The 57,100-nt window shown below is 73.2% G+C and carries 50 protein-coding genes (1 of these 50 cut by a window edge); 22 read left to right on the top strand and 28 right to left on the bottom strand.

What is annotated here, in order from left to right; translation table 11 throughout:
- Positions 1-38, top strand: the end of a protein-coding gene (locus FXF52_RS17350) for a hypothetical protein (protein WP_148797948.1). It extends 229 nt beyond the left edge of the window; the window shows 38 of its 267 coding nt (coding positions 230-267); its start codon lies beyond the left edge, outside the window; its stop codon occupies positions 36-38.
- Between the two features lie 10 nt (positions 39-48).
- Here the strand turns inward: FXF52_RS17350 and FXF52_RS17345 are convergent, their stop codons facing one another.
- From FXF52_RS17345 to FXF52_RS17330, 4 genes are all read right to left on the bottom strand, one after another.
- Positions 49-1,743, bottom strand: coding sequence for an ABC transporter permease (locus FXF52_RS17345; RefSeq protein WP_148797947.1), 1,695 nt, complete (start codon positions 1,741-1,743; stop codon positions 49-51).
- Positions 1,728-2,492 carry an ABC transporter ATP-binding protein gene (locus tag FXF52_RS17340; RefSeq protein WP_148797946.1) on the bottom strand — a complete coding sequence of 255 codons (765 nt, stop codon included), beginning with the start codon at positions 2,490-2,492 and terminating at the stop codon, positions 1,728-1,730. The genes FXF52_RS17345 and FXF52_RS17340 overlap by 16 nt, the downstream gene beginning before the upstream one ends.
- Positions 2,493-2,576: 84 nt before the next feature.
- A complete protein-coding gene (locus FXF52_RS17335; protein ID WP_148797945.1) occupies positions 2,577-3,059 on the bottom strand; it encodes a DUF4198 domain-containing protein in 483 nt (160 codons plus the stop codon).
- A gap of 5 nt (positions 3,060-3,064) precedes the next feature.
- On the bottom strand, positions 3,065-8,857 hold the full coding sequence (locus FXF52_RS17330; protein WP_148797944.1) for a hypothetical protein: 5,793 nt from the start codon (positions 8,855-8,857) through the stop codon (positions 3,065-3,067).
- A 224-nt stretch (positions 8,858-9,081) separates the two neighbouring features.
- Between FXF52_RS17330 and FXF52_RS17325 the strand changes: the two genes are divergently transcribed.
- Together FXF52_RS17325 and FXF52_RS43120 are read left to right on the top strand one after the other, a co-directional pair.
- Positions 9,082-9,582, top strand: a complete 501-nt coding sequence (locus tag FXF52_RS17325) for a SigE family RNA polymerase sigma factor (RefSeq protein ID WP_148797943.1) — start codon at positions 9,082-9,084, stop codon at positions 9,580-9,582.
- The gene (locus FXF52_RS43120; RefSeq protein WP_255472056.1) at positions 9,575-10,414 is read left to right on the top strand and encodes a hypothetical protein; all 840 of its coding nucleotides are present in this window, start codon (positions 9,575-9,577) and stop codon (positions 10,412-10,414) included. The genes FXF52_RS17325 and FXF52_RS43120 overlap by 8 nt, the downstream gene beginning before the upstream one ends.
- A gap of 18 nt (positions 10,415-10,432) precedes the next feature.
- Here FXF52_RS43120 and FXF52_RS17315 read toward each other — a convergent pair whose 3' ends face one another.
- On the bottom strand, positions 10,433-12,073 hold the full coding sequence (locus FXF52_RS17315; RefSeq protein WP_148797942.1) for a cation acetate symporter: 1,641 nt from the start codon (positions 12,071-12,073) through the stop codon (positions 10,433-10,435).
- 2 nt (positions 12,074-12,075) lie between these two features.
- Entirely contained in the window at positions 12,076-12,519 is a 444-nt protein-coding gene (locus tag FXF52_RS17310) for a hypothetical protein (protein ID WP_255472055.1), read from the bottom strand.
- A 182-nt stretch (positions 12,520-12,701) separates the two neighbouring features.
- Between FXF52_RS17310 and FXF52_RS17305 the strand changes: the two genes are divergently transcribed.
- From FXF52_RS17305 to FXF52_RS17295, 3 genes are all read left to right on the top strand, one after another.
- Positions 12,702-13,253 (top strand): Uma2 family endonuclease, encoded by a 552-nt coding sequence (locus FXF52_RS17305; RefSeq protein WP_187413547.1) that lies wholly within the window; start codon positions 12,702-12,704, stop codon positions 13,251-13,253.
- A 61-nt stretch (positions 13,254-13,314) separates the two neighbouring features.
- Entirely contained in the window at positions 13,315-13,851 is a 537-nt protein-coding gene (locus FXF52_RS17300) for an RNA polymerase sigma factor (protein ID WP_222870554.1), read from the top strand.
- Positions 13,838-15,046, top strand: coding sequence for a sialidase family protein (locus FXF52_RS17295; RefSeq protein ID WP_148797939.1), 1,209 nt, complete (start codon positions 13,838-13,840; stop codon positions 15,044-15,046). The genes FXF52_RS17300 and FXF52_RS17295 overlap by 14 nt, the downstream gene beginning before the upstream one ends.
- A gap of 50 nt (positions 15,047-15,096) precedes the next feature.
- Here the strand turns inward: FXF52_RS17295 and FXF52_RS17290 are convergent, their stop codons facing one another.
- The 4 genes from FXF52_RS17290 to FXF52_RS17275 all read right to left on the bottom strand — a co-directional run bounded on the left by FXF52_RS17290 (position 15,097) and on the right by FXF52_RS17275 (position 19,808).
- Positions 15,097-15,858 (bottom strand): LytTR family DNA-binding domain-containing protein, encoded by a 762-nt coding sequence (locus FXF52_RS17290; protein WP_148797938.1) that lies wholly within the window; start codon positions 15,856-15,858, stop codon positions 15,097-15,099.
- Complete coding sequence (locus tag FXF52_RS17285; RefSeq protein ID WP_148797937.1) at positions 15,855-17,078, bottom strand: sensor histidine kinase; 1,224 nt, start codon at positions 17,076-17,078, stop codon at positions 15,855-15,857. The genes FXF52_RS17290 and FXF52_RS17285 overlap by 4 nt, the downstream gene beginning before the upstream one ends.
- Before the next feature lie 32 nt (positions 17,079-17,110).
- Positions 17,111-18,622 (bottom strand): sugar transferase, encoded by a 1,512-nt coding sequence (locus FXF52_RS17280; protein ID WP_148797936.1) that lies wholly within the window; start codon positions 18,620-18,622, stop codon positions 17,111-17,113.
- A 325-nt stretch (positions 18,623-18,947) separates the two neighbouring features.
- Entirely contained in the window at positions 18,948-19,808 is an 861-nt protein-coding gene (locus FXF52_RS17275) for an Fpg/Nei family DNA glycosylase (protein WP_148797935.1), read from the bottom strand.
- 24 nt (positions 19,809-19,832) lie between these two features.
- On the opposite strand from FXF52_RS17275, the gene FXF52_RS17270 reads away from it, so the two are divergent.
- The gene (locus FXF52_RS17270; RefSeq protein WP_148797934.1) at positions 19,833-21,104 is read left to right on the top strand and encodes a glycosyltransferase family 4 protein; all 1,272 of its coding nucleotides are present in this window, start codon (positions 19,833-19,835) and stop codon (positions 21,102-21,104) included.
- Between the two features lie 154 nt (positions 21,105-21,258).
- On the opposite strand, the gene FXF52_RS17265 is transcribed toward FXF52_RS17270, so the two are convergent.
- The 4 genes from FXF52_RS17265 to FXF52_RS17250 form a co-directional block, all read right to left on the bottom strand.
- Positions 21,259-21,984, bottom strand: coding sequence for a CDP-alcohol phosphatidyltransferase family protein (locus FXF52_RS17265; protein WP_148797933.1), 726 nt, complete (start codon positions 21,982-21,984; stop codon positions 21,259-21,261).
- The gene (locus FXF52_RS17260) at positions 21,959-23,026 is read right to left on the bottom strand and encodes an iron-containing alcohol dehydrogenase family protein (protein ID WP_148797932.1); all 1,068 of its coding nucleotides are present in this window, start codon (positions 23,024-23,026) and stop codon (positions 21,959-21,961) included. The genes FXF52_RS17265 and FXF52_RS17260 overlap by 26 nt, the downstream gene beginning before the upstream one ends.
- Entirely contained in the window at positions 23,014-23,745 is a 732-nt protein-coding gene (locus FXF52_RS17255) for a sugar phosphate nucleotidyltransferase (protein WP_148797931.1), read from the bottom strand. The genes FXF52_RS17260 and FXF52_RS17255 overlap by 13 nt, the downstream gene beginning before the upstream one ends.
- 135 nt (positions 23,746-23,880) lie before the next feature.
- Complete coding sequence (locus FXF52_RS17250; protein ID WP_187413546.1) at positions 23,881-24,330, bottom strand: NUDIX domain-containing protein; 450 nt, start codon at positions 24,328-24,330, stop codon at positions 23,881-23,883.
- Between the two features lie 113 nt (positions 24,331-24,443).
- Between FXF52_RS17250 and FXF52_RS17245 the strand changes: the two genes are divergently transcribed.
- Positions 24,444-24,836 carry a cyclic nucleotide-binding/CBS domain-containing protein gene (locus FXF52_RS17245; RefSeq protein ID WP_148797929.1) on the top strand — a complete coding sequence of 131 codons (393 nt, stop codon included), beginning with the start codon at positions 24,444-24,446 and terminating at the stop codon, positions 24,834-24,836.
- Between the two features lie 65 nt (positions 24,837-24,901).
- On the opposite strand, the gene FXF52_RS17240 is transcribed toward FXF52_RS17245, so the two are convergent.
- From FXF52_RS17240 to FXF52_RS17200, 9 genes are all read right to left on the bottom strand, one after another.
- Entirely contained in the window at positions 24,902-28,006 is a 3,105-nt protein-coding gene (locus FXF52_RS17240) for a malectin domain-containing carbohydrate-binding protein (protein WP_148797928.1), read from the bottom strand.
- Between the two features lie 188 nt (positions 28,007-28,194).
- Positions 28,195-29,130: a glycoside hydrolase family 26 protein gene (locus tag FXF52_RS17235; RefSeq protein ID WP_255472052.1), complete on the bottom strand. Its 936-nt coding sequence runs from the start codon at positions 29,128-29,130 to the stop codon at positions 28,195-28,197.
- Positions 29,131-29,385: 255 nt separating this feature from the next.
- Positions 29,386-30,318 carry a sulfotransferase gene (locus FXF52_RS17230; protein ID WP_148797926.1) on the bottom strand — a complete coding sequence of 311 codons (933 nt, stop codon included), beginning with the start codon at positions 30,316-30,318 and terminating at the stop codon, positions 29,386-29,388.
- Positions 30,319-30,346: 28 nt separating this feature from the next.
- The gene (locus FXF52_RS17225) at positions 30,347-31,936 is read right to left on the bottom strand and encodes a polysaccharide biosynthesis C-terminal domain-containing protein (RefSeq protein WP_255472050.1); all 1,590 of its coding nucleotides are present in this window, start codon (positions 31,934-31,936) and stop codon (positions 30,347-30,349) included.
- On the bottom strand, positions 31,933-32,796 hold the full coding sequence (locus FXF52_RS17220) for a sulfotransferase (protein ID WP_148797925.1): 864 nt from the start codon (positions 32,794-32,796) through the stop codon (positions 31,933-31,935). The genes FXF52_RS17225 and FXF52_RS17220 overlap by 4 nt, the downstream gene beginning before the upstream one ends.
- Before the next feature lie 17 nt (positions 32,797-32,813).
- Entirely contained in the window at positions 32,814-34,019 is a 1,206-nt protein-coding gene (locus tag FXF52_RS17215) for a hypothetical protein (protein ID WP_148797924.1), read from the bottom strand.
- Positions 34,019-35,509, bottom strand: coding sequence for an O-antigen ligase (locus FXF52_RS17210; protein WP_148797923.1), 1,491 nt, complete (start codon positions 35,507-35,509; stop codon positions 34,019-34,021). The genes FXF52_RS17215 and FXF52_RS17210 overlap by 1 nt, the downstream gene beginning before the upstream one ends.
- Complete coding sequence (locus tag FXF52_RS17205) at positions 35,506-36,510, bottom strand: DUF3048 domain-containing protein (protein WP_148797922.1); 1,005 nt, start codon at positions 36,508-36,510, stop codon at positions 35,506-35,508. The genes FXF52_RS17210 and FXF52_RS17205 overlap by 4 nt, the downstream gene beginning before the upstream one ends.
- Positions 36,507-38,279, bottom strand: a complete 1,773-nt coding sequence (locus FXF52_RS17200) for a Wzz/FepE/Etk N-terminal domain-containing protein (protein WP_148797921.1) — start codon at positions 38,277-38,279, stop codon at positions 36,507-36,509. Before FXF52_RS17200 ends, FXF52_RS17205 begins: the two co-directional genes overlap by 4 nt.
- Positions 38,280-38,768: 489 nt before the next feature.
- On the opposite strand from FXF52_RS17200, the gene FXF52_RS17195 reads away from it, so the two are divergent.
- The 4 genes from FXF52_RS17195 (at position 38,769) to FXF52_RS17180 (ending at position 41,842) form a co-directional block, all read left to right on the top strand.
- The gene (locus tag FXF52_RS17195; protein ID WP_148797920.1) at positions 38,769-39,245 is read left to right on the top strand and encodes a UDP-N-acetylglucosamine--LPS N-acetylglucosamine transferase; all 477 of its coding nucleotides are present in this window, start codon (positions 38,769-38,771) and stop codon (positions 39,243-39,245) included.
- A gap of 106 nt (positions 39,246-39,351) precedes the next feature.
- Positions 39,352-39,936, top strand: coding sequence for a glycosyltransferase (locus FXF52_RS17190; RefSeq protein WP_148797919.1), 585 nt, complete (start codon positions 39,352-39,354; stop codon positions 39,934-39,936).
- Positions 39,933-40,931, top strand: a complete 999-nt coding sequence (locus tag FXF52_RS17185) for a sulfotransferase (RefSeq protein WP_148797918.1) — start codon at positions 39,933-39,935, stop codon at positions 40,929-40,931. The genes FXF52_RS17190 and FXF52_RS17185 overlap by 4 nt, the downstream gene beginning before the upstream one ends.
- Entirely contained in the window at positions 40,928-41,842 is a 915-nt protein-coding gene (locus tag FXF52_RS17180; RefSeq protein ID WP_148797917.1) for a glycosyltransferase family 2 protein, read from the top strand. The genes FXF52_RS17185 and FXF52_RS17180 overlap by 4 nt, the downstream gene beginning before the upstream one ends.
- Positions 41,843-41,900: 58 nt before the next feature.
- Here FXF52_RS17180 and FXF52_RS17175 read toward each other — a convergent pair whose 3' ends face one another.
- The gene (locus tag FXF52_RS17175) at positions 41,901-43,481 is read right to left on the bottom strand and encodes a hypothetical protein (protein WP_148797916.1); all 1,581 of its coding nucleotides are present in this window, start codon (positions 43,479-43,481) and stop codon (positions 41,901-41,903) included.
- Positions 43,482-43,579: 98 nt separating this feature from the next.
- Complete coding sequence (locus FXF52_RS17170; protein ID WP_370517998.1) at positions 43,580-44,449, bottom strand: 3'(2'),5'-bisphosphate nucleotidase CysQ; 870 nt, start codon at positions 44,447-44,449, stop codon at positions 43,580-43,582.
- Between the two features lie 206 nt (positions 44,450-44,655).
- On the opposite strand from FXF52_RS17170, the gene FXF52_RS17165 reads away from it, so the two are divergent.
- Entirely contained in the window at positions 44,656-45,750 is a 1,095-nt protein-coding gene (locus FXF52_RS17165; protein WP_148797914.1) for a PLP-dependent aminotransferase family protein, read from the top strand.
- A gap of 374 nt (positions 45,751-46,124) precedes the next feature.
- Positions 46,125-47,273, top strand: a complete 1,149-nt coding sequence (gene corA, locus FXF52_RS17160) for a magnesium/cobalt transporter CorA (protein ID WP_148797913.1) — start codon at positions 46,125-46,127, stop codon at positions 47,271-47,273.
- A gap of 60 nt (positions 47,274-47,333) precedes the next feature.
- Here corA and FXF52_RS17155 read toward each other — a convergent pair whose 3' ends face one another.
- Positions 47,334-48,125 carry a hypothetical protein gene (locus FXF52_RS17155; protein ID WP_148797912.1) on the bottom strand — a complete coding sequence of 264 codons (792 nt, stop codon included), beginning with the start codon at positions 48,123-48,125 and terminating at the stop codon, positions 47,334-47,336.
- An 84-nt stretch (positions 48,126-48,209) separates the two neighbouring features.
- On the opposite strand from FXF52_RS17155, the gene FXF52_RS17150 reads away from it, so the two are divergent.
- Together FXF52_RS17150 and FXF52_RS17145 are read left to right on the top strand one after the other, a co-directional pair.
- Positions 48,210-48,740, top strand: coding sequence for a peptidylprolyl isomerase (locus tag FXF52_RS17150; RefSeq protein WP_148797911.1), 531 nt, complete (start codon positions 48,210-48,212; stop codon positions 48,738-48,740).
- Between the two features lie 25 nt (positions 48,741-48,765).
- Positions 48,766-49,710, top strand: a complete 945-nt coding sequence (locus FXF52_RS17145) for a rhomboid family intramembrane serine protease (protein WP_148797910.1) — start codon at positions 48,766-48,768, stop codon at positions 49,708-49,710.
- A gap of 43 nt (positions 49,711-49,753) precedes the next feature.
- On the opposite strand, the gene FXF52_RS17140 is transcribed toward FXF52_RS17145, so the two are convergent.
- Entirely contained in the window at positions 49,754-50,191 is a 438-nt protein-coding gene (locus tag FXF52_RS17140; RefSeq protein WP_187413545.1) for a PH domain-containing protein, read from the bottom strand.
- 115 nt (positions 50,192-50,306) lie between these two features.
- On the opposite strand from FXF52_RS17140, the gene FXF52_RS17135 reads away from it, so the two are divergent.
- The 5 genes from FXF52_RS17135 (at position 50,307) to FXF52_RS17115 (ending at position 55,015) form a co-directional block, all read left to right on the top strand.
- The gene (locus tag FXF52_RS17135) at positions 50,307-51,479 is read left to right on the top strand and encodes an acetyl-CoA C-acyltransferase (protein ID WP_148797909.1); all 1,173 of its coding nucleotides are present in this window, start codon (positions 50,307-50,309) and stop codon (positions 51,477-51,479) included.
- A gap of 153 nt (positions 51,480-51,632) precedes the next feature.
- Positions 51,633-52,145 carry a hypothetical protein gene (locus FXF52_RS17130; protein WP_148797908.1) on the top strand — a complete coding sequence of 171 codons (513 nt, stop codon included), beginning with the start codon at positions 51,633-51,635 and terminating at the stop codon, positions 52,143-52,145.
- A 68-nt stretch (positions 52,146-52,213) separates the two neighbouring features.
- A complete protein-coding gene (locus FXF52_RS17125; RefSeq protein WP_148797907.1) occupies positions 52,214-52,906 on the top strand; it encodes a response regulator transcription factor in 693 nt (230 codons plus the stop codon).
- Complete coding sequence (locus tag FXF52_RS17120; protein WP_148797906.1) at positions 52,899-54,350, top strand: HAMP domain-containing sensor histidine kinase; 1,452 nt, start codon at positions 52,899-52,901, stop codon at positions 54,348-54,350. Before FXF52_RS17125 ends, FXF52_RS17120 begins: the two co-directional genes overlap by 8 nt.
- A gap of 59 nt (positions 54,351-54,409) precedes the next feature.
- The gene (locus FXF52_RS17115; RefSeq protein WP_148797905.1) at positions 54,410-55,015 is read left to right on the top strand and encodes a hypothetical protein; all 606 of its coding nucleotides are present in this window, start codon (positions 54,410-54,412) and stop codon (positions 55,013-55,015) included.
- Between the two features lie 51 nt (positions 55,016-55,066).
- Here the strand turns inward: FXF52_RS17115 and FXF52_RS17110 are convergent, their stop codons facing one another.
- Complete coding sequence (locus FXF52_RS17110; protein ID WP_255472047.1) at positions 55,067-56,164, bottom strand: ricin-type beta-trefoil lectin domain protein; 1,098 nt, start codon at positions 56,162-56,164, stop codon at positions 55,067-55,069.
- Between the two features lie 765 nt (positions 56,165-56,929).
- On the opposite strand from FXF52_RS17110, the gene FXF52_RS17105 reads away from it, so the two are divergent.
- The coding region (locus FXF52_RS17105) for a glycosyltransferase (protein ID WP_148797904.1) at positions 56,930-57,100 on the top strand (171 nt) is incomplete at its 3' end.

Genomic DNA, 57,100 nt, shown 5'->3' with positions numbered 1-57,100 from the left:
TCTGCGCCGTCCTGCGCCGCACCCCGCCCGCCCAGTGACGCGGCGGGGTCAGCGGCGGGGCGTGACCGCCGCCAGCAACTCCGGTTGGCGGCGGTCCAGCACGTCCCCGGCCAGGTAGGAGCCGAGCAGCGCGGCACCCACCCCGTAGGCCAGGCCGACGGGCAGGGCCAGCCAGAGCCAGAGGTCGCCGAGCAGCGCCGCGGCCACCACCATCGGCACCGCCGCGGCCGCCGAGGCGATCATGGACAGCAGGGTGAGGAGGCTCTTCGCCACCCCGGCACCGGTGTTCATGGCGAACGGGTTGCTCGTCTCCGGCAGTGCGTACGCGCCCAGCACCGAGACGAATCCGTTGATCGCGAGCCCGCTGCCGTACGCGGCGAACAGCGCGCCGGCCATCACGCCCAGCCAACCGGGGTGCCGTAGCAGCGCGGCGAGGATGACCGCGACCGCCACGAGCAGCGGCACCACGTAGATCGCGAACGCGGTCATCCGGGCGCGCAGCTCCAGCCGCCCCGGCACGCCAGCCACCACGTTGGCCGCGTACGCGCTGCCGTCGAAGCCGAACTGGTTGGCCACGGTTACCGACGCGAGCACGCCGACGAAGACCAGCGAGAGGCTGACCAGCACCGGCGACGAGTTCGCGGTCACCTCGCCGAACGCCTCGCCGCCCTCCACGGCGAGCCGGGCGCCGCCCACGTTGACCATCACCGGCACGAAGATGCCGACCACCGCGATGGTGATCAGGTTGGCCCGCCGCCGGGCGTCCCGCCACCAGTAGCGGCACTCCCGGGCGACCAGTGCGCCGAAGCGGTCCCGCCGGCTCCAGCCGACCGCCCGCGGGAAGAGTTGGGCGACGGCCCCGCCGAGTGCGCCGCGCCGGTCCCGGGACGGCCCGGCGCTCACCGCGCCCACCATCGCGGACTCCAGCGAGCGGGACCACCAGAGCAGCAGCGCGCCGACGGCCAGCGCGGTGATCAGCAGCTTCAACCCGGCGGCCCAGGCCCGTCCCTCGGCCACGTCGATCCCGGCGGTCCACGGCGCCCCGAACGGCGTCCAGCCGACGATCCGGGCCGCGCCGGTCAGCTGGTCCCAGTCGGCCCGGCGGACGGCGGCGAGCACCGCGATCTGCAGCGGCCCGAGCAGGGCCGCCAGCACCGCGAGCAGGACGGCGGCCAGGTCGCGTACCCGGCGGGAACGCAGCATGGTGGCGAACGCGCTGGTCACCGCGCGGGCGGCGGCCACGCAGAGCAGCAGGCCAGCGAGCACGCCGACCAGCCCGACCAGGGCGGCCAGCCAGCCGCCCAGCGCGCCGGCGGTGACCACCAGCCCGGCCACCGCGATCAGCGTCGCCAGCACCGGGACGCTGACCAGCGCGGCCGCGAACAGGCCGGTGACCAGGGCCCGCCGGGAGAGCGGGAGCAGCGCGAACCGGGCCGGGTCCAGGGTCTCGTCTACGCCGAAGAAGGCCAGCGGCAGCAGCAGCCAGCCGAGCATCAGCAGCCCGCCGCCGAAGGCCGCGATCATGAGCGCGTACCGGGGCTCGCCGGCCAGGCCGGGCGCGGCCAGGAGGAAGAAGCCACCGACGGCGAACCACAGGCCGAACAGAAGGCCCACCACGAAGAGCGCGATCCGCCAACCCTGGCCGCGGAAGTTGTTGCCCAGCACCCGCAGCTTGAGCCGGACGAAGTGCCGGGCGGAGACCTTCCGGACCGGCTCGGCGGGTGCGGTCACCGGGACAGCCACGACAGCTCCTCGCCGGTCGCGGTCCGGCCGCCGACCACCGCCACGAAGACCTCCTCCAGAGACCGGTCACCGCGTACCTGGTCGAGCGTGCCGACGCGCTTGATCCGCCCGTCGGCGAGGATCGCCACGTGCGAGCAGAGCCGCTCGACGGTCTCCATGACGTGGCTGGAGAAGACCACCGTGCCGCCGCCGGTCACGTACCGGTGCAGGATGTCCCGGATCAGCGCCGCGGAGACCGGGTCGACCGCCTCGAACGGCTCGTCCAGCACCAGCAGCCGGGGGCCGTGCAGCAGCGCGCAGGCCAGGCCGATCTTCTTCTTCATGCCCGCCGAGTAGTCGACCACCAGGGTGCGGCCGGCGTCGTTGAGCGCCAGCACGTCTAGCAACTCCGCCGCCCGCTGGTCGACCACCGCCGGGTCCATACCGCGCAGCAGACCGTGGTACGCCAGCAGCTCGGCGCCGCTGAGCCGGTCGAAGAGGCGTACCCCGTCGGGCATCACGCCGAGCAGCCCCTTGGCGCGCACCGGGTCGGCCCAGACGTCGTACCCGAGCACCCGGGCCTGGCCGGCGTCGGGCCGCAGCAGGCCGACGGCCATGGACAGGGTGGTGGTCTTGCCGGCCCCGTTCGGGCCGAGCAGCCCGTAGAACGAGCCGGCCGGCACGTCCAGGTCGACCCCCGCGACCGCGACCTTGGTGTCGAACCGCTTGGCCAGGCCACGAAGGGACAACGCGGGGTGCTGATCGCTCATGAATCCGACCGTATCCGGCGGGGGCGAGCCGCCGCTCCGGCCGGAGGATGATTCCGCGTCATCCCCCAGCCGTACGCGGTGAGCTCAGGTCGGCGGCGTCTTGACCGGGCACGGGCCGGTGCCGGCCGCGGTGCGGCAGGTGATCGGCGCCGACACGCTCGACCAGCAGAGGTGCTCCCCGTTGATCTTGTTCATCGGCTGGAAGTAGGCGCTGTACGTGGTCACCTGGTGGTTGATGGGCGACAGCCGGGCCGCGCCGCCCCGCTGGGTCACGCTCGCCCGGCCGTCGGCGTCGGTGGTGGCGTAGAACATTGCCTCGCTGTGTGCGTTGTTTGGGCCCACCACCATCACCGCCAGCTTGACGGTGACCCCGGCGACCGGCCTGCCGTCCCGGGTCAGCCGCGCGCTGACCGTGAGCGGGGCGGCCACGTCATCGACCTCGACCGGCGACACCTGGAGCACGGTGTCGGCGCAGCCCTCGGCGCAGCCACCCAGCGGACCGACGAGGCCGCCGGCGAGCACCAGGGCCAGCAGCCCGGTGCCGCGCCGGCGTCCCGTGGTCGGCATGCCGGTCAGCACGCGCCGCCGTCGCCGGTGTTCTCCTGCTTGGGCGCGTGCTCGCCGTCGAACGGCCAGGCGGCGTACGCCAGCAGGTCGAAGATGTAGTCGTCCACGTCGTCTCCCGGGTCGAGCATGGTCACCACGCTCGGCCGGCCACCGGGCACAGTCACCCCGTTGCGGGACTTTTCCGCCAGGCCGGGCCAGATCGCCAGGACGATCTCGGCCAGCGGGATACCCCAGGTGCTGACCTCGACCGTCACCTTGCTGGGCTGTTGCAGATCGTAGCGATGGTAGTAGACGCCGTCGTACAACCCGACCAGCTTGAGGTCCTGCTTGAAGAAGTCCGGTCCGACGATCTTGTCGATGCGGAGCAGCAGGTCGATGTCGAGGTCGAGGTGGACGCCGGCCATCGACATGGTCGCCTGACCGAACGTGCCGTCGAAGGCCAGGAACAGGTAGCCCAGCTCGCGGGGCAGCCCGAACGGCAGGTCGGTGCGGACGTTACCGGGCCGCAGCGTCGCCGCCTGGATGTCGGTGAGGGTGAAGGTGATGTCGCTGATCCAGCTCTCCCGCACCTCGGCGTGTCCGGCGAACAACCCGCGGACCAGGCCGAAGCAGTTGAAGAACTCCAGGTCCATGTCCTTCCTCGGCACCAGGAGGTGCAGGTTGCCGACCATCTGCAGTTCGTCGGTCTGCGGTACGGAGGTGATGGTGACGACCTGGGTCTCCGGCGCGAGTTCCACGGTGGTCCGGTGGCCGAGGTTGGTGATGTGCAGTTCGAGATCGTCGGGCCCGGCCTCGAAGTCGTCGGTCTTCTTCACCAGATTCGCCTCGACCTCGACGTCGATGTCGAGGGTGTCCCGCCCGTCGTTCGCCATGTAGTCCACCGTGGGCAGGTTGTCTCCCTCGGCGTTGCCGAATCCGCGGGCGCTGAATGTCATGTCGGTGGGCACGTCGCGCAGCCGCACCTGGCCGGTGGCCGGTTCGTTGCGGAAGGTGCCCGTGGCCTTGATGGACAGGTTGTCGATGACCGTCGAGTTCTTGACCCGCACCGAGGTGGGCGAGCCGACCTTGCCGCTCACCGCCAGGCCACCGGGGATCGGGTCCAGGTGGGCCAGCGCCCGGGTCGAGTCGAAGATCGGCACCTGGTCGGCCTGGGCGTGCACGTCCAGGATGCCGGCCGAGGCGACGTCCGAGTCGTACTTGATGCTGAGCGTGTCGGTGAGGGCGATCGGGCCGAGGGTGAAGTTGATCCCGGACGGCAGGTCGGTCAGGGTCGCCTCGGCCCTGATCCGGGCCGGCGGCGACGGTACGAAGACCGAGTCGTCGACGTACAGGGTCAACTTGTTCGACCGGGGTTGGTAGCCGGCGAACGAGTAGCTCCGGGTGGTCGGGTCGACGGTCACCCGGGTGGGCAGCCCCGAGACGTTGATGATCCCGGTCAACCCGAAGCACTTCCCGTCCACGCAGAACGGGCCCTGGTTGGCGCAGCCCGGCCCGACGGCGCAGGCCCGGTCCACCACCGAGGCACCGTTGGCGTAGCGCGGCGCCCCGAGCCCGTCCAGCGCGGCCACCTTGCCGAGCCAGAACTGCGTCTCCACGTCCAGCGTCGCGTCGGCGGTGTAGTTGATCACCCCGCCGTTCGAGCTGAAGGTGACGGTGCCCGGAATCGGACCGAGCCGGCCGAGGGCCCCCAGCCGGACGTCCTGCGCGCCGCCCGCGGCCAGCCGTACGTCGCCGTCCAGCGCGATGGTCTGCCGTTGCGCGTGGTAGCTGGCGGTGACCGACGAAGCGGAGTGGCCGAACTCGGCGTCCCGCAGCCCGGTGATCGACGCGCTGCCGTCGAGGTTGCCGTTGACCTCGTCGTAGTGGGTGGCCAGGTGCGACCCGGTGGGTGCCAGGGCGCCGGCATGGTTGGTCACCGCGAACGCCGCGCTGCCCAGCGAGCTGCCCTCGGCGGCCCGGAAGGCGTACGTGCCGTTGCCCCAGTCCGCGTCGAACCGGGCCGGCACGCCGCGGACGTCGGCGAACGCCGACCAGGTCCGGCCCCCGTACGGCACGTGGGCCAGGAACGAGATCGCCGAGATCGGCGCCGACATGGTGGTCTCGGCGTGCCGGGCCGGCAGGTCGACCAGCGCGTCCACGGTGGCCGGCACCCCGGTCACCGAGGCGGTCAGGTAACCCGTGCTGGCGTTGGTCACGGTGAGCCCGACCGAGTCCACCGCGGCGGAGTTGCGGACCGCTACCGTGGTCCGGTCACCGACCGTGCCGTTGATGTGCATCGTGGCCGGCAGCCGGCCGATGGTGGCCCGGCCGCGTACCACCGGGAAGGTCTGGTTGGTGGTGGTCACGTCGGCGTCGAAGCGCAGGCTGCCCAGCGGCGCCGAAGCGGCGTACCGGAAGTCGATTGAGCCGCCGGTGACGTCGACCGGGCCGACCGTCATGTCCAGCTCGGCCGGCAACCCGGAAAGGCTGGCCAGGGCCCGCACGTCGGGCAGGGCGTCGACCAGCCCGGCCAGGCGCAGGTACGCCTGCAACGGCGCGGCCGGCGGCCGGTAGCCGGTGAACACCACCGTCCGCGCCCGGGTGTCCACGGCCAGGTTGCTTGGCAGTCCGGGTAGCCGGACCGTGCCGACGAGCCCGAGGCACCGGCCGAACACCGTGCAGAAGACGCTCTCGTCCTTGGCGCAGCCGTTGCCGGTGTCGCAGCCGTTGCCGACCAGGGCCACCCCGTTGTCGAACAGTGGTGCGCCCAGCCCCGCCAGCGCGGCCACCTTGCCCACCCGTACCCCGATGGTCAGCCCGAGGTGACCGGTCGCGGTGTAGCTGAGCCGGCCGTCGGCGAAGGTGGACCGGATGGTGTTCGGCAGGCCGTCGACCCGGGCCACCGCGGCGAGCTGCGTGTCGTCCACGCCGTTCGCGGCGAGCAGCACGTCCGCGTCCACGAACACCGGGTCGCCGCCGGTGTCGGTGTCCAGCCGGAAGGTCTGTCCGCCGCCGTCCCGGGCGTACTCCACCCAGGACAGGTTGCGTACCGACACGCTGCCGTCCAGGTCGCCGGTGACCTGCCGGTAGTGCACGGCCAGGTGCAGCCCGGTCGGGGCGGTCTGGCCGGCGTGGTTGGTGACCGCGAGCCGGGCCCCGCCGAGCGGCCCGGACAGGCCCCGGAACCGGTAGGTGCCCTCGGCGAAGTCGGCGTCGAACCGGGCCGGCACGCCGGTCAGGTCGGCCATCGCCGTCCAGTCCCGGCCACCGGACGGCAACCGGACCACCGCCGCCAGGCTGGTCAGCGGGTCGGACTGGGTGCCGTCGAGGTGCCGGGCCGGCAGGTCCAGGAGGAAGTCCATGGTGGTGGCCAACCCGGCCGCGGCCGCCGACAGGTAGTGGTCCTGCTGCGGGCGCAACGTCTCCACGTGTGCCGGGCTGGCGAACACCTCCACCTTCTGCACCCGGCTGGTCGCCTCGTACCGCAGCCTGGGCCGGTCACCGAGGTCGTAGGAGAGGTTGATCCGCTCGGGCAGTTCGGTGACGGTGGCGAACAGGGTCGGCCCGGCGGAGGTGTTGGTGTACGCGGCGAACACCCGGTGGATCACCGAGCTGGTCTGGTACGCGACCGTACGCGCCGCGGTGTCCACGTCCAGCGTCGCGGTGGCCGGCAGGTTGGAGAGTTCCAGCCGGGCCTTGTGCAGCCCGTCCAGGTCGCCTGCGGCGACGAAGGGCTGCCCGCCCGGATCGAACGTGGTGGTCAGCCGGGGATGCCCGTCGTAGTAGGCGTCGACCTGCTTCATGCCGGTGACCCGGGCGGAGACGCCGAGCGCGGCGCCGTCGGTGACCAGTGTCGCGTGGTCGCTGTCGTACGGCGCGAACGCGCCGAGGTTGCGCGAGATGGCCACGGTGCCGGAGCCGAGCGGCTGGGCGCCGTTGAACGCCACGTGGCTGGCGCCGGTGTCGGCGGTGAGGGTTACCTCGGTGGGCAGCCGGCGCAGCGAGCCGCGGCCGACCAGCCCGCCGGCCTTGTCGTACACCGCGACGTCCAGGGCGGCGAGCTGGCTGCTCGCGGTGTAGTCGAGATCGACCCCGGTGTCGGTGTTCGCCAACGCCGCGTCGAACGAGGTGGGGATCGCCTCGGCGGTGGCCTGGACCGCGTTGACCAGGCCCGCGGGTTGGTAGCCGAAGTCGGCGAAGAGCACCCGGTCGATGCTGGCGGACGCCCGGTAGGCGAGGGTGGCCTTCCCGCCCGGTGGCCGGGTCAGCTCGACGGACACGCTGGTGGGCAGCTCGTCGACGACGAGCTGGGTGAACTCGTCGACGCCGTCGCGGTTGCTGAGCACCTGGACGTCCAGTTGGGTGGCCTTGTCGCTGGTCGAGTCCACCAGCACGTGCTGGTCGGTGGTGTCGCTGCCCGGATCGATCTGGGCCCGCGCCGAGAAGATCGACGGTACGGGGGAGAACCGAGCACTCGCCACCGTCGGCTGGTACGGGTTGCCCGCGCTGTCGTCGGTCACCGAGGCCAGCCCGGCGGTCACCGCGAGCGCGTCGCCGGCACCGCCCTGGAGCAGCCGGGCCTGGATGTCGTACACGCCGCGCAGCAGGGTCACCGGGTTGAACGTGAACAGCCCCAGCGTGCCGGTCGGCAGGGTGGTGCCGCGCCGCAGCCCGTCGAAGCCGACCGAGAGCCGGTGGTGGCCGGGGATGTCGTAGACGGCCCAGACGTGCGCCGGCAGCGGCTGGCCGGCCAGTTCGCTGGTGGGCAGTCGGAGCGCCAGCAGGGCGACGCCGACGTTGATCAGGTCGAGCAGGGCCTCGAGCTTGTCCGCCAGCTGCCTCTGGAGGTCCGCGATCAGGTCCTCCAACCGCAGCCGTTCGAGCAGCAGTTCGGGATGGAGGATGACCTGGAGCGGATCCTTGAGCAGTTCCAGGACGACGGCGAGGCGGTCCTGGGCGACGGTGAGGGCGGACTGCACCTCGAGGAGCTGGCGCACCGCGGCGACCACGTCGCCGGGCAGCGCCACCGGTAGCAGGTCGGCCAGCACATCCGGGGTGCCGTCACCGGTCACGTCCACGATCGCGGGTACGGCGAGCGGCAGGGTGAGCGAGCAGGACACCGTCTTGGTGGCCGACTCCGAGCAGATCCGGTAGGTGATGCGCGGAATGCCGTCGGGCAACTGCTCGAGCAGCGCCAGCGGGTCGACCGGCAGCGGCGGCGGGATGTTCCCGCTGGCGAGGGCCGCGATCAGCGCCTCCAGGGTGACCGGCTGCGCCGGGTCGACGAACTGCGCCGAGGAGACCTGGGGCTGGAGCTTGCGGGCGTCCAGGTCCGGGGTGCGGTCCGGGTGGAGCCGGCCGGCCCGGTCGAGCGTGGTGATGGCGTCCGCCGCGGTGGCGTCGACCAGTTCCTGGGCGGGATGCAGTGGCAGGGTGAGTGGCGCGGGCCGGACCGGCGGGTTCGGCACGACCGGGGCCCGGTCGATGGCGACCGTGCCGGCGGCCGGATCCACCGCGGGTAGCGGGGCGATCGGGGTCAGCGCGGCGGACGGCCCCCGGTCGACCTGCACCGAGCCGGGTGCCGGGTTCACCGGCGGCACCTGGTCGAGCTGCGGCATGATCGCCGTACGCGCCTGCGCGTTCGGGGCCGTGCCGTCCGGTGTCGTCGGATCGGGTTTCGCGCTTGCCGCGCCGGGATCCGGTGCCGCCCGAGTGGGCGCGGCCCGGACCGGATCCGGTACGGCGAGTTGGCCGGCCAACATGGCCAAGGTAGCGGCGGTGGTCAGGAACGTACGGCCGAACCGTGCGCGGCTGCGCATGACGACGCCTCCCCCGGATGGCGATGAATGCGGACAACCAGCCTCCCAAGGCATCGATAGATGTCCAACGATAAATCGGGTTTCGGACATTCCCGTCACGCTGGGCCAGGAAGCCTGGTACGGGCGGCGGACCGACGACCGAGCCACATGGTGTGACCGACCGGATGCAACCGGTCGCCCCCGTCGTGGGTGTCAGACGCAAGGACCGCCACGGGGGAGGGACATTGGATGCGAACGACGGGTTCGAGGAGTTCTACCGAACCACCAGACAGCGCGTCGTCACGGTGCTCTACGCACTCAGTGGCGACCTGACCGAAGCCCAGGATGCCGCCCAGGAGGCGTACGTGCGGGCCTGGCAGCGCTGGTCCCGGATCAGCGGCTACGACGACCCGGAGGCGTGGGTCCGGATGGTCGGCTACCGCCTCCTCGTCAACCGCTGGCGCAAGATCCGAAATGGCCTGGCCGCCTACCGCCGACATGGTCCACAACCCGCCGTCGGGCCGCCGTCGGAGAACACCGTCGCGCTGGTCACGGCGCTGCGGCGGCTGCCTGCGGAGCAGCGACAGGTCGTCGTCCTGCATCATCTGGCCGACCTGTCGGTCGCCGAGATCGCTGCGCAGACCGACACACCGAGCGGCACCGTGAAGGCCCGCCTCGCCCGTGGCCGCAAAGCGCTCGCCGCCCTGCTGGACATCACCCTTCCCGAGGAGGTCAGCAATGCCTGAGCCGCTCTTCTCGGACCTCTACCGGGACACCGAGCACCTGACCTGGGCGCCGGTCGAGCAGGTGCGCCGACGTGGGCGGCAGCGGACTCGCCGGACCCGGATCGCCGCCGGTCTCGCCGCAGCTGTCGCCGTCGCCGTGGTCGCCTCGGGGGCCGCGGCTCTGGCCGGCCGCCCGGACGCCGCGCCGCCCCTGCCGCCGGCGACCGGTGTCCCGACCACCCCGGCGCCCAGCCCCACCACGGACCCGACGCCCTCCGCCGGCCCGGCCCCCACCCGCGGCACGCCGTCGAGCCCGCCGTCCGCCGGGGGGCCGTCCAGCTGGCCGCCCAGCCGCACCATCCCCGCCGGGGCCACGCTGCAAATCGCGGACCTGCCGCGCGGCTTCACGATGTCGCCGGGCAAGGGCGCCGGGGACTGGACGCTCGAATCGGCGACCAGCTACTGCGAGAACCGACTGCCGTCGTTGGCGGTCGGCGTGGTGGCCACCCGGTTCGTGCAGTTCGATTCACCCACCGACTGGCTGGTCGAACGGGTCACCCGGCACTCCGGGACCGGTGCCGCCACCGCCATGCAGCGGGTCCGGCGGATCGCCGCGGACTGCGTACCGGCCCGGTCGGGCGACTCTCTGTCGATCATGGCGGAAGGGCTGGGCGGTGCCGACTCGGTGCTGGTGGGCGGCGAGATCGAGGGGATCCCGAGCCGCTGGCTCTTCGTCCGGCAGGGCGACCTGGTGGCGCAGCTCCGGCTCGACCACCAGGCCGCTCCGGCCGAGGCCCGCCACTTCGCGAAGTTGGCGGCGGACCGGCTCTGCGTCGGCACCGACGCCTGCTGACCATCGCCCCGGAGGCGCTCAGAGGCGTAGCGCCTCCGGGGCGTGCAGGCGGAGCATGGTGGTGCCGACGTCGGGGGGCAGGCGGCGCCGGGTGGCCACCGACACCGCCACCATCACCGTGAACGCCAGCGGCACGGTCCACGCGGCCGGCTGGGTGGTCAACGTGGCCGGCCAGCCGGTCAGCGGCGGCCCCAGCACGGTGAGCAGCACCGCGCCCATCGCGGCGCCGCCGCCGACCAGCACCCCGGCGGCGGCGCCCAGGTCGGTCAGCCCGCGCCACCAGATGCCCAGCACCAGCAACGGGCAGAAGCTCGACGCGGCCACCGCGAAGGCCAGCCCGACCACCTGGGAGACGTCCAGCCCGGACAGGTTGAGCGCGAGCACCGCCGGCACCCCGCCGGCCAGCACCGTGGCCAGCCGGAAGCCGCGTACCGAGCCGCGGCCCAGCACGTCGGTGGAGATCACCCCGGCCACGCTGGTGAGCAGCCCGGACGAGGTGGAGAGGAACGCGGCGAACGCCCCGGCGGCGACCAGCGCGGCGAGCAGCTGGCCGGCCGTGCCGTCGCCGAGCGCCGCCCCGGGCAGCAGCACCACCACCGCGTCGGTCTGGCCGGTGACCAGCAGTTGCGGGGTGTAGATCCGGCCCAGCACGCCGTAGATGGTGGGCAGCAGATAGAAGACGCCGACCAGGGCGAGCACCACCAGGGTGGTCCGGCGGGCGGCCGCGCCGTCCGGGTTGGTGTAGAAGCGGACCAGCACGTGGGGCAGCCCCATGGTGCCGAGGAAGGTGGCCAGGATCAGCGAGTACGTCCCGAACAGCCCCCGGTCGTCGTCCCCGGCGGTGTCCGGCAGCAGCCAGTCGGCGGCGTCGGTGGCCGTACCGGAGACCTCCGGCACCGGGTCGCCGGCCGCGAAGTCGAGGCGGTCGCCGGGGCGTACCTCCCGGACGTCGCCGTCGGGGAAGGTGAGGGTCGCGCGGTGCTCGACCACGACGGTGGTCGCCGCGCGGAACGCCGGCCCGTCGGGCGGGGTCACCGCCGGGCGGGCGTCGGCCTGCCACTGCAGGGCCAGGAAGATCGCGGGTACGGCCAGCGCGGTCAGCTTCAACCAGTACTGGAACGCCTGGACGAAGGTGATCGCGCGCATCCCGCCCAGCGCCACGTTCGCGGTGACCACCACGGCGACCAGCAGCGCACCCACCGGGTACGGCGAGCCGGCGACCGTGGCCAGGGTCAGCCCGGCGCCCTGGAGCTGCGGCACCAGGTAGAGCCAGCCGATGAAGATCACGAAGACGGTGGCCAGTTTGCGCAGCCGCCGCGAGCCGAGCCGCACCTCGCAGAAGTCCGGCAGGGTGAACGCCCCCGAGCGGCGCAGCGGGGCGGCCACGAAGAGCAGCAGCGCCAGATAGCCGGCGGCGAAGCCGACCGGATACCAGAGCACGTCCACGCCGTACTTGAGGATCAGGCCGGCCACGCCCAGGAAGCTCGCCGCCGACAGGTACTCGCCGCCGATCGCGGCGGCGTTCCAGGTCGGGCTGATCGCCCGGGAGGCGACCAGGAAGTCGGAGGTGGTCCGGGCCAGCCGCAGCCCGTAGAAGCCGATCCCGACCGTGACCAGGGTGACCGCCACGATCGCCGGGACGACGTACCCGTTGCCCATCCTCAGCGCTCCGGCCGCTGGACCAGGTCGGTGAAGTCCTGCTCGTTCCGTTCCGCCAGCCGCACGTACGCCCAGCCGACCGCGATCAGGAACGGAAAGGCGGCCACCCCGAGCAGCAGCCACGGCAGGTTGACCCCGAGCACGCTGACCCGCCCGACCGAGGGCGCGATGGCGAACAGCCAGGGCAGGCCGCCCAGCCCGATCAGCACCAGCAGGCTGAGCCGCAGGGCCAGCGCGAGCTGGGCCCGGACCAGCCCCCGGACGAGCGCCTCGCCGACCCGGGTCTGCTGGGTCAGTTCGGAGCGGGTCCGGTCCGCCCGGCTCGCCGAGCGGGACACCTCGGCCAGCACGATCCGGGTACGCGGGGACGGCTCGGCCGCGCGCGGGCTCGGCACCGGAGCGGCCGCCGGCCGCCCCGGAGCGCCGCGCTCGTCCGCTCCGGTCATCCCCGGCAGTCTCGCCTGATCACCGGGAATGTCAAGGTTCCGCGACGGCATTCGCCGCACCGCCCTGTGGACAACCTGTGGAGAACGCGTCACTCCTGTGGACAACCCGGTGGATGACGGGAGGTTCGTTGTGGACGACGGACCAGGATGTCAGGGTGGGCGGATAGAAGGGAGGTGTGACGGTGACCAGCCCAGCTCGGCCCGGCCGAGGCGAGGCCTGGACGGTGGACGACCTCCAGGACCTCCCCGAGGACGGCCAGGACTACGAGATCTTCGACGGGAGCCTGCTCGTGTCCCCCCACGCGGACGTCTTCCACGGAGCGGTCGCCAACCGCCTCCGCCGGCTGCTCGACCGGCAGGCGCCGGCCGGCCTGCTCGTCGGGCAGGACATCGGGGTCAGCGCCAAACGCTCGTCGTACTTCGTGCCGGATCTCTTCGTGGCCCGGGAGGACGCCCTCGACCGGGGCGGCGCCGCGCTCGACCCGGCCGACGTGCTCCTCGTGGTCGAGGTGATCTCGCCGAACAACGCCGGCCGCGACCTGGTGCTCAAGCGCCACGAATACGCCGCGGCCGGCATCCCCCGCTACTGGCTGGTCGAGCCGCGGAAGCAGACGCTGACCGTGCTGGAGCACGTCGGCGGCGGCTACCGGGAGGCCGCCCAGGTCGGAGTGACCGACGTCTACCGCCCCGAGGCACCCTTCCCGCTCGCGTTCGCGGTGTCCGACATCTTCTGAGCGCTCTTCCGGAACCTTTCTCTCCGCCCGTGAGTGGAACAGGTGGAGAGGGGAGGTGACGGTGTCCGACGAGCTGATCTCCGAGCTGTACGCGGCCTGCTACCGCCGGCTGGTCGTGCAGTTGTACGCGGTGACCGGCGACCTGCACGAGGCGCAGGAGGCGGTCCAGGAGGCGTTCACCCGGGCGCTGGTCGCGCCGCGCCGCTTCGCAGGCCTGGACAACCCGGAGGCCTGGTTGCGCCGAGTGGCGGTGAACGTCGTACGCAGCCGGCACCGGCGCCGGCGGGTGCTGGACAGGTTGCTGCGCCGCATCGGGCCGCCGCCCGAGGTCGCGGACCGGTCGCCCGAACACCTCGCGCTGCTCGCCGCGCTGCGTGACCTGCCCGAGGGGCAGCGACACGCGTTGGCCCTGCACTACCTGGTCGACCTGCCGGTGGACGAGGTCGCGGCGGCGCTCGGGGTCACGGCCGGCACGGTCAAGTCCCGACTCTCCCGCGGCCGGCAGGCCCTCGCCCGGCTGCTCGCCGACGTCGACCCGGCCGACGCCGGCCCCGACGTCACCGTCACCAGCATCGGGAGGATCGATGTCCGATCGTGAACTGCGCGGCTTCGATGTCGCCACGGTTAGCCGGGCCGTCCGGCAGCCGCCGCTCGACGAGCTCCGCTCGGCTGCCCGCCTGCGCGCCCGGGCCCGGCGCCGGCAGCGCGGCGGGCTGCTGCTGGCCGTCGTGGCCGCACTCGCCGGCACGGCGCTGACCCCGGTCGCCGGGGGCCTGGGCGGCGGCCAGCCCACTCCCACCGCGGTCCCGGCACCGCCCGCCGGAGCCGAGCTGTTCCTGCTGAAGGACCGGTCGGTGGTCGCCGTCCGGGTCACCAACATCAACTGCGAGCTGAACTTCAGCAACACCCGGGACTTCGGGCGCACCTGGTCGCCGTACCGCAGGGCGCGATACGACGGGCCCTGCCGGATCAAGAACGGGAGGGGCGAGTCGGACGTCCGCTACTTCCCGCTCAGCGCGCGGACCTACCTGGTGAGCGTCGACGGGCGGTCCTACCTGTCCACCGACGAGGGGCGGACCTGGCGGGACGGGGCGAGCGCCATCGTCACCGTCGACGCCTTCCCGCCGAAGGCCCAGCTGGTCTCGTCCGGAGTGGCGTGGTGGGGGCTGCCCGAACCGATGGCCGTCGACCCCGACACGGGCACCGCCTACCGGCTACGGGCGGGGGTGCCGACGGCGGACACGATGAACAGCCTCTACGTGAGCCCGGACGGGGTGCTCTGGGCCGCCTTCTGGCCGGGGGACGTGCGCCAGCCGTCGGTGCTGGCGCGCAGCACCGACCGGGGCAGGACCTGGGAGACCCAGCTGGCCCCGAACGGCGGCGCGGTGATGTCCGTGGCGGCACAGAACGGGCAGGTGGCGTACCTGCTGGCGGAACCGTACTCACCGATGGGCGGAAAAGCGCCGGACGGCAGCCTCGCCACGATCATGCGGACCGGCGACGGGGGCCGGACCTGGCAGCGGGTCGAGACGGACCTGCCGGCCGCCTGGTCCGGCGACCGCCACCTGGTGCTGGGCGCGGACGGCAGCCTCCTGATCGGGGACGGGGACGCCAACGGTAACGGCTTCCTGTGGGTGAGCCGCGACGGCGGCCGGCACTTCACCAAGAACCTAATGGACCGGGACGGTGTGGTGATCAGCTGGCTACCGGGACAGGTCCTGTACTACGGAGCCGGCGGCGTCCGGTTGACCACTGACGGACGGACGGCCACCCGGATGCCGGGCCTGGAGTGACCGCCGGCCCGGGGCGGGACGCTGGGTCGTCCCGCCCCGGTTGTTCCCGGTCAGCGGTTCCAGTCCTGTTTCGCCGCCCGGACCAGCTTGTCCTTCAGCTCCCGGGTGTGCCGGCGGCTGACCGGCAGCTCCGTCCCGTCGATCACCACCACGTAGCCGGAGTTGACCAGCCGCAGCTCCGCGATCAGCTTCAACTGCACCAGGTACGACCGGTGGATCCGCACGAAACCGGCGTCCGCCCAGCGCTCGGCCAGGGTGGCCAGCGACACCCGGACCAGGTGCGAACCGTCCGCGGTGTGCAGCCGGGCGTAGTCCCCCTGCGCCTCCACCCAGCGCACCGCCGAGCGGGGCAGCATCCGGGTCGTCCCGGCCAGCTCGATCGGGATGGTCGGGTCCTCCTCGGCACGGGCCAGGGCGGCCGGGTGCGACGGCACCACCCGGGAGCCGATCACCCGGCGCAGCGACTCGGCCAGCCGCTCGGCGCGTACCGGCTTGCGCACGTAGTCGGTGGCGCCCAGGTCGAAGGCGTCGACCGCGCCGTCGTCGTACGCGGTGACGAAGACGATCGCCGGGGGCCGGGCGAACCGCCGCAGCACCCGGGCCAGCTCCATCCCGTCCAGCCCGGGCATCCGGATGTCCAGGAAGACCACGTCGACGTCGGCGTCGCGGAGCACCCGCAGCGCCTCGGTCGCGTCCCCGGCCGTGTGCAGCTGGGCCACCCGGGGGTCGGCCCGCAGGTGGTACGCCAGCTCGTCCAGCGCCGGCGGCTCGTCGTCCACCGCGAGCACGCGGAGGAAACCGGAGGCGTTCACGAACCCGCCCGTACGCCGGGGTGGAACTTCGGCACCCGCATGCTCACCCTCGTACCCGAGCCCAGGCCGGTCTCGACGACCAGGCCGAACCGGTCCCCGAAGACCGACCGCAGCCGCTCGTCGACGTTCGACAGGCCCACGTGCTGCCCCGGGTCGTCGGTCGGGTCGCCGCCCGCGGCGGCCAGCTCGGCGATGCCGGCGGTGAGCGTGGTCGGATCCATCCCCACTCCGTCGTCCTCCACCGTGATGTGGCATTCGGCGCCCGCGTCGCGGGCCTCGATGCTCACCATGCCGGTGCCCGGCTTGCGGGACAACCCGTGCCGGACCGCGTTCTCCACGAGCGGCTGCAGGCAGAGGAACGGCAGGGTCACCGGCAGCACCTCCGGGGCGATCTGGAGGCGCACCTGGAGCCGCTCGCCGAACCGGGCCCGCTCGATGGTCAGATACCGGTCGATCGAGCGCAGCTCCTCGGCGAGCGTGGTGAACTCGCCGTGCGCCCGGAACGAGTAGCGGGTGAACTCGGCGAACTCCAGGATCAGCTCCCGGGCCCGCTCGGGGTCGGTCCGGACGAACGAGCCGATCGCGGTCAGCGCGTTGTAGATGAAGTGCGGGCTGATCTGGGCGCGCAGGGCGCGTACCTCGGCCCGGGCCAGCCGCTCCCGGGACGAGTCCAGCTCGGCCAGGGCGAGCTGGTCGCCGGCCCAGTGCGCGGTCTCCAGGGTCGCCTGCACCAGCCCCGGGGCCGGCTGCTCGTCGGCGACCGCCACCAGCGCCCCGACCACCCGGCCGTCCGCGCTCAGCGGCGCCACCACCGCGCCCCGTACCGGGCAGTCCACCAGGTCGCAGCGCAGCTCCGACTCCCGCAGCACGGTCGACCGCCCGGCGGACGCCGCCCGCCGGGCCGCCGCGAGCAGCTGGTCGCCGTGGTGCGCGCCGCGCCCGTCGAGGGCGAGCAGGGCTTCCCGGTCCGTCAGCGCCAGCCCGGCCGCGCCGACCAGGGCCCGCAGGTGGCGTACGGCCTTCGCCGCGCCCGCCGCGCTCAGGCCGGCCCGCAGCGGCTCGGCGGCCAGCCCGGCGGTGTGCAGCACCTCGTAGGTGGCTCGCTGGGTGGCGGTGGCGATGCCCCGCCGGGCGCGCAGCCGCAGCACCGCCCAGAGTGCCGCGGCGAGCGCGGTGACCAGCGAGACGACGCCGAAGACGGCGGAGAGGTTGCCACCCACGCAGCGATCCTGACCGGTGGCGACCCGGAGCGCTAGTAGGCGCCCTTGCGGGCCACCACCACTCCGATGGTCCGCCACAGGATGCTCAGGTCGTACGCCAGCGACCAGTTGTCGACGTAGTAGAGGTCGAGCCGGACCGCCTCGTCCCAGGAGAGGTCGGAACGACCGGAGACCTGCCAGAGCCCGGTGATGCCCGGCCGGACCAGCAGCCGGCGGCGGACGTCACCGAGGAAGTCACCGTCGTCGGCCGGCAGCGGGCGCGGCCCGACCAGCGACATCTCGCCCCAGAGCACGTTGATCAGCTGGGGCAGCTCGTCCAGCGAGGAGGCGCGCAGGAAGCGGCCCACCGGGAACACCCGCGGGTCCTGCTTGATCTTGAACAGCATGCCGTCGGTTTCGTTCTGGTCGACCAGGCTGGCCAGCCGCTCCTCGGCGTCGGTGTACATGGTGCGGAACTTCCAGACCCGGAAGGTCCGCCCCTCGTGCCCGACCCGCGGCTGCCGGAAGAAGACCGGCCCCCGATCCGAGATCCGGATGGCGATCGCGATCGCCAGGAAGAGCGGGATCAGCAGCACCAGGCCCAGCCCGGCGGCCACCCGGTCCATCACGTTCTTGATCAGCAGCGCCGGACCCGACAGGGTCGGCTCCTCGACGTGCAGCAGCGGCAGGCCCTCGATCGGGCGGATGTGCACCCGGGGGCCGGCGATGTCGGTCAGCTGGGGCGCGACCACCAGGTCGACGCCGGAGCCCTCGAGCTGCCAGGCCAGGCGGCGCAACTCCCCCGGCTCGGCGCTGGCCGAACCGCAGACGGCGATGGTGTCCCCGCCGACCTCCCGGACCAGGGCGAGCACGTCCCGGCCGGCGTAGACCGGCACCGGGGTCTCCAGGCCGCGTGCGGCGGCGTACCCGTCGGTGAGGTGGATGGCCACCGGCACCAGGCCGGCACCGGGGTTGCGGGTGACCGTGGTGTAGACCTCCAGGCACTCCGGCAGCGTGCCGACCAGCACCATCCGGTGCCCTGCCTGACCCGCCCGGCGCCGGACGACGTGCAGCAGGAACCGGGCGACGAAGCGCTCCAGCAGGATCAGCACCAACGCGCCGAGCAGGGCGAAACCGACCGTGTATCGCGAAAGGTCGGTCTTGGTGGCGAAGGCGAGGAACGAGACCGTCGCGGCGACCGCGACGCCGCCGCGGATCACCCGCTTGAACTCGTCCGGCCCCAGACCGAGGTGGCGCCGGTCGTACGCCCGGTTGCCCCACAGGATGATCAGCCAGCCGAGCGGCAGCAGCACGAACGCCACGGTGTAGAACCAGGTGGGGTCTTCCTTGGCGTTGTAGAACCCGGCCCGGGCCTGGCCGAAGGCCTCCTGGGCGATCCAGTCGGCCACCACCACGGCGAGGAAGTCGAGCAGCAGCAGGATCGCCGTGTAGGGGCGGTGCCAGCGGGACACCCGGCGACGAGCGCGGGCCCACGCCGACCGGGGTACGCCGTTGTGCGACGGCGGAGTCGGCGGCTGGATCTCGAAGCTGTCGACGTGCCGCACGCTCTTGCTCCGGCCTGTGTTGGTTACCGGGCGCTGGAGGCTTGTCGTCACCTCAACCCATGTCCTCCCGCATGACGCGCGCCCTCACTCGCCGTGAGGACCCGGGTCGCCCACCGTCCCAGTCTCCCACGCGGGCCCGGTCGGGACGGCCCCCGGAGGGGAGATGCCGTCCGTTGGTGCTCGTGGGGATCTGGCCGGCTCCGTATCGGTTGTGAAGCCGGGGACCGAGCCACTATACCGATGGATGGCGGCCCCGGTAGAGGTGCAAGTGGGAGCTTCGGCGATCCGCGGCCGATTCCTCTCTGTAATCGCCGCGTGCAATTACTCACCGTACGAGTCGGGACAACCTTCGGTCAGCGAGCGGCTTGCCGCCGGTCTGGCAGGTCGGGCAGTACTGGAGGCTGGAGTCGGCGAACGAGACCTCCCGGACGGTGTCGCCACAGACCGGACAGGGCAGCCCGGTCCGGGCGTGCACCTTGAGGCCGGAGCGCTTCTCCCCCTTCAGTTCGGCGGCCCGCTGCCCCATAGAGCGCCGGACCGCGTCGCCGAGCACCGCGCGGGTGGCGGCGTGCAGCGCGCCCAACTGGTCGTCGGTGAGCCGGTCGGTGATCGCGAACGGGGACAGCTTCGCCGCGTGCAGGATCTCGTCCGAGTACGCGTTGCCGACCCCGGCCAGCACCGCCTGGTCGGTCAGCACCCCCTTGACCTGGCCCCGCCGGCTGCGCAACCGCTCGGCGAAGGTGGCCAGGTCGGCGTCGAGCGCGTCCGGGCCCAGCTTCGCCACCCCGGGCACCTGCGCCGGGTCGGTCACCAGGTACGCGGCCAGCTTCTTCTGGGTGCCGGCCTCGGTCAGGTCGAAGCCGGAGCCGTCGTCCAGGCGTACCCGGACGGCGACCGGACCCTTGCCGGGACGCAGCGGGGCGGTCGACGGGAAGGCCTCCCGATAGTGCAGCCAGCCCGCCCGGGCCAGGTGGACCACCAGGTGCAGCCCGCCGTCGAACCGGACGTCCAGGAACTTGCCGTGCCGGCCGGCGCCCACCACCGCCCGCCCCGACACCGCGCTCGGCGGCGGGTCGTACGTCTTCAGGGCACTGATCGCGGCGACCTCGACGCGCTCGACGCGCCGGCCCACCGCCCGCTCGCGCAGGTAGCCGGCGAGCGCTTCCACCTCCGGTAGTTCGGGCACCGTACAACGGTAGCCTTCTTTCCCGTGAGAATCGTGGTGGCGCACAACCGGTACCGGGAAGCCCAGCCCTCCGGCGAGAACACGATCGTCGACGCGGAGATCGCGCAGCTCACCGCGGCCGGGGTGGAGGTGCTGCCGTTCCTGCGCAGCTCCGACGAGATCCCCACCATGTCGAAGCCGGCCAAGGCGCTGCTGCCGATCTCCCCGATCTGGGCGCCGAAGGCCCAGCACGACCTGGACCGGCTGCTCGCCGAGCACCGCCCCGACGTGCTGCACCTGCACAACCCGTACCCGCTGCTCTCGCCCTGGGTGGTGCGGACCGCGCACAAGCGCGGCGTGCCGGTGGTGCAGACGGTGCACAACTACCGGCAGGTCTGCTCCTCCGGGCTCTACTTCCGGGACGGGGTGATCTGCCAGGACTGCCGGGGCCGGGCGCTGGGCGTGCCGGCGATCGTGCACCGCTGCTACCGGGGCTCGCGGGCGCAGAGCGCCCTGATGGCCACCACCCTCGCCGTGCACCGCCCGACCTGGCGGTCGGTGGACCGGTTCATCGCGCTCACCACCGCGGTCGCCGACCACCTCCGCGACTACGGCATTCCGGACGAGCGGATCGTGGTCAAGCCCAACGCCGTTCCCGACCCGGGCACCCCGGCGCCGCCCGGCGACGGCTTCCTCTTCATGGGGCGGCTCAGCCCGGAGAAGGGGCTGGACCTGCTGCTGGAGGCGTGGCGGCGGCACCCGGTGGGCGCGCTGGGTCCGCTGCGGATCGCGGGTGACGGCGAGCTGCGCCCGCTGGCCGAGGCGGCCGCCGCCGAGCGGCCCGACGTGCGCTACCTGGGCCAGCTCGACCGGGCCGGGGTACGCGCCGCGCTGGCCGACAGCGCCGTGGTGCTCGCCACCTCCACCTGGCACGACGTGCTGCCGACCGTGATCATCGAGGCGCTGGCCAGCGGCCGGCCCGTGCTCGGCACCGCGCTCGGCGGGATCCCCTACCTGGTCGGCGCGGACACCCCCCGGGAGCCGGCCGGCACCGGGCCGGCCGAGCTGGCCTCCGCCGTCGCCGGGGACGCCAGCGGCCCGGCCATCCCCGACGGCATCGAGCGGGGCGAGGCCGGCTGGGTGGTGGCCCCGGATCCGGCCGCCCTGGCCGCCGCCCTGCCGGTGGCGAGGGCCGGTGCGGCGCGGCTCGCCCCGGCCGCCCGCGCCCGCTACGAGCGCACCTTCCACCCCGACGTGGTCACCAAGCGCCTCATCGACATCTACGCCGACGTCGCCCGGGCCGCGGCGTCTCGCTGACCCTCCGACCGACCCGCTCCCGCCTCGCCGAGCCGTCCACCGTGAAGATCGCGCCCGACCCTGGAAACAGGGCCCTCGGCGCGAGCGGGACCCCGCTACCTCCAGAATCGAGCACGATCTTGGGCGCGGGGCGCGGGGCGCGGGGCGCGGGGCGTCAGCGGAGGGAGGCGCGGGCGGAGAAGGCGATGCTGGCGAGCAGGAAGCCACCGTTGACGATCGTGAAGGCGACGACCAGCCACACGGTCAGCGCCGGGGCGACGGCCAGCACCAGGCCCGCCAGGAAGATCACCGCACCGTAGTCCCGGACCAGCTTCACCAGGCGTACCGGGAGCGAGGACGAGGTGACCATGCTGGCGGCGTTCGGGCCGGCCTGCATCACCGAGGTGACCAGATTGACCATCCAGGTGCCGGCGAAGATCGCCACCAGCCAGGCCGGCGTGGCCGGGCGTTGCGCCACGGCGGTCGCCCCGAGGGCGGCGACCAGAGCGATCTGGGCGGCCACGTCGCACAGCACGTCGACCCGGGCGCCCGCCGAGCTGCCCTGCCCGGTGACCCGGGCGAGCTGCCCGTCCGCGCAGTCCAGCGCGTACGCGATCTGCCACCCGACCAGGGCGACCAGCCCGACGGCCCAGGCCGGGACGTCGCCGGCGGCCACCGGCCCGGCGAGCGCGACCACGGTGACCGAGGTGGCCAGGCCGAGCACCAGGTTGGTGAGGGTCAGCGCGGTGGGGCGCAGCCCGAGCCGCTGGGCGACCATCGCGAAGACCGCCCCGATCCACTGGCTGATCGACTCGCTGAACAGGCCGCCGCCCCGGTTGACCCGGTGGAAGTCGGCGATCGCGGGCCGGGACGGGTCAGCCAAGGTCATCGCGAAGTTCATCGGCGTAATCTCCCAGCCGCCGACGGGTCTCGTCGGGCGACATCGCAAGGTGTTCGAGGATGGTGTAGCGGTCCGGCCGGGTGGCCGGCGCGTACTGCACCGCCTCGACGAACTGGGCGTCCGTCAGCCCCACGTCGGCGGGGAGCCGGGGCAGCCCGTGCCGCGCCAGGCAGGACGACATCTCGGCAAACCGGCGCTCGTCGCCGCGCAGGAAGGTGCAGAAGAGCGCGCCGAGCCCGGCCAGCTCGCCGTGCGAGGCGGTGCCCGGGAAGAGCGCGTCGATGGCGTGCATGATCTCGTGGCATCCGCCGCTGCAGGGACGGCTGGTGCCCTCGATCGCCATCGCCAGGCCGCTGGAGATCAGTGCCTCGGCGAGCACCGTGACGAAGGCGTCGTCGCTCATGTCGCCCGGGTGGTTGAGCACCGCTTCGGCGCCCGCCCGGGAGAGCGAGGCGGCCAGCCCGTCGAACGGCTCGCCGCGTACCTCGCGGGCCAGTTCCCAGTCGGCCAGCGCGCTGATGTTGCTCACCACGTCGCCGACACCGGCGCGGTTGTGCCGCTCCGGGCCGGCTTCCACGAAGTCCAGGTCCACGATCACCGCGATCGGGATGTGCACCCCGTAGGAGCCCTTGATCCCGTCGGTGATCAGGCTGGCGACCGGGGAGGCGATCCCGTCGTTGGCGAGGCTCGTCGCCACCGAGACCATCGGCAGGCCCCGGCGGGTCGCCGCGTACTTCGCCACGTCGATGGTCTTGCCGCCGCCGATGCCGACCACCGCGTCGTACGACCGGGCCCGAAGCTTGCCGCCGAGGTCGTCGGCGGCGTCCAGACTGCCCCCGGCGACGGTGAACACATCGGCCGACCGCAGCGACGGGCGGACCAGGTCGGCGACCTTCTCCCCCTGTCCCGGCCCGACGACGACCGCGACGTCACCGCCGGCGGAGATCCGTCCGTCGGCGAGGATCGTGCCGAGGTCCGCCACCGCCCCCCGCCGCACGTCGATGTGCAGCGGAGTCAGCACGCTACGGGCTAGTAGCGGCACGCGATCTCCCGCGCCCGAGCCAGGTCGGCGTGGTTGTCGACCTCGACCCAGGAGACGTCGCCGATCGGCGCCGCCCGCACCTCGCCGCCCCGGTCGGCGAACTCCTGGTAGCCGTCCTCGTAGTAGAGGTTCGGGTCGCGCCGCCAGGTCGCCTCCAGGGCGTCGGCGAGAGCGTCGGCCACCTGCGGCTCGATCAGGGTCGCGCCGATGTACTCCCCGTACGCCTCACCCGGGTCCATCAGCTTGGTGATCCGGGTGAGCTGGCCGGCCACGTCGAAGGTGGCTTTCATCTCCTCCTCGGCCAGCGGCTTGAGCGTGTCGACGGCCAGCAGGACGGCCGGACCGCGCTCGGCCAGCAGGGTCTTCTCCACGCTCACCGGGTGCACGGTGTCGCCGTTGACCAGCAGCACGCCCCGGGAGAAGTGCTCCCGGGCCAGCCAGAGCGAGTACGCGTTGTTCCACTCCTCGGCCTTGTCGTTGTGCACGAGGGTGATCTTGACGCCGTACTTCTCCTCCAGCGCCGCCTGCCGCTGCCGCACCGCGTCCGCCGCGTAGCCGACCACGATCACGATCTCGGTCAGGCCCACCTCGGCGAGGTTGCGCAGCGCGATGTCGAGGATGGTGATCTCCCCGTCCACCGGCACCAGCGCCTTCGGCAGGGTGTCGGTGTACGGGCGCAGCCGACGCCCCGCACCGGCCGCGAGCACCATCCCGATCATGCCGAAGCCCTCCCCACGACTGACACACGGTCATCGTGGAGGATAGCGTCACCGCTCGGCAGCGCTCCGGCCAACCGGTGTTGGCCGGCCGTTCAGCCAGCAAGTGCCGCGTGAGCTGGTACTATGCGCGGCTGGTCACCGGCCGATCGCGCGCAGCGCGGCGAAGGCCTCCTCGGCGATCCGCCGGATCAGCCCGTCGTTGACGTCGCGGTGCTCGTCGAGCAGGCCGAGGTCCCGCTCCGCCAGCCAGCGGAACTCGGTGTGCTTCCCCACCTCCAGCCGGGGCCGGTTCAGGTCCCCGTCCACTCGGACCAGGAAGTCGGTCTCCACCCGCGCCAACCCGTCGTCGGCGGTGTAGCGGTACTCGCCGACCAGGCCGAGCACCTGCGAGACCCGCCAGCCGGTCTCCTCGGTGACCTCGCGGTGGAGCGCGTCCGCCACCTCCTCGCCCGGTTCGAGGTGGCCGCCGACGATGTCCCAGCAGTTGGGGAAGAGGCGCCGCTCGGGCGACCGGCGCTGGAAGAAGAGGCGACCGTCGTCGTCCACGATCAGCGCGCCGGCGCAGCGGAGGGGCTCGGTGGGCATGCCACGACAGTAGCGAGCGGGACCGCCCGGGGGCGATGGTGGCCTTGTCCCGGTACGCATCGATGGTCCACCATGTCCGTACCGAGGCCACCGTCCCATAGGGGTGATGCGTGATGCAGGTTCGGGAAGCGATGTCCAGTGAGGTTCTCGTGGTCGGCCCGGAGCACACGCTCCGCCAGGCGGCCCGGATGATGTCGGCCCGCCGTGTCGGGTCGGCGGTCGTGATCGACCCGGACTCCGAAGGGGTCGGGATCATGACCGAACGCGACGTGCTCAACGCGATCGGCGCCGGGCTCGACCCGGACGTCGAACGCACCGGAGCCCACCTGACCTGGGACGTCGTCTACGCCGGCCCGGACTGGACGGTGGAGGAGGCGGCGGTGGCCATGGCCCGTGGCGGCTTCCGGCACCTGGTGGTGCTCGACGGCCGGGAGGTGGCCGGGGTGATCTCCGTCCGCGACCTGATGCGGGTCTGGGCGCGGGAGCACGCCGCCGCGACGGTCTGAGCCGACCGCGGAGACGACGATGGCCCGGCCGAAACGGCCGGGCCATCGTCCTGTGGTGCCTCAGATCACGGGCCGACGAAGACGGCGGTGGCCCGCCAGTCCACCTTGTCCACACCCGGACCGCTGCGCACGGTGGCCGAGCCGGTCGGCGCGCCGCCCGACCAGGCCATCGAGGAGAGGTTGCCGGTGCCCCGGGAGACCACGTAGAGCGTGTCGCCGTCCAGGAACATGCCACCCGCGTCACCGAAGGCCGTCGTGCCCGCGACGGCGGTCCGCTCCGCCCCGACGGTGCCGGTGTCCGGCGAGAACCAGCGCCAGAACAGGGTGCTCTGGCCGGCCAGGGTGTAGTAGAGCCGGCCACCGGTGTAGAACATGCCGGTCAGGTTCGCCATGTCCGCGGAGAAGTCCGACGCCATGCCGGCGTACGTCTGCCCCTCCGGGGCGGAGCCGGTCGTCAGCGTGTCCCACGTCGCGTCGTGGTACGGGTCCAGCTTCTTCGGGGTGCCGAAGGTGCTGCCGTCGAAGGACCGGCGGTACAGGTCACCGTTCACCCCGTAGAAGAGGTCGCCGCCGACCCAGAACGCGCCCTTGACCGTCGACCACTTGGTGCCGTCGGAGTTCGCGACCGAGGTGGCCGCGCCGACCGCGGTCGCCCCGTCGTACGACCGCTTGGTCACGGTGTCCAGGGCGGCCCCGGACGGCACCGGCGGCAGCTGGACGATCTCGATGCCCTGGATGAGCGGGTTCTCCACCGAGCGGCCGAAGTCGATGTCCACGTTGCCGTCGCTGGTGAACGTGAACGCCCGCATGATGCCCCGGTTGGTGCCGCCGGCAGCGGCGACCGGGTCGAAGTTGTTCAGCTTGAGCACGCCGTCGACGCTCACGTTGAACTTCCGCGCGCCGACCGTCCCGGTCTTGGCGTACCGGTTGGCCAGGTAGAGCCGGACCTGGATGGGGGTGCCCGCCGGGACCGGGAAGTCCCACTGCATGTCCGGGGCGGTCGCCAGGTCCCAGCGCTCGGTGTTGAACAGGGCAATCGGCGTACCGGCGGGCACAGTCGCGTCGACCGTCGCGTTGGTGGCGTAGTTGGTGACGTTGCTGCCGTCGTTGTGGTACTGGCTCGGCGCGGCCACGCTGTCGGTGGCCCAGGCCGGCCCGCTGGCGGCTGCCAGCTCAGGGCCGCCCGCGTTGACCCGGTAGAGCACGTCCGACGCGGCGGGCGTCGGGGCGGTCTTGACGATCTCGATGCCCTGGACCAGCGGGTTCTCCACCACCCGGCCGAAGTCGATGTCCACGACACCGTCGCTGACCACGGAGAACGACCGCATGGTGCCGCGGTCGGTGCCGCCGGCGGCGACGACCGGGTCGATGTTGTTCAGTTTGAGCACGCCGTCGATGCTGACGTTGAACTTCCGCGCGCCGATCGCCGAGGTGCCGGCGTACCGGTTGGCGAAGTAGAGCCGGACGTCGACCCGGGTGCCGGCCGCGACCGGGATGTCCCACTGCATGTCCGGGGCGGTCGACGCGTCCCAGCGCTCGCTGTTGAACAGCGTCGCCGGGGTGCCGGCCGGCACGGTCGAGTCGAACGTGGCGTTGGTCACGTACGTCTTGGTGTTGCTGCCCGCGTTGTGCAGCGGGCTGGGCTCGGTGGCGGTGTCGCCGGCCCAGTCCGGGCCGCCGTCGGTCGCGGGGATCGCCGGGCCACCGGCGTTGATCCGGTGGAGCACCTCGGTCTGCGCCGCACGGCCGGCCTGGTAGATGTCACCGGGCAGGCCCTTGGTGCTGGTCGAGTGTGGGGCGCTGCCACCGTCCAGCGGGAAGAACGCGAGCTTCGCGCGCTTGTACTTGAAGTCGGGACCGATCCAGTCCTGGTCGCTGCCGATCCAGAGGCCCTCCGAGGTCACCAGCATCTCGGTGACGCCGTAGCCGCGCGGGTGGCGGCCCGGGTTCCAGGACAGCGGCAGGCCGCTGACCGGGTCCAGGGCGGCGATGCTGGCCCGGCCCACCGCGCCCGGCGCCGCCTTGTCGCGGCCCAGCGAGTTGTTGAGCCAGCGGAAGTGACCGCCGACGTAGACGGCCTTCTCGCTGACGCCGACCGAGAGGAAAGTGTCGCCGCCGCTGTAGTTGACCCAGGTGGGCTGCTGGCCGTTGCCGGTGGCGGAGGTCTCCCAGCGGGCGGCCGCGTCGCAGAGCGTGCCGGGGTACGCCGCGCCGGTGGTCACCACCATGAAGTACTTGCCGTCCGGGGAGAACGCCACGTCCCGGACATACGAGTCGAACGACGTGTAGCGGCAGGCCGCCGAGTAGCGGTCGGTGTTCCAGTCGGCGATGGTCGCCGAGGTGTCGCCCAGGTTGATCCGGACGATCTGGTCGTGGACGACCCCGTTGGCCTTCTTGAAGTTGCCGATGACGACCAGCTGCTTGCCGTCCGGCGAGACCGTCAGCTTCTCGGTGCCGACGCCCGCCTTGGCGCCGCCGTTGGTGCTGGTCCAGTTGTGGTTCTCGGTCAGCGCCACGGTGAGGTAGTCGTCGACCGCGCCCGTCTTGGCGTTCAGCGAGGCCAGCCCGTTGCGGGTGACCCCGGTGGTGCTGGTGAAGATGCCGCCGACCAGGAGCCGGTCGCCGACGAGCGCGATGTCCTTGACCGTGCCGTTGAACACCGCGTTCTTGAAGCCGGTGACCACACTGCCGTCCGCGACGTTGAGCAGGACCAGCTTGCGGTAGTTGCTGCCGTTCACCTTGTTGAACGTGCCGGCCAGGTAGACGGTGCCCGGGGTCGGTCCGGCGATGATCGCGGTGACGTCCGCCGGTTCGTCGGCGGTCGCGCCCTCCAGCACCGGCGCGAAGGAGTTGTCGATCTTGCCGGTGGCCTTGTCGAAGGCGAGCACGTACTTGCGGGTGACCTCGGTGGTCTGCTGGCCGCGGTCCTGCGCCTTGGTGAACGAACCACCCACGATGACCTTGTCGCCCGCGTCGTAGATGGCGACCACGTTGCCGTCGTTGATGTTCGGCGTCTTGTCGGTCGGCACCTCGCCGACCATCGTGCTGTGGTCCGGCGCGGGAGCCGCGAGCGCGGGGGCGGTGAGCCCGGGGGTGAACAGGGTGGCGATGCCGAGGGCGGCGGCGCCGAGTGCGGACACCGAGCGGTGTCTCAGTATCGAGGAAGCCACAGGCAACTCCGGGTGAAGGTCGGAGGCGCTGCGGTCAGGGCCGGGAAACGACGCGGGGTGGGGCGTACGTCCGGCCGACCGCAGGCGTGAGAGCAATACCTTCTCTCATCCGGCCTCGGTACGTCCACCCGGGACCACCCTTTTTGACCAAGGAAGTGCCGGAGCTCGCACGAAAAGACGAGGGACGATCACCGGGCCGGCGCCGACGGCGGCCCGGACGAGACGGTCAGGTCGGGCGGCGGCGGGCTGAAGTACGGGTCGGTCGCCAGCTCGCGGAACACCGCTGCGCTCTCCGGGTCGTTGCCGAACGTGCTGTCGTACAGCGGCTTCGTGGTCTGCTTGGCCGCGAAGTAGAGCGCCGCCTTGATCTGCGGGTGCTTCTTGAGGTAGGGCCGGACCTCGCGCAGCCAGTCGGCTCGCTGGCCGGGCCGACCCTCCTGGGTGAGGCCGAACTCGCCGATCACCACCGGCCGGGGGTGCTTCTGGGCGAAGGCCATGAAGTGGTCCATCCGGTCGGCGAAGCTGTTCCACTCCGGGCTGGGGTAGACGTCGGCGCAGAGCCAGTCCACCTGGTCGTCGCCGGGGTAGTAGGCGGCGGCGTCCCGGTCGGCCTCGGCGAAGCCGTCCGCGTGCGGGCACCACACCCAGGCCGCGTTGGTGACGCCGACCTCGGTGAAGATGGCCCGGACGTGCTTCCAGGCGGCGACGTAGTCCTCCGGGGAGTGCATGCTGGCGGCCAGGTTCGGCCGGTCCATCTCCCACCGGTAGCGGAGCAGCACCGGCACGCCGAACGCCTTGACGTCCTCGGCGCGCTGGCGGATCAGCGAGTCGTATATGCCGCTGACCGTGGACCGGGTGTCCGTGCCGCCCCAGGAGATCATCTGGAGCTTCCCCTGGGCCTGGAAGGCCCGCTCGGTGGCGCCCGGGAACGCCTCGTTCCACTCGTGGAACATGTGCGCCATGGTCAGCTTGCCGCCGGCCGCCTGGTTGAACTCGTCGAGCGCGGTCGTGCGCCCGGTCGCGTTGTGGAACTGCGGCTTGACCCACGCGCCGAGCCAGGCGCCCCGCTTCGGCAGCTCCGGCCCGCGCCCGGTGGTCCGCACCGGAGCGGTGCGGGGCTCCACCGAGGGGGGCGGTGCCGCCACCGTCGTCGGCCGGTCCGATCGGTCGGCCGGCCCGGCGTCACAGGCCGTCACCGTCGGCCACACAAGGGCCAGGGCGAACATGACTGCCGTCGTGCGTCGTAACCGTCGTACCAACGCAACCTCTCCCCGGGGTGGTCGCCGGCCCCATGGTCGGCGGCCCCGGCGGCCCGCGTCAGCGGGACGGCGCGCCGGGGCGGGCGGACAACCCCTGGCACTCTACCGATGCGACCGCTGTCACGGGGTGTAGCCGAGTTGGCTGAGCAGCGGCTCGGCCTGGCCGAGGACGTCGGCGAGGTCCTGCTCGCTCAGCCGCTTGCGCCAGCGGCCGACCGAGTCCGGGCGGGCCTTCCCGAAGCGCGCGTGCAACGCCTGCCGGCCCGCCGGGTCCGTCACCTCCAGGAAGTCGGCCACCACCTCGGCCGCCTCCGCGGGACGGCTGACGATGTCCTCGTAGCGCAGGTGGCGCACCCGCTCGGCGGGCAGCTCGGCGAGCTGGGCCAGGGCGCTGCCGGTGAACCGGCGCCACATCCAAGCGGAGCGGCCCAGGTCAGAGACCCGGGTGAACTCCTCGTGCCGCTCCGGTTCCACCCAGAACCGCGGTGCCGCGCCCCACGCCGTACCGCCCCGGCCGCTCTTTCCGCTGCCCGTCGAGGCCGCATTCAGCCACGGCTGCTCGGCGTGCGAGACCGCGACGTCCCGGCCGTCCCGATAGACGTGCAGGAAGACCGCGTCCGGGAAGACCTCGGTCAGGAACGGCACGATGAAGCAGTTCTCCGGGTCCTTCTCGGCGAACCGGAGGCCGCCGTGGCCGGACGCGGCGAGCAGCGCCCCGTAGTAGCCGCGGAAGTAGCGGGCCGCCCGCTGCGGGGTCCAGCTGCCCTCGTACACGCAGCGGGCCACCGCCTTGGTCAGCCGCGGCTCGAAGTGGTAGGAGACCTCCGGCAGCGCCCCGACGCAGCTGCCCAGGAAGGTGGTGCCGGAGCGGGGCGCGCCCAGGATGAAGATCGGCCGGTCCACCCGGAGGCTGCGCTTGCGGTTGCCGGCCTCCACCGGCCGTTCCAGCTCCCGGCGCTCCTTGCGGTCCGCGAGCAGACCGACGGCGGCGAGCTTCGCGGCCTTGACGGCGGACAGGCCGGTGTGCGGGGCGAGGGGCGTGCTGCTGGTCATCGGTGTCCCATCGGTACGCAGGGGCAGGTCAGGACTGGGCGGCCGGGGTCGCGCCGGTGCTCTTCCGGCCGCGCCGCAGCGCGCGGAGCGCGTCGAGGTGCAGGGCGGCCCGCCAGCGCCAGGCGCCGGCCAGGTACGCCGCCGCGCCGACCACCGTCAACCCGGCGAGCACCGGCACCGGGGCGCCGAGCAGGCTGGCCGCCCCGAGCGGCAGGCCGAAGCAGCCGACGGCCAGGGCCATCGCGGCCCGGGTGCCGCGCCCGAACGGGTGCAGCCGCAGCGACCACCAGAGCTGGCCCAGCGGCACCAGGTTGGTGACCAGGATGGACGCGGTCCAGGCCAGGGCGGCGCCGAGGATGCCGTACACCGGGATGAGCGCGACGTTGGCCACCACGTTGAGCACCGTGCCGGCCATCGCGTTGTAGAAGGTCCACGCCGTGCGCCCGGCCATGTTGAGCACCATGTCCACCATGCCGCAGCCGGTCGCCACCAGCATGGTCAGCGCGAGCAGCAGCACCACCGGGCGGCCGGCCCCGTAGCCGGAGCCGAACAGCGCCAGCATGGGCCCGGCGAACGCGGCGAAGACGAGGTAGGCCGGCCAGGCGAGCAGCACCAGCCAGCCGGTGGCCGCCTGGTAGAGCTGCCGTGCCTCGGCCCGGTCGTCCCGGGCGAACGCGGCCGCCAGCCGGTGCTGGACCGAGCTGGACAGGGCGACGCTGGAGAGCTGGCCGAGGGCGAGGAAGCGGGTCGCGGCGGTGTAGACCGCCGCGTCGGCCGGCCCGCGCAGCGCGCTGAGCAGCACGATGTCCAGCCGCTGCACGACGATCGCGGCCAGGCTGCTCAGCGCGCGCGGCCCGGTGAACCGCCAGAACGGCCCGGCCAGCTCGCCCACCGGCACCGGCTGGGCGACGCGCCGTCCGGCGCGGCGGACCAGCCGGCCCAGCCAGACCACCGCCACCGCGGCGGCGAGCAGGTACGGCACCGCCCAGGCCAGCGGCAGCGCGGACGTGGCGGAGAGACCGAGCCAGGCGGCCACCGCCACCGCCACGAACTGCACCAGCGTGCGGCCGAGCCGTTCCACGGTCAGCAGGGGCCGCATCTGGCCGAAGCCCCGGCAGGCGGCGAGGGCGTAGTCGTTGAGCGCGGCCAGCGGCACGAAGGCCAGCAGGATGCGCAGCGCGGTCACCGCGTCCGGACCGGCCTCCGGCATGGTGGCCGCGGCGAGCGCCGGGGCGGACAGCCAGCCGGCCAGGCCGAGCAGCGCCCCGACGGCCAGCACCGGCAGCAGGCCGGCCAGCACCGTGCCGCGGATCCGCTCACGCTGGTCGAGGGCCCGGTACCGGCTGACGAAGTAGACCGTCCCCACGTCGGTGCCGAGCCGGGCGGCCGACGCGGCGATCATGAACGCGCTGGTGGCGGCGAAGAACATGCCCGCCTCGCGGACCGACCAGCCCCGGGTGATGACGATGTTCAGGCCGAAGCCGGCGACCGCGGCGAGGCCGACCCCGACCAGGTTGGCGAAGCTCTGGCGGGCGGCGCCGCCCAGGCCGGCGCCCGCACCGGGTCCGCCGGCCGGTGCGGTCCGCGTCGCGGTGGCGCCGCCGTCCGTCCGGGTCACCGCCGCCACGACGGCACGCGTCCCCACCAGGTGGCCAGCCGCTCGTCGTACGGGGCGAAGTGCGCCTCCAGCCGGGCCCGCAGCTCCGGCGACATCGGCGACCGCGAACGCGAGTTGTGCTTGCCGAAGGAGATGTCCGCCCAGCGGGGCAGGCCGAGGAAGTCGCAGACCGCGTCGAAGGCCGGGCGCGGGTCGGCGAAGAAGTCGTCGCTGTCGATGACGTGCAGCCGTTCCCGGCCGACCAGCGCCTCGAACCGCTCCAGCTGCTCGATGTACCGCCCCCGGGCCAGGTACGCGTTGTGCTGGAGGTGGTGGCTGGCGTACTTCGGGTCGGCGGTCATCCGCTCCCGCTCGCCGGCCGTCCGCTCCTCCTCCAGCGCCAGCGCCCGCTCGAACGACGACTCGGTCTCGTAGCCCCGGGCCAGCTCGTGCGAGTGCGCCGAGTAGGCCCGCTCCACCGGGTCCCGGAGCAGCACCAGCAGCTTCACCGACGGCAGGTCCTTGGCGATCCGCTGCCCGGCCAGCGGGTGGAACATGTAGTACGGGCTCGACTCGCCGGTGATCCCGCGTACGCCGAGCTGCTCCCGGACCGCCTCCGCCTTCGCGGTGGTGGGGAAGTGGCCGAGGTACCAGCCCATGCCCCGGTGGTAGTCCATGTCGAAGTAGTGCACGCCCTTGTGGTAGGCCGGCGGCAGCACCCCGGGGTGCTGCGAGAGCGTCTTGAACAGCGAGGTGGTGCCGCAGCGCTGCGCCCCCACGATCAGGAATCCGGGCACCATCCGCGAACCGGAGGTCAATCGACCGACCGTCCGGCTCACCGACTTCACCGCACGGAGCGCCTGCTCCCTGGCCAGCGTCACGTCCCCACTCCTCACTCTCACCAGGCCCGACGGGCCAGGTGCTCCTCCACGGCGGGCAGCAGCCAGGCGTCGACGTGCCCCAGTCGCGCGCCCGCCTCCGCCTGCCGGTCCCGCAGGTAGCGCGCCGCCAGCTCCACCAGGTAGAGCACGGCGACCAGGTCGGCGTGCCGGCCGTCCTGGTCGAACGGCGCCAGCGTCCGGTCCGCAGCGGCGAGCAGCGCCTGCGCGGCCTCCGTCGGATCCAGCCCGTCGTGACCGATGGCGGTCTGCACCGCCCGGTGCAGCGCGTCGTAGCCGCACGGCACGTCCGCCTCGAACCGCTCCCAGTCCCAGACCAGCACCCGACCGTCGGCGAGCACCGCGCTGTTGCCGCCGTTCCAGTCACCATGCCAGGCGCCAAAGGCCACCGTCGGGTCGGCGTCCGCCACCGTCTTCAGCACCGCGCGCAGCCGCTCGGCCTCCGGGCGCGCGCCGAGCGCGTCCACCGCGTCGGACAGCCGGGCCGCGTGATCACTGCCGGCCCAGGACCGCCGGCGTACGCCCAGGCAGCCGGCGACCGTGACCATGGCCGCCCGCTCGGCCGCCTCGGCGGCGGCCGGGGTGGCCCGGGGCAGCCGCACCGGCAGCGCCTCCTGCACCAGCAGCGCGTGCCCGTGCCAGTCGCCGTGATGCCGGACGCCGGCCACGGTGACCGGCCCGAGCGGCAGGTCGGCCAGCCGGCGCAGCGCGGCGGCCTCCGCGTCGACCAGGGCGCGGGTCAGCGGGTCGACGCCGAGCTTGGCGTACCCGAGGGCCCGGCCGTCCGGGGCGAGCAGTTGCAGCACCGGCTTGCGGTTGGCCCGGGCGGGCCCGATGTGCATGCTGACCAGCGCCGGGGTGCCGAGCACCTCGGCCAGGTACGCGTCCAGCCCGGCACCCGTCACCGTCAGCCGGTCGCGGAACACCAGCGGCCCCAGCCCGAGCCGGAACGCGGTGGCCAACCCCTGCCGGACCAGCCGGGCCTTGCGGCCGACCGCCTCGGTGGAGTGCCGCACGGCGCTCGCCGCCGCTCGGCCGGAGCCGGTCGGCACCAGCAGCCGCGGCCGGGCCGCCGAGGGCACCACGACCCAGCCGGAGCCCCCCTTGCGCAGGGCGGGTTCGGCCGGCTCGGGCCAGATCAGCCCGGCCAGCTCACCCAGGTACGCGGCGCGGCCGTCGCCGTCCGGAGGTACGCGGAACACCATCAGCGGTCACCGGCAGCTTCCAGTCGGGCCCGCAGCCCGGCCACGGTGCCCTGGTGCGGTGCCGACGCGACGGCCCGGCGGAGCCGGTCGTTGCGGGCGAGCAGGGCGACCGAGATCAGGCCGTAGGCGAGGGTGGCTTCCAGCGCACCGTAGGTGAACTGGAAGAAGAGCATGAGGATCAGCACCAGACTGCCGGCGACCCCGATGGCGCTGTGGTCGCGCCGGTAGCGCCAGAGGCAGTAGAGGAAGAAGCCGTTGTAGCAGAGCGCACCGACGTAGCCCTGGCCGACCAGCAGGGCCCAGAGCTGGCCGTTGCTGCCCAACTCCCGGTTGCCGCACTGCTTGCAGTCGTCGGACTTGCCGATGGCGATGGACCGGTTGCTGCCGATCAGCGCCCGGTTGCCGCCGTAGCCGAGGACCGGCGAGTGGTTGGCCGCGGTGATCGCGCCCTCGGACAGGGTGGTGCGGATGTCGTCGCTGTGCCCGTTCTGCAGCCGCTCGTCGAAGGTGCGGCCGAGCGGGGTGGCGATGATCAGCACCCCGATCAGCCCGACCGCCAGGGCGAGCCCGCCGAGCACCGCCATCCGGCCGCGCAGGGCGAGCCGGACGGCCACGTACACCGCGGCGATGCCGAGGCCGATCCAGAGGCCCCGGTTGAGCGAGTAGATGATCGGGAAGATCGCGGCGAGGGCGATCGCGACGCCGAGCACCCGGCGCAGCGGCCGGCCCAGCACCACCCAGCCGACGATCATCCAGATCAGCAGGATCGCCGTGTTCTCGCCCCACGAGTTGGTGTACGTGAACGGCGCCGACGGACGCGGTGAGCTGGCCTCGCCGGCGATCACCTGCTGGACCTGGGCGAACTTGACGTTCATCAGCGAGGCGACGTAGGACTGGTTGGCGATCGAGTGGGGCAGGATGAACCGCAGCGGCGCGACGAAGCCGAGGTTGGGGAAGAGCGAGCCGAGCCAGCCGCCGATCACCACGACGACTCCCATGAACCCGAAGAGCCGGACCACCCGCCGCCGGGACAGCTCCCGCTCGCTCAGGTTCAGCACGTAGAGCATGACCACGGTCATGGCGACGAAGTTCGCCAGCCGGATGCCCCAGCCGATGTAGCGACCGGCGCCGCCACCGGGCGGGAGTGTGTTCGGCGCGGTGAGGCCGAGCACCAGCACGGAGAGCAGCAGCCAGAGCAGCAGCACCAGCCAGATGCCGAAGCCGGGCGGCACCCGGATCGGACCCCGGCGGCGCAGCTGCACGACCATCGGCACGGCGAAGATGATGAAGACGAAGCTGGACACCCCGAGCGCCCACCACAGCGGGTAGAGCACGAAGAGCGCGATCAGCGGCCACGCCACCGGCAGCCGCAACGACGAGCCCTTCGGCCGCACCGGGGCCGGCGCGAGCCGCGTGCCGCCGGGCGCGGGGACGTCCCCGTCGACCGGGGCCGACCCGCGGGCGGGGCGGTGCGGGGTGACCGTACTCATTTCACGGTGACCTTGGCGGCGGTCGGCGCGTAGATCACCCAGGCGTTGCCGGGCTGCGGGTGCATCAGGTCACCGCCGCCGTCGGCGATGGTGCAGACCATCTCCAGGCCGGGCTTGCGCCAGCGGCCCTTCGCGCTGGACGGCCCGGAGACCGCGACGACCGCGCCCTCGCCGAACACGTTCGCCGCGGGGAGCGACCGGGGTGACGGGTGCCGGACGTCCAGCGTCCGGTATTCCATGGTCAGCACGATCACCGAGGCGGCGGTCACGCTCACCTTGCCCACCTTGCTCACCCAGAGGGACTTCTGCTGGTCGTACCGCCAGACCATGGGTGGGCCGCCGGAGACGGTGACGGTCAGCTCGGCGGCCGGGACGAGGTCCCGCGAGGCCAGCGCGGCGCCGTCGACCGCGTGGTCGAGCGCGGGCGTGGGTGGCTGGCCGCCCTTCGGCGCGGCCTTCCAGAGGGCGGCGGTGGAGGTGTGGTCACCGTCAAAGACCTTGGCGCCGTCGCCGCCCGGGGTGACCCCGGCCAGGCCGGACTTCTCGAACTGGGTGAGGAAACCGGTGGGACCGCCGGTGTATCCGACGAACGGGCGCAGCACGCCGATCGACCGGATGTCGACCGGACGGATCTCGGTGACCGGGCCGATCCGGGAGGCGTCCCGGGACTGGAACACGGCCGTCAGGTGCAGCGTGTCGGACTCGGCGAACTCGGCGTAGACCAGATCGGCCGCGTCCAGGCCGGCCGGGGTGGTCGACGGGGTGACCCGCAGCGGCACGGCGACCGCCTGCCGGCTGGCCACCGCCACGGCGGTCACCGGCAGGCCGGTCAGCGGCGCGGCCGGCAGGCTCGGGGTCGGGCTCGGCGCGGGCGTCCCGGCCGCACCCGGGTCGACCACGTCGACGCTGCCGGCGGGGGGCTGCGGCTCACTGCAGGCGGCGCCGAGGCCGACCACGAGGGCCGGGGCGAGGGTGGCGCGGAGCATCTGCCGGCGGTTCACCCCAGGTCCTCGCCGCGCTCGAGCGCGTACCCGCGGCCCGGCCCGTCGGTGCTCGGGCTGTCGCCCCGTGACCGGTACGTGCCGGAGTTGCCGTTGACCGGCACCGGCTTGCTCGCCGCCGGCGGCTTCGCCGTACCCGCGGCGGAACCCGGGTCGGTGGGCCGCATCCGGGGCAGCACCATGGTCGACTCGGCGGAGGGGCCGGGGGTCGGCCGGGGCTTGGGCCGGTTGGCCGGGGCGGCCGGGCGGCTGGTCCCGCCGGCCGGCACGGGCAGGCGCGGCGCCAGCACCGCGCCGATCACCGGGGCGTTGACCTGCTCGAACTGCTGGAGTGCGGCAGTGATCTCACCGCTGCGGGTACGTCCGCTCTCGGCCACCACGATCACCGCGTCGACGTACCGGCCCAGGGCCTGGGCCTCCACCGCGACGGTGGGCTGGGCGGTCTCGATGAGCACGTGGTCGAAGCGCGCGGACAGCTCGCCGAGGATCTCCAGCAGGCCGGCGACCGGCAGCTCGATCTCGGCGTCGAGGTCGCCGGGGACCAGCACCCGGAGCTGGCCGAGGCCGGGCACCGGGGCCAGCGCCTTGAGCGCCGGCACGTCCCGGCGGAGCACCGAGGCCAGGTTGTGCCGCCCCTCGGCAACCCCGGTGATGCTGCTCAGTGCCGAGTCCGGCTTGGTGGTGACCAGCGCGACCTGCTGGCCGGTCCGGGCGTACGCGGCGGCCAGGTTGGCGGCGACGAACCCGGCGGCGGTGCCGGCCGAGCCGTCGCAGAGCAGGAGCTGACGCCCCCGGCCGCCGCCGCGCGGCTCGGGAACCGCGGAGAGCAGCACGTTGCGCAGCCGACCCAGCTCGCGGGAGATCTGGTGGCCGGCGGGCAGCATCGTCAGCGAGGAGGCACGCGCCGGCAGCTCCAGCAGCAGCGGCAGGCCGACCCGGTCGGAGATGTCCCGGCCGCGGCGCACCCGGGTGTCGAGCCGGTCCAGCACCAGCGCCAGCACGATGCCGAGCAGCAGGCCGGCGCCCATGCCGCTGGCCAGGTTGAGGGTCCGGTTGGGCGAGCTGGGGCTCTGCGGCAGCCGGGCGTCCGAGATGATCTCGCCCGGGTCGGTGTCGGCGGAGAGCAGCGGGCTCAGCCGGTTGTTCAGCGCGGCGAGCTGGTTGGTCAGGACGCTCCGGTCGGCCTCGGCCCGCTGCCGCTCGACCGAGTTGCTCGGCGCCGCCGCGATCCGGCCGGCGACCGCGCTGAGCTGCTTGTTGACGTCCCCGATCTGCTGCTTCAAGGCGGCGGTCTCGTTCTCCACCGTCTTCTGGGCGGTGGCCTTGCGCAGGTCCAGGTACGCCTGGGCGAAGGCGTGCGAGCCGGCCTGGGCCTGGGCGGGGCTGTCGGCCTCGTAGGCCACCTGGAGGACCTGGCTGTTCGGCGGGACGTTGACCGCCACCGACTGGACGAGCTCGTCGGCCGGGGTGCTGCTCTTCATCAGACCCTTGGCCCGCTCGGCGACGACCAGCGAGCGGACCACCTGCGCCTCGGTGTCGAGGTTGACCTTGGCGTTGGGGTTGCTCTCCCCGCCGGTGCTCAGCGGGCGTACCAGCAGCGAGGTGCTCGACGTGTACCGGGCGTGCTGCAGCTGGCTCACCGCCAGCCCGCCCGCCGTGCCGAGCAGCGCGGCGAGGAGCAGGATCCACCAGCGGCGGCGCAGCCAGCCCAGGTAGGCCATCAGGGCAAGACCGTCGGAATCGCTCTCGGCCAGGTGGGGTGAGGGCATCAGAGTCTGTCGCTCCCTTTCGACCGAGCCGGGCAGTCCACGGCACAGCTGGACGTGACCGTGACCTTGAGTGTCCCCGATCCGGACGATGAGGAAAAGTCTGCGCCCGTTCCGGTAAGCCTGCCCAGGTGTACGTAGCCCGCGTAGACATGGTCGGTCATCCCTGACCATTCGGGCGGTTCCCCCCGACCTGCCCCCGGGATTCGGTGTCGGTGACGGCTCCTCGTCCGGTGCGGTGACGGAATCCTGACACACCCTCGCCGCCTCCGGTGGCCCGGCCCGTGACGCCGGCGTCACCTCGGCTGACCTGGCCAGTCCCGGCCTGAGCGGCTACCGGCGGTGGGATTCCCAGGCTGGCCCGACCGGTGGGTGGAGATCCGTCCAATGGCCCCTTTAGTTGTCCACCTCCGCGCCGATAGGTTGTCATGACGCGTCCGAGGGCCCTTCGCGGAAATCCGGACGTGTTCGCGGCGTACGGGGAGGAAAGCTTTGGTGAGCGGGTCAACCGAGGGCTCGGGACAGGTCCTGCTGGTCGGCTCCAGTGGCGGGCATCTCGCCCAGCTCCTGGCGTTGGAGCCCTGGTACCGGGACCGGCACCGGGCGTGGGTCACCTTCGACACCCCCGACGCCCGTTCCCTGCTCGACGGCGAGGACGTGGTCTGGGCCCACCACCCCACCACCCGTAACGTGAAGAACCTGGTCCGCAACGCCTTCCTCGCGCTGGCGGTGATGCGCCGGCGGCGGGTCGACGCGGTGGTCACCACCGGCGCCGGGGTCGCCCTGCCGTTCGTGGTCGCGGCCCGGCTGCGACGGATCCCGACGATCTACATCGAGGTGTACGACCGGATCGACAGCGCGACGCTGACCGCCCGGCTCTGCCGTCCGTTCCTCTCCGCCATGCTGGTCCAGTGGGAGGAGCAGCGCCGCATGTACCCGGAGGCGACCGTCGTGGGGAATCTCCTGTGAGCGCGAGGACGCGCGTTCCGGGGCGGCTCGCGTGGGACGCGGCCGAGCCGGAATGCGCGCTTGAGTCGGTTTTGCGAGCCCCGCAGTCGCGAACGAAGGTGGTGCTGTGAGCGCGCACATCCCCCGGCCGCGCGACGGCCGCGACTCGGCGCCGTACGTGCTGGCCGTGGTCGGCACCGACGTGCACCGGTTCGACCGGCTGGTGGACTGGCTGGAGCGGTGGCACGCCGACCGGGGCCCGGTCCGGGTCGTCCTCCAGTACGGCCACAGCCGCACTCCGCGCCTGCCCGAGGCGACCCCGTTCCTCGGCCACGAGGAACTCCAGCGGGCCATGGCCGAGGCCACCCTGGTGGTGAGCCACGGCGGGCCGGCCACCATCACCGAGGCCCGGCGCACCGGGCACCTGCCGATCGTGGTGCCCCGGGACCCGACCCACGACGAGCACGTCGACAACCACCAGCAGCTCTTCGCCCGGCGGCTCGGTGCGGCCGGGATGGTCCGGCTCTGCGAGACCGAGGCCGAGCTGGTCGCCGCCCTCGACGAGGGCTTGGCCGACCCGGCCCGCTTCACGCTGGCCGCAGACCCGGACCGGCCCGACCCGCGGGCCGAGGCGGTGGCCCGGGTGGGCCGGGTGATCGACGACCTGGTGGCCCGCCGGGTCCGCCAGCGCGCCGGTGGGTGGCGGCGGTGACCGCCGCGGCGGACAGCCCGCGCGTCCTCTTCGTCGGCGGCCTCGGCCGCAGCGGCTCCACCCTGCTGGAGCTGCTCCTCGCGCAGAGCTCGGACGTCTGCGCGGTCGGCGAGGTGGTCCACCTCTGGGAGCGGGCGCTCGGTGCCGACGAGCGGTGCGGGTGCGGCGAACGCTTCACCGCCTGCCCGTTCTGGCGGCAGGTGGGCGAGAACGCCTTCGGCGGCTGGTCCGCGGTCGACCGGGCCGAGGTGCTGGCCCTCAAGGACCGGGTCGACCGCACCCGGCACATCCCCCGGCTGGCGAAGAGTTCCCTGTCGCCGGAACAGCTCGCCGACGTCCGGGAGTACGCCTCCCGCTACACCCGCATCTACCGGGCGGCGCTCGCCGTCACCGGGGCGCGGGTGGTGGTCGACTCCAGCAAGCACGCCTCGCTCGCCTTCGCGCTGCGCTGGGCGGAGGGGCTCGACCTGAGAGTGCTGCACCTGGTGCGGGACAGCCGGGCGGTGGCCTACTCCTGGGGCAAGCAGGTACGCCGACCCGAGGTGGTCGACGGCGAGGACTTCATGCCCACCTTCTCCCCGCTGGAGGTGAGCAAGCTGTGGACCGCGCAGAACGCCGCGTTCCACCTGCTCGCCGCCCGGGCCGAGGTGCTCCGGCTGCGCTACGAGGACTTCACCGCCGACCCGGCGGGCACGGTCCGCCGGCTCCGCGAGTTCGCCGGGTTGCCGGACGACCCGGCGGCCCTGCGTATTTTGGCCGGCACCGACGCGGCGCAGGGCGATACGGAGCCCGTCGCGCCGTTCCGGGCGCACAGCATCGCGGGTAACCCGCTGCGGTTCAGCGACGGTCCGCTGACCGTGCGGCGGGACGAGGCCTGGCGCACCCGCCTGCCGCGCCGCAGCCGGGCCGTGGTCAGCCTGGCCACGCTGCCCTTCCGAGTCCGCTACGGCTACCTGGGCCAGCGGGGATCCGATTCCGTGGAGGCGTCCTCTTGAGTGGTCCGAGCATTTCCGTCGTCGTACCGACGCGGGACCGTCCGGAGCTGCTGCGCGCGGCGCTCGACGCGATCCTCAGTCAGGCGCACCCGGGCCTGATCGAGGCCATCGTGGTCTACGACCAGTCCGAGCCGGACCGGTCCCTGGAGCTGGACCGGGGCGACCGGCGGGTCCGGGTCATCAGCAACACCCGTACGCCGGGGCTGGCCGGGGCGCGCAACACCGGCATCGAGGCGGCCAGCGGCGACCTCGTCGCGTTCTGCGACGACGACGACGAGTGGCTGCCCGGCAAGCTGGCCGCGCAGCTCGGCGCGCTCGACCTGCACCCGGACGGCGCGCTGGTCAGCTGCGGCATCCGGGTCAGCTACGACGACCGCACGGTGGACCGCTCGCTGGACCGGTCGCGGGTGTCCCTGGAGGCGCTGCTCCGCGACCGGCTCACCGAGCTGCACCCGTCGACGTTCCTGATCCGGCGGGCGGCGCTGCTCGACGGGATCGGGCTGGTCGACGAGCAGATTCCGGGCAGCTACGCGGAGGACTACGAGTTCCTGCTCCGGGCCGCCCGGTACGCCCCGCTGGTCAACGTGGACAGCCCGTACGTGCTGGTGCGCTGGCACAAGCGGTCCTACTTCGCGCAGCGCTGGGAGACCATCTCGACGGCGTTGCAGTGGCTGCTGCGGCGCTATCCGGAGTTCGCCACCGTGCCGCACGGCGAGGCCCGGGTGGCCGGCCAGATCGCCTTCGCGCAGGCCGCCATGGGCAACCGGCGGGACGCGGTGCGCTGGGCGCGGCGCACGCTGGCCCGCAACCCGCGGGAGCCACGCGCCTACCTGGCCCTGGCGGTGGCGAGCCGGGCCGTGCACGCCGACCGGGTGCTGCGTACCCTGCACAAGCGCGGCCGGGGCATCTGACGCGTACCCGAAACGGGCGGGCGACCAACCGGTCGCCCGCCCGTTTCCGATGCTGTCCTCAGGCCACGCAGAAGGACTTCCACGCCTGGATGCTCGGTTGGTCGAGCAGGCGGAAGTCGCCCTGGCTGACCACCTGGTTGTAGTACGCCACGAATTCCGGCCGCTGCCCGTTGAGATAGGTGGTCATCGCCCGGATCCACGCCGCCCGTCCCGAGCCGGAGTCGCCGGGGACCAGGTCGCTGCCGGTCTCCGCGACCCCCCAGGGCTTGCCCAGCGCCTTGGACTTGCTGATCATCGCGCCGTAGATCTCCTGCGGCGGGGCGTACCGCTTCCACTTGACGCCCCAGTTGTAGCAGTCCCAGCCGAGCGTCTCGATCACGTCACCGCCGGGGTAGAAGGCGTCGAAGCTCCGCCCGGACTTCGGGTCGAGCGTCCAGCACATCAGGATGAGCGTGTTGATCAGCTTGGGGTTGCCCGCCCGGTCGGCCAGGCCGGCGACCCGCTTCCAGGCCGACCGGTACGCGGCCGGCGTGAAGGCGCCGCGCTCGACGTCGTCCTCCGGCTCGTGGAAGTAGGACCAGTAGACGTTGTGCTCGCGCGGGATCGAGGCGAACCAGGAGGCCAGCCGGGTGTCGTACTTGCCGGAGTTGATCTCCTGGGGGGAGGCCTTGAAGGAGACGACCACGGTCCGGTCGATCACGTCGGCCCGGCTGCCCTTCCAGGCCGGCGGGAGCCCGGGGAAGAAGATCCGAGCCATCCGCAGCCGGCCGAAGGTCCGGTCGGTGCGGGCCAGCGCGGTGCCGAAGCTCTCCCCGTTCTGCACGCCGATCGAGGCGCCGGGCAGGGTCAGCCGGGTGCCGGTGAAGCCCGGGGTCGACCCGGTGGAGGCCGACGGCGAGGCGGAGGGACGGCCGCCGAGCCCTTCGGCGGCACTCGGCTCGGCGGTGCCGGGCGTGCCGGTCGGGGCGGCGGTGGGCGCCGGCCGGCCGGGCTGCGCCACGCCCTGGCGGTCCGTCGAGTCCGGACGCAGCGTTGCCACGGCCACCCCGCCGCTCGCCACCGCCAGCACCACCGCCGCCGCGACGGCCAGCCGCCAGCGCCGCCGGGAACCGCCGGGCGGCGTGGGCGTGGGCCCGACCGAGGGCGGCCCGGGCCGGTCGGGGCCACCGCCAGCGGGCGGCACGGCCCGTGGGTCCGCGGACCAGCCGGACTCGTGGGGCGACGGATCGGCCGGCGCGGCCCAGTCGGCTTCCCGAGCGGGAGCCGCCGTGCCGGACCAGTCCGCTTCCTGCGCGGGAGCCCCCGTGGTGGACCAGTCTGCTTCCTGCGCGGGAGCCCCGGTGGTGGACCAGTCCGCTTCCCGGGCGGGAGCCCCGGTGGTGGACCAGGCGCCGGTCGGTTGTTCGGCCCACTGCTGGTCGGGGTGAAGGTCGGTGGGGCCGGGCCGGGCCTCCGTGGCGGAGTCCGGCCACGGCAGCGCGGGCCGGGCCTCGGCTGGCGGCATCGGCGCCGCGGCTTCCGGCGCCGCGCCCGGCGGCCAGGGCAGAGCCGGCGCGCCCTGCTGGCGTGGGATGTCCTGGCCCGGCCACAGGCCGGTCGGCTGCCCGAAGGCGTTCTGCTGGTCTCGCTCGGCCGGCATGACCCTCCCTGGCTGGCGGCCCGTCTCGGGGCGCAGGTCGGACGCGTTTACCGCTCGACACTATCGCCCGGTCACCTGGGCCGTGCGTACCGCGACACTCAGCCGAACGCCTCGGCGGTTCTGCCGGTGACGGCCGAAGCGGGCATCTCGACCCCGGTGCGGGCGATCGCGGCGAGCAGCCGGTCGGCCAGTTCCGGGCGGCAGACCACCAGGTCGGGCAGGCGCGGATCGGGCCGGTTGTAGCGCAGCGGCGAGCCGTCGACGCGGGACGCGTGCATCCCGGCGCCGAGGGCGACCGCGACCGGTGCGGCACTGTCCCATTCGTATTGGCCGCCCGCGTGGACGTACGCGTCGACCTCGCCGGTCACCACCGCGCACACCTTCACCCCGGCGGAACCCATCGGCACCGCCCGGGCACCGAGCAGCTCGACCAGCTCGCCGACGAAGGCCGGGGGACGGCTGCGGCTCACCGCGATCCGGATCGGCCCGTCCGCCGCCGGCGGGGTCGGGCAGCCGGTGCCGAGGATGAGCTGTCCGCCGTCCGGCCTGGTCCGGGCCGGCATGCCCACCGCGCCGGCAACCAGCCCGCCGTCCGGCCCGGCCGACCGACGCCAGAGCGCCACGTGCACCGCCCAGTCGGTCCGGCCGGCCTCCGAGAACTCCCGGGTGCCGTCGAGCGGGTCGATGATCCAGACCCGTTCCGCGTCGAGGCGGGCCGTGCGCTCCCCGGCCGACCAGGCCCGGCGGGCGTCGACCTGCTCCTCGGAGAGGACCGCGTCCGTCGGGCGCCAGCGCCGCAGCGCGGTGGTCATCAGCTCGTGGGAGGTACGGTCGCCGGCGTCCTTCAGCGCCGCCGGGTCGGCGAAGCCGCGCCGGTCCCGCAGCGCGGTCAGCGCCGCGCCCGCCCGCCCGGCCAACCATTCCGCGAAGGCCTGGTCGTCGAGCTGACCGGTTCCGTCCTGGGCCACGCGCCTCACCACCTCGTCCTGGGCCGACAGCGACCTGCAACCTTCGGCGGTCCGGCCCGCCGACACCAGCGCAGCGTCCGATGTACGACAGCTCGCGAGCCCGATTCGGATCTTCGATGCCGCCGATGGACGGATCGACCGCCCGCATGTTGAACTTCGCGTGTATGCCCGTCGGAGCGGCCGGACCAGGCCCTAGGCTCGTGCGCATGACCGCCGAGCAGCTGATCTCCTTCGCCCGTGGCGCCCCCTCGCTGGACATCGTCGATGTCGAGGGGCTCAAGGCCGCCGCCGTCCGCGCGTTCGACGCCGATCCCGCCGGGATCACGGCGTACGGCACCTCCGTCGGCTACCCGCCCCTGCGGAAGTGGATCGCGGAGAAGCACGGCGTCGAGGCCGACCAGGTGCTGATCACCAACGGCTCCCTCCAGGCCGACGCCTTCCTCTTCGACCACCTGGTCCGTCGCGGCGACGCGGTGGTGGTCGAGCGCCCCACGTACGACCGGACGCTGCTCAACCTCCAGCAGATGGGCAGCGAGATCCACGGCGTGTCGATCCAGCCGGACGGTCTGGACACCGCCGAGCTGCGCAAGCTGCTCGAATCCGGGGTGCGACCCCGACTGGCCCACGTCATCCCGAACTACCAGAACCCGGCGGGCGTGACCCTGTCCCTGGAGAAGCGCCGGGAGTTGCTGGACCTGGCCGCCGAGTACGGTTTCACGATCTTCGAGGACGACCCGTACGCGGACATCCGGTTCCGGGGCGAGCCGCTGCCGTCGATGCTGTCGATGGACACCCGCGGCGTGGTGGTGCACGCCTCCAGCTTCACCAAGACGGTCTGTCCGGGGGTCCGGGTCGGCTACCTGGTCGGCCCGCCGGAGCTGATCGCCGCGATCGCGAAGAGGGCGACCAACCTCTACATCTCGCCCGGCATGGTCTCCGAGGCGATCGTGCACCAGTTCTGCGTCTCCGGGGAGATCGAGCGGTCGATCCAGACGGTGCGGACCGCCCTCGGGGAGCGGGCCCGGGTGCTCGCGGAGTCGCTGCGCCGGCACCTGCCGGAGGCCCGGTTCGTCGAGCCGGACGGCGGCTACTTCCTCTGGGTGGAGCTGCCGGAGGACGTCGAGGTCGACCGGCTGGCGCCGGCCGCCGCGGAGCGCGGCGTGGCGGTGGTCAAGGGTAGTGACTTCCTGCTCGACGGCGGCCGGCACGCGCTCCGGCTGGCGTTCTCCGCGGTGACTGCGGACCGGATCGACGAGGGCGTTCGGCGGCTGGCCGAGGCGGTCGCCGCCGTCCGGGGCTGATTTTCTGTCCGGTTTCCGACAGTAAGGCGCTGCTGGCCGGCTCAGCACTCCCGCTGGGCCGGCCGGCGGCCCACAATTCTGCGAGCGCCGTTCGCCTGTCCATGATGGGTCCGTTGCCCGGGGAGCCGCACTCGGCCCCCGTCCGGGCCGCCGGCGCGCGCAGCACAACTCCCGCCCCCAAAAGGTGCCGGGTGGGCCGTGTCGCCCCTCACCCCCCCTGACGCGGCCGGCCCGCCCGGCGCCACCCACCGGCCTCCCGCGGCAACCGGGCCCGTGACGCCGGTCGCAGCCGCGCCGCCGTCGCCGGCCGCCGGACTGCGATTCGCCCCGATCGGCGTAACCTGCAAGCCGCAGCACCGTCGGAAGGGGGCGAGATGACGGACCGGGTGGCACGCGAGCGCACCGCCGGGCAGAACGGCGGGCGGATGATCAGACCACGGGCCTGGGCGGCGCCGGTACGCGCCATGTCCCGCATCCTCAACGCCGACGGTTCCCCCCGGGCGCCGGAGCCGGCCGACACCGGCCGCAGCGGGATCGTGGACTGCGGCCTCTACGTCGACGGGAAGCGCCAGTCCGGCGAGTGGCGCTACGCCGACGCGCTGGACGCGGCCCGCAAGGAGCGCAACGCTTTCGTCTGGCTCGGCCTGCACGAGCCGGAACTGGACGAGATGACGGCGATCGCCGCCACCTTCGGCCTGCACGAGCTCGCCGTGGAGGACGCGGTCAAGGCCGAGCAGCGGCCCAAGCTGGAGCGCTTCGGCGAGGTGACCTTCCTGGTGCTGCGCACCGCCCGCTACTGCGAGCACGCGGAGCTGACGGAGAACTCCGAGGTGGTGGAGACCGGCCAGGTGATGCTCTTCATCGGGCCGAACTTCGTGATCAGCGTCCGGCACGGGGACGCCTGCCGGCTCGCCCCGGTCCGCGCCGACCTAGAGGAGAAGCGGGACCTGCTGCGGCACGGACCGTGGGCCGTCGCGTACGCGGTCACCGACCGGGTGGTGGATCTCTACCTGGAGGTCGCCGACCGGCTGGAGGACGACCTCGACGTGCTGGAGGCGGACGTCTTCGACCGGCAGGGCAGCGGGCGGATCCAGCGGATCTACCAGATGAAGCGGGAGCTGGTGGAGTTCAAGCGGGCGGTGGCGCCGTTGCAGCGCCCGCTGCTCACCCTCACCTCCCAGGTCAACCGGGAGGTGCCGGAGGAGATCCGGCGCTACTTCCGGGACGTGCAGGACCACCTCAGCCGCACCGTCGAGCAGGTCACCTCGTACGACGACCTGCTCAACTCGATCCTGCAGGCGCGGCTGGCCCAGGTCACCGTCGACCAGAACAACGACATGCGCAAGATCGCGGCCTGGGCCGCCATCGCCGCGGTGTGGACCGCGATCGCCGGCATCTACGGCATGAACTTCCACAACATGCCGGAGCTGGACTGGACGTACGGCTATCCGGGCGTGTGGGCGCTGATGCTGCTGTCGTCGTTCACCCTCTACCGCTGGTTCCGCCGCAACGGCTGGCTGTAGCCGTCCCGTACCCGGACACCCGGAAGCGCCGGCCGCGCGGCCGGCGCTCCCGTCACCGGATCAGCGGCGACCGCTGGACTTGGCGGTGGTGTTCTTCCCGCTGTTCACCGCCTTGCTGACGTCGACGGCCGGGCGGCCGGAGGTGTCCCGGGCGCCCTCGGCGACCGAGGGGACCTTGTCGGTCGGCTGGATGACCGGCTGGCTGCTGGACGTGGCGGTGGACGCGCTGCCGCTGCCGGCCACCGCAGAGCTGCCGGCACCGGTCGGGCCGGCCTGGGTCACCTTCGCGGTCGGATCGGGGGTCTCCACCACGATGGTGTCGACGTCCTCGCGCATCGGCTCCAGGTTGCCGGTGGGGTCGTACTCGGCCCACTCCTGCTGCTCGCGGCGGCGGCGCATGGCCATAGCGCCGGCCAGGCCGGCGACGGCGCCGGCGGCGAACAGGCCGGTCATCATGCCCCGCGACCTCTTCCGCTTCCTGGCGGCCTTGACGTTCTTCGCCTTGGCCTTGCGGGTCACCGCGGCCTTCCGGGCGGCGGCCTTCCGGCCGGTCACCGCCTTCTTGCCCGCGGCCTCGGCCTGTGCGTTGCGCATCGCCAGGACCAGCGGCGCGAGCGCGGCCGCCGTCGAGGCGAGCCCGTCCGACGCTCGGTCCCGGACCATGATCGCGGTGGGCGCGGCGGCAGCCCGGGCCGCCTGGACCCGCGGGCCGACACCCTTCGCCGCATGCGCCGCGGCCTGCCTCAGGTGACCGATGCCCTGGTTCAGCTCCGCCTTCGCGAGCTGCCCCTGGGTCCTACGCCGCCCGATTCCAAACACGGTCCCACCTCCTGGGAGTTGTTCCTCCGTCATCCTCCACCTTCGGATGCCTCCGCAGGGCCAGATCGGGCACATGGGAGGATCCGCATGGAACTGACCAACAAGTGAGGAGTACCCGTGGCCGAGGCTGTCTACGCCACCTTGCACACCAACGCTGGCCCGATCCGGCTGGAGCTCTTCCCGAACCACGCGCCGAAGACCGTCCGCAACTTCGTCGAGCTGGCCGAGGGCACGAAGGAATACATCGACCCGCGGACCGGCCAGCCGGGCAGCGGGCCGTACTACAACGGCACCATCTCGCACCGCGTGATCAGCGGGTTCATGATCCAGATGGGCGACCCGACCGGCACCGGTCGCGGCGGGCCGGGCTACAAGTTCGCCGACGAGTTCCACCCGGAGCTGCGCTTCGACCGGCCGTACCTGCTGGCGATGGCGAACGCCGGGCCGGGGACCAACGGCTCGCAGTTCTTCATCACGGTCTCCCCGACGCCGCACCTGAACAACCGGCACACCATCTTCGGCCAGGTCGCCGACGAGCAGTCGGCGAAGGTCGTGGACTCGATCGCGAACACGCCGACCGGCCCGAGCGACCGGCCGCTGCAGGACGTGGTCATCGAGCGCGTCGAGATCGAGCAGAAGCCGGCCTGAGCTCCGCCCGGGTACCTTTGCTCGCATGACTGAGCGCTCCGGGCAGGCAGGTGACGCGACCCAGGGGCCGGTGCCGACCACTCCGGTCTGCTACCGCCACCCCGATCGGGCGACGTACGTCCGATGCACCCGCTGTGATCGGCCGATCTGCCCGGAGTGCATGCGGGACGCCTCCGTGGGGCACCAGTGCCCGGAGTGCGTCAGCGAGGGACGCCGTAGCGTGCGGCCGGCGCGTACCGCCTTCGGTGGCGGTGCCGCCGGCCGCCAGGGCTACGTGACGAAGACCCTGATCGCGCTGAACGTGCTGGTCATGGTCCTGTCCATCGCCTCGGCCCGGGGCGGGGACGCGGCCTTCGGCGGCTCCGGCTTCGGCGGTCTGATGGGCGGCTCCACCCCGCTGACCGACTGGGGCGCCGTGCTCGGCCAGGCGATCCTCCCCGACGGCTCCGTCGGCGGGGTCGCCCAGGGGCAGTGGTACCGCCTGGTCACCGCGATGTTCCTGCACTACGGCCTGGTGCACCTGCTGCTCAACATGTGGGCGCTCTGGGTGCTCGGCCGGAGCCTGGAGGCGGTGCTCGGCCGGGTGCGCTTCCTCGCGCTCTATCTGATCGCCGGGCTCGGCGGCAACGTCGCGGTCTACCTGTTCAGCCCGGTCAACCAGCCGTCGGTCGGCGCGTCGACCGCCATCTTCGGCCTCTTCGCCGCGCTTTTCGTGATCATGCGACGGCTGGGCCGGGACACCTCGGCCATCGTGCCGATCCTGGTGATCAACCTGATCTTCACGTTCACCGTGCCGGGCATCTCGATCGCCGGCCACCTGGGCGGCCTGGTCACCGGGGCGGTGATGGCGCTGGTCCTGGCGTACGCGCCGCGGACGCGGCGGACCGCGTTCCAGGCGGCGGGCGGCGCGATCCTGCTGGTCGCGCTCCTCGGGCTGATCCTGGTCCGCACCGCGATGCTCACCGGCTGAGCGGGCGGGCACCCACCGGGTCGGTCCGGCCGCCCCGGCCGGGTCAGTGCGTCGCGGCGGCGCGGGCGGCCCGCAGCGCCTCGGCGACCTCCTCCGGCGGCGCGTCCAGGTCGTACCGGCCGAACAGGTGCAACGACTCGTCCGCGTCGATCTCCAGCGTCTCCGCGGTCAGCCCCCGCCGGGTACGCCGCTCCACCCGGATCGCCTCCACGGCCGGCCAGGGCAGCCGCCGCCGGCCGGCGAAGCCCCGGGTCACCGTGACGCCCTCCGCGTCCACGGCCAGCCGGACCGGCGCGACCACGTCGCGTACCCCCCAACCGGCCAGCACGGCGGCGGCCAGCCCGGCGAGCACGAGCTGGACCCGGTCGCCGTCGGCGAAGAGCAGGCCCAGGGCGACCAGGACGAGCGCCCCGACCAGCTTGGCCGCCGGCAGGACCGCCGGCACCCGCCACTGCCGGGCCGGGGGCGACTGTGGAATCACCGCCCCAGCATGCCAGCCGACCCGGCCCGGGCGCGACGGACGGGCAACCGGGGGGAGGACGCCCGGCCGGGCGAGGACGTAGGATCGAGGCAGCCCAAGTTACCGGGGAGTAAACATGAGTGATGCGGTCATCGTCGGTGCGGTACGGACCCCGGTCGGGCGGCGCAAGGGCAGCCTCGCCGGCGTGCACCCGGTCGATCTCTCGGCGCACGTGCTGCGCGCCCTCGCCGAGCGGACCGGCATCGACCCGGCCCAGGTCGACGACGTGGTCTGGGGCTGCGTGTCCCAGGTCGGCGAGCAGTCGTGGAACGTCGCCCGCAACGCCGTCCTCGCCGCCGGCTGGCCCGAGTCGGTCCCCGGGACCACCCTCGACCGGCAGTGCGGGTCGAGCCAGCAGGCGCTGCACTTCGCCGCCGCCACCGTCCTCTCCGGCCAGGCCGACCTGGTGGTCGCCGGTGGCGTCGAGTCGATGACCCGGGTGCCGATGGGCTCCAGCGTGGCCGGCGGGATGCCGTTCAGCGCGGCGATCCTGGAGCGCTACCGCGGCGTCGACGGTGTCGCCGCGGACAGCCCGCTGCCGTTCAACCAGGGCGTCGGGGCCGAGCTGATCGCCGAGCGGTGGCGCTTCTCGCGCAGCCAGCTCGACGAGTTCGCGCTGGCCAGCCACGAGAAGGCGGCCGCCGCGCAGGACGCCGGGGCGTTCGACCCCGAGCTGGCGCCGGTGGCCCTCGCCGACGGCGGCAAGTTCACCGCCGACGAGGGCATCCGCCGGGACACCTCGCTGGCCAAGCTCGGCGAGCTGGCGACCCCGTTCAAGGCCGACGGCGTGGTCACCGCCGGCTCCGCGTCGCAGATCTCCGACGGGGCCGCGGCGCTCGCGGTCACCACCAGCGAGTGGGCCAGCCGGCACGGGTTGCGCCCGCTGGCCCGCGTACACACCGCCGTGGTCGCCGCCGACGACCCGGTCACCATGCTCACCGCCCCCATCCCGGCCACCGCGAAGGCGCTGCGCCGCGCGGGGCTGGGCATCGAGGAGATCGGCGTGTACGAGGTGAACGAGGCGTTCGCCCCGGTGCCGCTGGCCTGGCTGGCGGAGACCGAGGCGGACCCGGAGCGGCTCAACCCGCGCGGCGGGGCGATCGCCCTCGGTCACCCGCTCGGCGCGTCCGGCGCCCGGATCATGATCACCATGCTCCAGCACATGCGGGACAACGGGATCCGTTACGGCCTGCAGACCATGTGCGAGGGCGGCGGGATGGCCAACGCGACCATCGTCGAGCTGCTCTGACAGTCCGTCCGGCGGCATCGACCGGCACCTCGCTGGCAGCGGCCGTCGGGCCCGGGCCGGATGTCGGACAGCGAGTGCGATTTGCAACTGTGGAAGTTCCAGAAATCGGGAGTGACCCATATCACCCCTGGTCACATGCTCGTTGCATCTTGCATGGACGTGTTCTCGCGAACGTTCCTTCCGGCCGCCGCCGAGACCGGCCTCGCGACCCAGACGGTCAGCCGGCACATGCCGATCTTCCGCCGGTGCGTGGGCTCCGGCGACGCCACCATCCTGGTGACCCGATGCAGCCGCCCCGACCACCCGGTCGGCGGCGAGTACCTGATGCTCCTCACCCACCGCCGCCTGGTGGTGACCCAGCAGACCCGGGTGCTGCACCGCCTGCGCCTGCACCTCAACACCGAACTGCGCGAGCTGAGCAACGTGACCTGGAGCCCCGACCCCCGGTCGCACAGCGTCGAACTGGCCGCCACCGCGATCGACGGGGTGCGCGAGCGGTTCCTCATCCGTACCCATCACCCGAAGCAGGTGTGGCAGGTCGACGCCCTGCTCAACCACGCCTTCCGGACCCGGCTCCGGACGTCGGCGGAGCGACTGGTGGCCACCATCGGCGAGCCGCCGGTCGGCACCCGGCCAACCGTGTTCCGCCCGGCGCCGGTGCGCTGACCGGGTCCTTACCGAACCCGAACAATCCCTGACGTCCCGGTCGGGCACCGGTCGGTAATCATTGGCCGGTGACCGCCGACACCGCGCAGCGCGGGCTCGTCCTCGTGGTCGAGGACGAGCCGGCCATCGCCGCCCTGGTCCGGCTCTATCTGGCCCGGGACGGGTTCGGCGTACACCTGGAGCGGGACGGCGCGGCCGGGCTGGCCGCCGCGCGGCGGCTGCGCCCGGTGGCCTGCGTGCTCGACATCGCGCTGCCCGGCATGGCGGGGACCGAGATCTGCCGGCGGCTACGCGAGGCCGGCGACTGGACGCCGGTCATCTTCCTCACCGCTCGCGACGACGAGGTCGACCGGATCGTCGGCCTGGAACTGGGCGCGGACGACTACGTGACGAAGCCGTTCAGCCCGCGCGAACTGGTCGCCCGGGTTCGGGCGGTGCTGCGCCGGGCCGCCGGGCCGCCCGCCGGGGCCGAGCAGCCCCGGGTGGTCGGTGCGGTCACCCTGGACCCGGCCCGCCGGACCGTCACCGCGGCCGGCGTCCCGATCCAGCTCACCTCCACCGAGTTCGACCTGCTCGCGCACCTGATGGCCCGGCCCGGTCGGGTCTTCACCCGGGAGGAACTGCTGGCCGGCGTCTGGGGGTACGCCGCGCACGCCGGCACCCGGACGGTGGACGTGCACGTGGCGCAGGTGCGCGCCAAGCTCGGCTCCGCCAGCGTGATCCGCACCCACCGCGGCGTCGGGTACGCGGCCGATGCCTGAGCACGCCCACCAGCCCACCGTCGCGCTGCCGGTGCTCGGACCCCGCCCGGCCCCGCCCCGGCGCCGCCTCGCGCACACCCTGACCGCCCGCGCGGTGCTGGTCACCTGCGCGGTGGCGTTGGTGTCGGTGCTGGTCACCGCGCTGGTCGCGGTCCCGCTGGCGGTACGCGGTGTGGAGCGGCGCGACCAGGACGCGCTGGGCGCCCAGGCCCGGCTCGCGGCCGGTGTGCTCCGGGTCAGCGCGGCTCGGCAGCGGGACGCCGCCGGGGAGCGGCTGATCCGCCAGCTCCGCCAGGAGGACATCGACGTGTACCTCATCCGGGCCGGCCAGGCGGACCGACCCGGCCTGCCCCGGCAGGTGGTGACCCGGGTGTCGTCCGGGCGGGACGTCTCCGGCCGGCGGCTGGTCAACGGGAAACGGGCGCTGGTCGAGGGACGGGCGCTGCCCGGCGGCGACGGGCTGGTGCTGACCCGGGCCACCACCCGCGGACCCTGGCGGCAGGTGCTGCGCGGCCTCTGGCTGCCGCTGCTCGCCGGGCTCGCCGCCGGGGTGGTCGCCGGGCTGCTGCTCGCCCGCCGGCTGGCCCGGCCGATCCGTTCCGCCGCCCGGGCCGCGACGCGGCTGCGCGGCGGGGACCGGGCGGTCCGCGTACCGGTGGAGCCGCCGGACGAGGTGGCCGACCTGGCGTACGCGCTGAACGGGCTGGCCGCCGCGCTGGCCACCAGCGAGGGGCGGCAGCGGGAGTTCCTGCTCTCCGTCTCGCACGAGTTGCGCACCCCGCTCACCGCGATCCGCGGCTACGCCGAGGCGTTGGCCGACGGGGTGATCGACGCGGACGCGGTGCCGGCGACCGGGCGCACCATGCTCGGCGAGGCCGAGCACCTGGACCGGCTGGTCGCCGACCTGCTGGCGCTGGCCCGCCTGGAGGCCGCCGACTTCCCGCTGGAACCGGGCCCGGTCGATCTGGCCCGGCTGGCCGCCGACGCGGAACGGACCTGGTCCGACCGGTGCGCGGCGGTCGGGGTGCCGTTCCGGGTGGAGACGCCGGGCGGGCCGGTGCCCGCGTACACCGATCCGGGGCGGATCCGGCAGGTCGTGGACGGGCTGCTGGAGAACGCGCTGCGGGTCGTACCGCCGGGGGCGCCGATCGTGCTCGCGGTCCGGCCGGCCGGCGCGGACCCGGCCGCCGGCGGCGTCGTCGAGGTCCGTGACGGCGGACCCGGCTTCACCGACGACGACCTGGCCGTGGCGTTCGAGCGCGGCGCGCTGCACCAGCGGTACCGGGGGGTGCGCAAGGTGGGCAGCGGCCTGGGTCTGGCGCTCGCCGCCGGGCTGGTCCGCCGCCTGGGCGGCGACATCGCCGCCGGGCACGCGCCGGAGGGCGGCGCGGCCTTCACCGTCCGGCTGCCCGGCGATCCTTACCTGACCCGAACATCCGCTTGACGGTCCGCTCGTCCGCCCGGGCGAAACTGACCGCAACCACGGACGAGAGAGGACAACCGATGGCACGTCAGGGAATCGTCACCGGCGTCACCGCGCTGCTCGCGGCGGCCGCGCTCGGCCTCACCGGCTGCGGCCCGGCCCAGGTCGCGGAGGGCGCGGCGAAGGAGACCGCGGTCGAGGTGGCCGCCGTCATGGGGGCGGACGGCCAGGCGCTGGCCGCGCTCGGCTTCGACGCCGCCGACCTGGACGTCGACCCGGTCGCCGCCCCGGCGCCCTCGGCCTCCGCCTCGGCCGGCGAGCAGGCCGGTTCCCAGGACAAGCGGCGCGAGCGGGGGGAGGAGTGGCGGAAGCGGCACCGGGCCCGGGTGCTGCTGCGGAAGAACACGCTGCACGGCGAGGTCGTGGTGCAGACCAAGGACGGGGGTACGCGGACCGTCGCCGTCCAGCGCGGCCAGGTGACCGCCATCGACGGCCAGCAGATGACCGTCCGGTCCACCGACGGCTTCACGATGACCTGGACCTTCGGCGACAAGCTGCGGGTCGTCGAGCGGCGCACCACCGTGCAGCCGAGCGACATCAAGGTCGGCACGACGATCGGCGTGGCCGGCGCCAAGGACGGCGACAACGGGGTGGCCCGGCTGATCGTGGTCCCGGTCACGCAGTGAGCCGGGCTGTCCGGGCCGGCGCGTCGACCGCGCCAGCCCGGACGTCGTTTCTCAGTAGACCCGGGAGCCGATGAAGTCGGCGTGGCCGTAGCCGACCGGGTTGGCGTACGACCGGGACTCGAAGGACCACTGCTGGCGGGTGCTGGTGGAGCAGGTGGCCAGCCGCAGCCGGGGGGTCCCCAGCAACGGGTTGTCGAAGCCGACGCAGAGGTCGGTCGCGCCGGCCGGCTTGAGCTGGTTGCCGGCGAGGACGAACTTCTGGTTGGGCCCGCCGTGGCAGTCGTAGATGTTGACCGTGGTGCCGGCCGTCAGCGAGCCGCCCGTCACGTCCAGGCAGCGGTCGTGGGAGAGCTCGGAGTGCAGCGACTGCCGCACCGGGTCGTACCAGAAGCCCTGGTTGCGCCCGCCGTGGCAGGCGTACGACTGCTGGACGGTGCCGTTGCGAGAGTCGTACCCCTTGCCGTCCACGCAGGTGCCGGTGGCGACGTTGCGCAGTTGCCTGAACGCCAGCAGCCCGTCGACCAGCACGCCCTGCCCGGTGCTGGCCGGGTCCACGCAGGTGGCCTGCTGCTGTCCGGAGTTCCAGAACTGGGTGATGCACCGGGCGAACATGCCGTGCCCCCGGTAGTTGGGGTGGAACGACTGCCGGGCCGCGTTCTCGTCCCAGATCCCGACCTCGATGTAGAGGCCGCGGACCGAGGTGTTGTCGGTGCACACCTCGTGACCGTGGAAGAGTCGGCTGGCGTCCAGGTAGCGGGTGCCGGTGTTGGCGGCGGCCGCGCGCAGCGCCGACTCGAACAGCGGTACGGCCTTGTTCCGAGCGAACGCCATGTCGGCGAGGTAGAGCAGGCAGCCGCCGGAGTACCAGCCGGGGAAGTCGGGGTTGTCCTCGACGTCCGGGCTGCCCGGGCTCGGGTACGACATCAGCACCAGCTCGTAGTCGGAGCGCAGGTAGCCGGCGGAGGTCATGGTCTGGCGGATGGAGGTGAGGGCATCCTCGACCGCGCGCCGGCTGCCGTCGGTGCGGACGGTCCACTGGTCGGTGTACGTCGGCCAGCACGGCCCCTGGAAGAAGACCCGGCGGATCGCGCAGTCGGTGGCGACCGGCCCGAACTGGATGGTGCCGTCGCCGTTCGCGCCGACGACCACCCAGATCAGCTTGACGTGCGTGTTGCGCGCCTTGATCGCCAGGTAGTCGCCCTGGTTCAGCTCGTTGTGCTGGGTCGGGCCCGCCGGCCATCAGGTGCCACGGGGTGGCGCCCGAGCAGGCCAGGTTGTAGCGCTCGTCGGCCGGGATGCCGGTGCGGAAGACGGCCTGGTCGTACGAGCGGTCGCACCAGTTGCCGTTCTGGTGGGTGCCGGGGACGTAGTTGCCCACCCCTTCGCCGGAGATCTCGCTGTCGCCCATGGTGACCAGGGCGGTCCGCCGCTGCTCCAGCGGCCGGAGGTCGGGGGATCCGTAGAGGGCGGTGGCTTCGGCGGCCCGGACGGTCTCCAGGGCGGCGGGGAGCGGCTGGACGGCGGGGCGGTCGACGGCGGCCGCAGGGGCCGCCGGTCCGACCAGCAGCGGTAGGGCGAGAGCGGCGGCGGACACGACGGCCAGGATCCGCCGCCGGGTCGTCCGTCCGCGCCTGGCGGGGGTACCAAGCATCGACGCACTCCTTTCGGCTCAATCGTTCGACGTCGATTGAGTTACCAGACGGTAACCGAATGGAGGCGAGATTGTGAATGCGTCTCGGAAACGTTGTGGACCCGTGCGGAAGCGGACCATTCCGACAGATCGGATCGGCCGTATGGTCGGCAACGCACTGGCCGGGGGTTCAGGGTCGTCGAATTCCCTGCCATGCTCTGGTGACCTCGGCGACCAGCCAGGTTACGCTAGGCCCGACTTGCCATCGCCACCGTGGAGAACCCGTGAAGCTGTCGATCCTCATGCCGGTCTACAACGAGGAAGAACGCATCGCGGATGCCCTCAAGCAGGCGTTGGCGGTGGACTACCCGTGCGAGATCGAACTCGTGGTCGTCGACGACGGCAGCCGCGACGGCACCGCCGAGGTGCTCGGCCGGGTGGACGACGCCCGGCTA

The sequence above is a fragment of the Micromonospora sp. MP36 genome, from assembly GCF_008119785.1.
In the GTDB taxonomy this organism is placed as follows: Bacteria; Actinomycetota; Actinomycetes; order Mycobacteriales; family Micromonosporaceae; genus Micromonospora.
Note: the sequence above shows the minus strand (reverse complement) of the source record. Positions and strands in the feature narration are given on the sequence as shown.

Coding starts and splice junctions, on each gene's coding strand:
- FXF52_RS17315 (WP_148797942.1), bottom strand. CDS start 12,073: ATGGGCAACGGGTACGTCGTCCCGGCGATCGTGGCGGTCACCCTGGTC.
- FXF52_RS17210 (WP_148797923.1), bottom strand. CDS start 35,509: ATGAGTACGGTCACCCCGCACCGCCCCGCCCGCGGGTCGGCCCCGGTC.
- FXF52_RS17265 (WP_148797933.1), bottom strand. CDS start 21,984: ATGAACTTCGCGATGACCTTGGCTGACCCGTCCCGGCCCGCGATCGCC.
- FXF52_RS17230 (WP_148797926.1), bottom strand. CDS start 30,318: ATGACCAGCAGCACGCCCCTCGCCCCGCACACCGGCCTGTCCGCCGTC.
- FXF52_RS17310 (WP_255472055.1), bottom strand. CDS start 12,519: ATGACCGGAGCGGACGAGCGCGGCGCTCCGGGGCGGCCGGCGGCCGCT.
- FXF52_RS17330 (WP_148797944.1), bottom strand. CDS start 8,857: ATGCGCAGCCGCGCACGGTTCGGCCGTACGTTCCTGACCACCGCCGCT.
- FXF52_RS17295 (WP_148797939.1), top strand. CDS start 13,838: ATGTCCGATCGTGAACTGCGCGGCTTCGATGTCGCCACGGTTAGCCGG.
- FXF52_RS17200 (WP_148797921.1), bottom strand. CDS start 38,279: ATGCCCTCACCCCACCTGGCCGAGAGCGATTCCGACGGTCTTGCCCTG.
- FXF52_RS17145 (WP_148797910.1), top strand. CDS start 48,766: ATGACTGAGCGCTCCGGGCAGGCAGGTGACGCGACCCAGGGGCCGGTG.
- FXF52_RS17155 (WP_148797912.1), bottom strand. CDS start 48,125: ATGACGGAGGAACAACTCCCAGGAGGTGGGACCGTGTTTGGAATCGGG.
- FXF52_RS17255 (WP_148797931.1), bottom strand. CDS start 23,745: ATGATCGGGATGGTGCTCGCGGCCGGTGCGGGGCGTCGGCTGCGCCCG.
- FXF52_RS17115 (WP_148797905.1), top strand. CDS start 54,410: ATGGCACGTCAGGGAATCGTCACCGGCGTCACCGCGCTGCTCGCGGCG.
- FXF52_RS17130 (WP_148797908.1), top strand. CDS start 51,633: ATGGACGTGTTCTCGCGAACGTTCCTTCCGGCCGCCGCCGAGACCGGC.
- FXF52_RS17215 (WP_148797924.1), bottom strand. CDS start 34,019: ATGGTGTTCCGCGTACCTCCGGACGGCGACGGCCGCGCCGCGTACCTG.
- FXF52_RS17245 (WP_148797929.1), top strand. CDS start 24,444: ATGCAGGTTCGGGAAGCGATGTCCAGTGAGGTTCTCGTGGTCGGCCCG.
- FXF52_RS17250 (WP_187413546.1), bottom strand. CDS start 24,330: ATGCCCACCGAGCCCCTCCGCTGCGCCGGCGCGCTGATCGTGGACGAC.
- FXF52_RS17340 (WP_148797946.1), bottom strand. CDS start 2,492: ATGAGCGATCAGCACCCCGCGTTGTCCCTTCGTGGCCTGGCCAAGCGG.
- FXF52_RS17120 (WP_148797906.1), top strand. CDS start 52,899: ATGCCTGAGCACGCCCACCAGCCCACCGTCGCGCTGCCGGTGCTCGGA.
- corA (WP_148797913.1), top strand. CDS start 46,125: ATGACGGACCGGGTGGCACGCGAGCGCACCGCCGGGCAGAACGGCGGG.
- FXF52_RS17165 (WP_148797914.1), top strand. CDS start 44,656: ATGACCGCCGAGCAGCTGATCTCCTTCGCCCGTGGCGCCCCCTCGCTG.
- FXF52_RS17335 (WP_148797945.1), bottom strand. CDS start 3,059: ATGCCGACCACGGGACGCCGGCGCGGCACCGGGCTGCTGGCCCTGGTG.
- FXF52_RS43120 (WP_255472056.1), top strand. CDS start 9,575: ATGCCTGAGCCGCTCTTCTCGGACCTCTACCGGGACACCGAGCACCTG.
- FXF52_RS17135 (WP_148797909.1), top strand. CDS start 50,307: ATGAGTGATGCGGTCATCGTCGGTGCGGTACGGACCCCGGTCGGGCGG.
- FXF52_RS17175 (WP_148797916.1), bottom strand. CDS start 43,481: ATGCCGGCCGAGCGAGACCAGCAGAACGCCTTCGGGCAGCCGACCGGC.